Source organism: Qipengyuania sp. JC766 (assembly GCF_040717445.1).
Classification (GTDB): domain Bacteria; phylum Pseudomonadota; class Alphaproteobacteria; order Sphingomonadales; family Sphingomonadaceae; genus JC766.
Window position 1 is genome coordinate 2,630,145 of sequence record NZ_JBFEFL010000001.1, and the last position, 53,871, is coordinate 2,684,015.

58 protein-coding genes (2 of these 58 running past the window's edge) are annotated in these 53,871 nt (G+C 66.2%); 23 read left to right on the forward strand and 35 right to left on the reverse strand.

All coding sequences use genetic code 11. From position 1 onward, the window contains the following. From dgcA to AB1K63_RS12660, 3 genes are all read right to left on the reverse strand, one after another. On the reverse strand, nucleotides 1-117 hold the beginning of the coding sequence (dgcA, locus tag AB1K63_RS12650) for an N-acetyl-D-Glu racemase DgcA (protein WP_366960537.1). It extends 882 nt beyond the left edge of the window; only the first 117 of its 999 coding nucleotides appear in the window; the start codon lies at nucleotides 115-117; its stop codon lies off the left edge, out of view. Further along, entirely contained in the window at nucleotides 117-1,142 is a 1,026-nt protein-coding gene (gene dgcN, locus AB1K63_RS12655) for an N-acetyltransferase DgcN (protein ID WP_366960538.1), read from the reverse strand. The genes dgcA and dgcN overlap by 1 nt, the downstream gene beginning before the upstream one ends. 105 nt (nucleotides 1,143-1,247) lie before the next feature. Further along, on the reverse strand, nucleotides 1,248-2,132 hold the full coding sequence (locus AB1K63_RS12660) for a LysR substrate-binding domain-containing protein (protein ID WP_366960539.1): 885 nt from the start codon (nucleotides 2,130-2,132) through the stop codon (nucleotides 1,248-1,250). Between the two features lie 152 nt (nucleotides 2,133-2,284). Here AB1K63_RS12660 and AB1K63_RS12665 point away from each other — a divergent pair, with 152 nt between their 5' ends. The 3 genes from AB1K63_RS12665 (at nucleotide 2,285) to AB1K63_RS12675 (ending at nucleotide 9,818) form a co-directional block, all read left to right on the forward strand. Continuing rightward, complete coding sequence (locus AB1K63_RS12665; RefSeq protein WP_366960540.1) at nucleotides 2,285-3,937, forward strand: amidohydrolase family protein; 1,653 nt, start codon at nucleotides 2,285-2,287, stop codon at nucleotides 3,935-3,937. A gap of 261 nt (nucleotides 3,938-4,198) precedes the next feature. Next, entirely contained in the window at nucleotides 4,199-7,219 is a 3,021-nt protein-coding gene (locus tag AB1K63_RS12670) for a TonB-dependent receptor (RefSeq protein WP_366960541.1), read from the forward strand. A gap of 214 nt (nucleotides 7,220-7,433) precedes the next feature. After that, nucleotides 7,434-9,818, forward strand: coding sequence for a penicillin acylase family protein (locus tag AB1K63_RS12675; protein ID WP_366960542.1), 2,385 nt, complete (start codon nucleotides 7,434-7,436; stop codon nucleotides 9,816-9,818). Nucleotides 9,819-9,821: 3 nt separating this feature from the next. Here the strand turns inward: AB1K63_RS12675 and dacB are convergent, their stop codons facing one another. Then, nucleotides 9,822-11,291, reverse strand: a complete 1,470-nt coding sequence (dacB, locus tag AB1K63_RS12680) for a D-alanyl-D-alanine carboxypeptidase/D-alanyl-D-alanine-endopeptidase (protein ID WP_366960543.1) — start codon at nucleotides 11,289-11,291, stop codon at nucleotides 9,822-9,824. A 156-nt stretch (nucleotides 11,292-11,447) separates the two neighbouring features. On the opposite strand from dacB, the gene AB1K63_RS12685 reads away from it, so the two are divergent. Then, the gene (locus AB1K63_RS12685) at nucleotides 11,448-12,314 is read left to right on the forward strand and encodes a BadF/BadG/BcrA/BcrD ATPase family protein (protein WP_366960544.1); all 867 of its coding nucleotides are present in this window, start codon (nucleotides 11,448-11,450) and stop codon (nucleotides 12,312-12,314) included. Here the strand turns inward: AB1K63_RS12685 and nagA are convergent. Both nagA and AB1K63_RS12695 read right to left on the reverse strand, forming a co-directional pair. Continuing rightward, nucleotides 12,311-13,450 carry an N-acetylglucosamine-6-phosphate deacetylase gene (gene nagA / locus AB1K63_RS12690; RefSeq protein WP_366960545.1) on the reverse strand — a complete coding sequence of 380 codons (1,140 nt, stop codon included), beginning with the start codon at nucleotides 13,448-13,450 and terminating at the stop codon, nucleotides 12,311-12,313. The two genes, AB1K63_RS12685 and nagA, sit on opposite strands and share 4 nt — an antisense overlap. Beyond that, entirely contained in the window at nucleotides 13,447-14,475 is a 1,029-nt protein-coding gene (locus tag AB1K63_RS12695; RefSeq protein WP_366960546.1) for an SIS domain-containing protein, read from the reverse strand. Before AB1K63_RS12695 ends, nagA begins: the two co-directional genes overlap by 4 nt. A 71-nt stretch (nucleotides 14,476-14,546) precedes the next feature. Between AB1K63_RS12695 and AB1K63_RS12700 the strand changes: the two genes are divergently transcribed. After that, nucleotides 14,547-15,428, forward strand: a complete 882-nt coding sequence (locus AB1K63_RS12700) for an N-acetylmuramic acid 6-phosphate etherase (protein ID WP_366960547.1) — start codon at nucleotides 14,547-14,549, stop codon at nucleotides 15,426-15,428. A 4-nt stretch (nucleotides 15,429-15,432) separates the two neighbouring features. On the opposite strand, the gene AB1K63_RS12705 is transcribed toward AB1K63_RS12700, so the two are convergent. From AB1K63_RS12705 to AB1K63_RS12750, 10 genes are all read right to left on the reverse strand, one after another. Further along, nucleotides 15,433-17,304 carry an amidohydrolase family protein gene (locus AB1K63_RS12705; RefSeq protein ID WP_366960548.1) on the reverse strand — a complete coding sequence of 624 codons (1,872 nt, stop codon included), beginning with the start codon at nucleotides 17,302-17,304 and terminating at the stop codon, nucleotides 15,433-15,435. Beyond that, nucleotides 17,301-19,361 (reverse strand): prolyl oligopeptidase family serine peptidase, encoded by a 2,061-nt coding sequence (locus tag AB1K63_RS12710; protein WP_366960549.1) that lies wholly within the window; start codon nucleotides 19,359-19,361, stop codon nucleotides 17,301-17,303. The genes AB1K63_RS12705 and AB1K63_RS12710 overlap by 4 nt, the downstream gene beginning before the upstream one ends. A gap of 100 nt (nucleotides 19,362-19,461) precedes the next feature. Next, nucleotides 19,462-20,481 carry a serine hydrolase gene (locus AB1K63_RS12715; RefSeq protein WP_366960550.1) on the reverse strand — a complete coding sequence of 340 codons (1,020 nt, stop codon included), beginning with the start codon at nucleotides 20,479-20,481 and terminating at the stop codon, nucleotides 19,462-19,464. Continuing rightward, nucleotides 20,478-21,998 (reverse strand): permease, encoded by a 1,521-nt coding sequence (locus tag AB1K63_RS12720; RefSeq protein ID WP_366960551.1) that lies wholly within the window; start codon nucleotides 21,996-21,998, stop codon nucleotides 20,478-20,480. Before AB1K63_RS12720 ends, AB1K63_RS12715 begins: the two co-directional genes overlap by 4 nt. Before the next feature lie 124 nt (nucleotides 21,999-22,122). Further along, nucleotides 22,123-22,911, reverse strand: a complete 789-nt coding sequence (locus AB1K63_RS12725) for an NUDIX domain-containing protein (protein WP_366960552.1) — start codon at nucleotides 22,909-22,911, stop codon at nucleotides 22,123-22,125. A gap of 288 nt (nucleotides 22,912-23,199) precedes the next feature. After that, nucleotides 23,200-23,529 (reverse strand): Grx4 family monothiol glutaredoxin, encoded by a 330-nt coding sequence (grxD, locus tag AB1K63_RS12730; protein ID WP_366960553.1) that lies wholly within the window; start codon nucleotides 23,527-23,529, stop codon nucleotides 23,200-23,202. Nucleotides 23,530-23,580: 51 nt separating this feature from the next. Further along, a complete protein-coding gene (locus tag AB1K63_RS12735; RefSeq protein ID WP_366960555.1) occupies nucleotides 23,581-23,817 on the reverse strand; it encodes a BolA family transcriptional regulator in 237 nt (78 codons plus the stop codon). Between the two features lie 4 nt (nucleotides 23,818-23,821). Next, on the reverse strand, nucleotides 23,822-24,145 hold the full coding sequence (locus tag AB1K63_RS12740) for a DUF1476 domain-containing protein (protein WP_366960556.1): 324 nt from the start codon (nucleotides 24,143-24,145) through the stop codon (nucleotides 23,822-23,824). A gap of 69 nt (nucleotides 24,146-24,214) precedes the next feature. Beyond that, nucleotides 24,215-25,213, reverse strand: coding sequence for an NADPH:quinone oxidoreductase family protein (locus tag AB1K63_RS12745; protein WP_366960557.1), 999 nt, complete (start codon nucleotides 25,211-25,213; stop codon nucleotides 24,215-24,217). Nucleotides 25,214-25,268: 55 nt separating this feature from the next. Then, the gene (locus AB1K63_RS12750; protein WP_366960558.1) at nucleotides 25,269-25,427 is read right to left on the reverse strand and encodes an isopropylmalate isomerase; all 159 of its coding nucleotides are present in this window, start codon (nucleotides 25,425-25,427) and stop codon (nucleotides 25,269-25,271) included. A gap of 146 nt (nucleotides 25,428-25,573) precedes the next feature. On the opposite strand from AB1K63_RS12750, the gene AB1K63_RS12755 reads away from it, so the two are divergent. The 3 genes from AB1K63_RS12755 to AB1K63_RS12765 are packed head-to-tail and all read left to right on the forward strand — an operon-like array spanning nucleotide 25,574 to nucleotide 27,322. Then, entirely contained in the window at nucleotides 25,574-25,981 is a 408-nt protein-coding gene (locus AB1K63_RS12755; protein WP_366960559.1) for a thioesterase family protein, read from the forward strand. Between the two features lie 46 nt (nucleotides 25,982-26,027). After that, complete coding sequence (locus AB1K63_RS12760) at nucleotides 26,028-26,807, forward strand: fatty acid desaturase (protein WP_366960560.1); 780 nt, start codon at nucleotides 26,028-26,030, stop codon at nucleotides 26,805-26,807. Beyond that, nucleotides 26,804-27,322 carry a sterol desaturase family protein gene (locus AB1K63_RS12765; RefSeq protein ID WP_366960561.1) on the forward strand — a complete coding sequence of 173 codons (519 nt, stop codon included), beginning with the start codon at nucleotides 26,804-26,806 and terminating at the stop codon, nucleotides 27,320-27,322. The genes AB1K63_RS12760 and AB1K63_RS12765 overlap by 4 nt, the downstream gene beginning before the upstream one ends. A 6-nt stretch (nucleotides 27,323-27,328) precedes the next feature. On the opposite strand, the gene AB1K63_RS12770 is transcribed toward AB1K63_RS12765, so the two are convergent. From AB1K63_RS12770 to AB1K63_RS12825, 12 genes are all read right to left on the reverse strand, one after another. Next, a complete protein-coding gene (locus tag AB1K63_RS12770; RefSeq protein ID WP_366960563.1) occupies nucleotides 27,329-27,490 on the reverse strand; it encodes a YqaE/Pmp3 family membrane protein in 162 nt (53 codons plus the stop codon). Nucleotides 27,491-27,603: 113 nt separating this feature from the next. Next, a complete protein-coding gene (locus AB1K63_RS12775) occupies nucleotides 27,604-28,011 on the reverse strand; it encodes a SufE family protein (RefSeq protein ID WP_366960564.1) in 408 nt (135 codons plus the stop codon). 67 nt (nucleotides 28,012-28,078) lie between these two features. Next, nucleotides 28,079-28,330, reverse strand: a complete 252-nt coding sequence (locus tag AB1K63_RS12780) for a hypothetical protein (protein ID WP_366960725.1) — start codon at nucleotides 28,328-28,330, stop codon at nucleotides 28,079-28,081. Between the two features lie 19 nt (nucleotides 28,331-28,349). After that, the gene (locus tag AB1K63_RS12785; RefSeq protein WP_366960566.1) at nucleotides 28,350-28,631 is read right to left on the reverse strand and encodes a hypothetical protein; all 282 of its coding nucleotides are present in this window, start codon (nucleotides 28,629-28,631) and stop codon (nucleotides 28,350-28,352) included. Beyond that, the gene (locus AB1K63_RS12790) at nucleotides 28,628-28,945 is read right to left on the reverse strand and encodes a hypothetical protein (RefSeq protein ID WP_366960568.1); all 318 of its coding nucleotides are present in this window, start codon (nucleotides 28,943-28,945) and stop codon (nucleotides 28,628-28,630) included. The genes AB1K63_RS12785 and AB1K63_RS12790 overlap by 4 nt, the downstream gene beginning before the upstream one ends. After that, nucleotides 28,945-29,256 (reverse strand): hypothetical protein, encoded by a 312-nt coding sequence (locus AB1K63_RS12795; RefSeq protein WP_366960569.1) that lies wholly within the window; start codon nucleotides 29,254-29,256, stop codon nucleotides 28,945-28,947. The genes AB1K63_RS12790 and AB1K63_RS12795 overlap by 1 nt, the downstream gene beginning before the upstream one ends. Next, on the reverse strand, nucleotides 29,256-29,603 hold the full coding sequence (locus tag AB1K63_RS12800; RefSeq protein WP_366960570.1) for a hypothetical protein: 348 nt from the start codon (nucleotides 29,601-29,603) through the stop codon (nucleotides 29,256-29,258). Before AB1K63_RS12800 ends, AB1K63_RS12795 begins: the two co-directional genes overlap by 1 nt. Further along, a complete protein-coding gene (locus AB1K63_RS12805; RefSeq protein ID WP_366960571.1) occupies nucleotides 29,603-29,926 on the reverse strand; it encodes a hypothetical protein in 324 nt (107 codons plus the stop codon). Before AB1K63_RS12805 ends, AB1K63_RS12800 begins: the two co-directional genes overlap by 1 nt. Nucleotides 29,927-29,978: 52 nt before the next feature. Further along, nucleotides 29,979-30,356: an envelope stress response membrane protein PspC gene (gene pspC / locus AB1K63_RS12810; protein WP_366960572.1), complete on the reverse strand. Its 378-nt coding sequence runs from the start codon at nucleotides 30,354-30,356 to the stop codon at nucleotides 29,979-29,981. Beyond that, nucleotides 30,353-30,655, reverse strand: coding sequence for an envelope stress response membrane protein PspB (gene pspB, locus AB1K63_RS12815; protein ID WP_366960573.1), 303 nt, complete (start codon nucleotides 30,653-30,655; stop codon nucleotides 30,353-30,355). The genes pspC and pspB overlap by 4 nt, the downstream gene beginning before the upstream one ends. Nucleotides 30,656-30,658: 3 nt before the next feature. Continuing rightward, nucleotides 30,659-31,522 carry a phage shock protein PspA gene (pspA, locus tag AB1K63_RS12820; protein ID WP_366960574.1) on the reverse strand — a complete coding sequence of 288 codons (864 nt, stop codon included), beginning with the start codon at nucleotides 31,520-31,522 and terminating at the stop codon, nucleotides 30,659-30,661. Next, nucleotides 31,519-31,671: a hypothetical protein gene (locus AB1K63_RS12825; protein ID WP_366960575.1), complete on the reverse strand. Its 153-nt coding sequence runs from the start codon at nucleotides 31,669-31,671 to the stop codon at nucleotides 31,519-31,521. Before AB1K63_RS12825 ends, pspA begins: the two co-directional genes overlap by 4 nt. A gap of 159 nt (nucleotides 31,672-31,830) precedes the next feature. On the opposite strand from AB1K63_RS12825, the gene pspF reads away from it, so the two are divergent. The 7 genes from pspF (at nucleotide 31,831) to infB (ending at nucleotide 39,304) form a co-directional block, all read left to right on the forward strand. Next, nucleotides 31,831-32,853 carry a phage shock protein operon transcriptional activator gene (gene pspF / locus AB1K63_RS12830; protein ID WP_366960576.1) on the forward strand — a complete coding sequence of 341 codons (1,023 nt, stop codon included), beginning with the start codon at nucleotides 31,831-31,833 and terminating at the stop codon, nucleotides 32,851-32,853. A 60-nt stretch (nucleotides 32,854-32,913) separates the two neighbouring features. After that, the gene (locus tag AB1K63_RS12835; RefSeq protein ID WP_366960577.1) at nucleotides 32,914-33,192 is read left to right on the forward strand and encodes a hypothetical protein; all 279 of its coding nucleotides are present in this window, start codon (nucleotides 32,914-32,916) and stop codon (nucleotides 33,190-33,192) included. A gap of 53 nt (nucleotides 33,193-33,245) precedes the next feature. After that, nucleotides 33,246-33,599, forward strand: a complete 354-nt coding sequence (locus tag AB1K63_RS12840; protein WP_366960578.1) for a hypothetical protein — start codon at nucleotides 33,246-33,248, stop codon at nucleotides 33,597-33,599. 161 nt (nucleotides 33,600-33,760) lie between these two features. After that, entirely contained in the window at nucleotides 33,761-34,327 is a 567-nt protein-coding gene (gene rimP / locus AB1K63_RS12845) for a ribosome maturation protein RimP (RefSeq protein WP_366960579.1), read from the forward strand. Continuing rightward, nucleotides 34,327-36,015 carry a transcription termination factor NusA gene (gene nusA, locus AB1K63_RS12850; RefSeq protein WP_366960580.1) on the forward strand — a complete coding sequence of 563 codons (1,689 nt, stop codon included), beginning with the start codon at nucleotides 34,327-34,329 and terminating at the stop codon, nucleotides 36,013-36,015. Before rimP ends, nusA begins: the two co-directional genes overlap by 1 nt. Beyond that, entirely contained in the window at nucleotides 35,996-36,748 is a 753-nt protein-coding gene (locus AB1K63_RS12855; protein ID WP_366960581.1) for a DUF448 domain-containing protein, read from the forward strand. The genes nusA and AB1K63_RS12855 overlap by 20 nt, the downstream gene beginning before the upstream one ends. 18 nt (nucleotides 36,749-36,766) lie before the next feature. Further along, on the forward strand, nucleotides 36,767-39,304 hold the full coding sequence (infB, locus tag AB1K63_RS12860) for a translation initiation factor IF-2 (RefSeq protein ID WP_366960582.1): 2,538 nt from the start codon (nucleotides 36,767-36,769) through the stop codon (nucleotides 39,302-39,304). 61 nt (nucleotides 39,305-39,365) lie between these two features. Here infB and AB1K63_RS12865 read toward each other — a convergent pair whose 3' ends face one another. Beyond that, a complete protein-coding gene (locus tag AB1K63_RS12865; RefSeq protein ID WP_366960583.1) occupies nucleotides 39,366-39,713 on the reverse strand; it encodes an RcnB family protein in 348 nt (115 codons plus the stop codon). A 134-nt stretch (nucleotides 39,714-39,847) separates the two neighbouring features. Between AB1K63_RS12865 and rbfA the strand changes: the two genes are divergently transcribed. Further along, nucleotides 39,848-40,249: a 30S ribosome-binding factor RbfA gene (gene rbfA, locus AB1K63_RS12870; RefSeq protein ID WP_366960584.1), complete on the forward strand. Its 402-nt coding sequence runs from the start codon at nucleotides 39,848-39,850 to the stop codon at nucleotides 40,247-40,249. 33 nt (nucleotides 40,250-40,282) lie between these two features. On the opposite strand, the gene AB1K63_RS12875 is transcribed toward rbfA, so the two are convergent. Continuing rightward, on the reverse strand, nucleotides 40,283-41,929 hold the full coding sequence (locus AB1K63_RS12875; protein ID WP_366960585.1) for an AbgT family transporter: 1,647 nt from the start codon (nucleotides 41,927-41,929) through the stop codon (nucleotides 40,283-40,285). 100 nt (nucleotides 41,930-42,029) lie between these two features. Here AB1K63_RS12875 and AB1K63_RS12880 point away from each other — a divergent pair, with 100 nt between their 5' ends. Continuing rightward, entirely contained in the window at nucleotides 42,030-42,614 is a 585-nt protein-coding gene (locus AB1K63_RS12880) for a thymidine kinase (protein WP_366960586.1), read from the forward strand. 5 nt (nucleotides 42,615-42,619) lie between these two features. Continuing rightward, nucleotides 42,620-43,303, forward strand: a complete 684-nt coding sequence (locus tag AB1K63_RS12885; RefSeq protein ID WP_366960588.1) for a site-2 protease family protein — start codon at nucleotides 42,620-42,622, stop codon at nucleotides 43,301-43,303. Here AB1K63_RS12885 and glpD read toward each other — a convergent pair. Next, nucleotides 43,267-44,775: a glycerol-3-phosphate dehydrogenase gene (glpD, locus tag AB1K63_RS12890; RefSeq protein ID WP_366960589.1), complete on the reverse strand. Its 1,509-nt coding sequence runs from the start codon at nucleotides 44,773-44,775 to the stop codon at nucleotides 43,267-43,269. The two genes, AB1K63_RS12885 and glpD, sit on opposite strands and share 37 nt — an antisense overlap. Before the next feature lie 47 nt (nucleotides 44,776-44,822). On the opposite strand from glpD, the gene truB reads away from it, so the two are divergent. The 5 genes from truB (at nucleotide 44,823) to AB1K63_RS12915 (ending at nucleotide 51,582) form a co-directional block, all read left to right on the forward strand. Next, nucleotides 44,823-45,827: a tRNA pseudouridine(55) synthase TruB gene (gene truB / locus AB1K63_RS12895; protein ID WP_366960590.1), complete on the forward strand. Its 1,005-nt coding sequence runs from the start codon at nucleotides 44,823-44,825 to the stop codon at nucleotides 45,825-45,827. Nucleotides 45,828-45,833: 6 nt separating this feature from the next. Then, nucleotides 45,834-46,103, forward strand: coding sequence for a 30S ribosomal protein S15 (gene rpsO, locus AB1K63_RS12900; RefSeq protein WP_366960591.1), 270 nt, complete (start codon nucleotides 45,834-45,836; stop codon nucleotides 46,101-46,103). Nucleotides 46,104-46,274: 171 nt separating this feature from the next. Then, nucleotides 46,275-48,581 carry a polyribonucleotide nucleotidyltransferase gene (gene pnp / locus AB1K63_RS12905; protein ID WP_366960592.1) on the forward strand — a complete coding sequence of 769 codons (2,307 nt, stop codon included), beginning with the start codon at nucleotides 46,275-46,277 and terminating at the stop codon, nucleotides 48,579-48,581. 150 nt (nucleotides 48,582-48,731) lie between these two features. Further along, nucleotides 48,732-50,861 carry a hypothetical protein gene (locus AB1K63_RS12910; RefSeq protein WP_366960594.1) on the forward strand — a complete coding sequence of 710 codons (2,130 nt, stop codon included), beginning with the start codon at nucleotides 48,732-48,734 and terminating at the stop codon, nucleotides 50,859-50,861. A 19-nt stretch (nucleotides 50,862-50,880) separates the two neighbouring features. Next, nucleotides 50,881-51,582, forward strand: coding sequence for a DUF3142 domain-containing protein (locus AB1K63_RS12915; protein WP_366960595.1), 702 nt, complete (start codon nucleotides 50,881-50,883; stop codon nucleotides 51,580-51,582). Here AB1K63_RS12915 and AB1K63_RS12920 read toward each other — a convergent pair. The 4 genes in view from AB1K63_RS12920 to modA are tightly spaced (at most 52 nt apart) and all read right to left on the reverse strand, a layout consistent with a single transcriptional unit that may run on beyond the window. Continuing rightward, entirely contained in the window at nucleotides 51,555-52,076 is a 522-nt protein-coding gene (locus tag AB1K63_RS12920; protein ID WP_366960596.1) for a DUF1993 domain-containing protein, read from the reverse strand. The genes AB1K63_RS12915 and AB1K63_RS12920 overlap by 28 nt on opposite strands. Before the next feature lie 52 nt (nucleotides 52,077-52,128). Beyond that, complete coding sequence (locus tag AB1K63_RS12925; RefSeq protein ID WP_366960597.1) at nucleotides 52,129-52,761, reverse strand: ATP-binding cassette domain-containing protein; 633 nt, start codon at nucleotides 52,759-52,761, stop codon at nucleotides 52,129-52,131. Then, on the reverse strand, nucleotides 52,751-53,443 hold the full coding sequence (modB, locus tag AB1K63_RS12930; protein ID WP_366960598.1) for a molybdate ABC transporter permease subunit: 693 nt from the start codon (nucleotides 53,441-53,443) through the stop codon (nucleotides 52,751-52,753). Before modB ends, AB1K63_RS12925 begins: the two co-directional genes overlap by 11 nt. A 4-nt stretch (nucleotides 53,444-53,447) precedes the next feature. Next, nucleotides 53,448-53,871, reverse strand: partial view of a molybdate ABC transporter substrate-binding protein gene (gene modA / locus AB1K63_RS12935; RefSeq protein WP_366960599.1) — the 3' portion only. The gene runs 311 nt beyond the window's last position; only the last 424 of its 735 coding nucleotides appear in the window; its start codon lies beyond the right edge, outside the window; its stop codon occupies nucleotides 53,448-53,450.

Genomic DNA, 53,871 nt, shown 5'->3' on the forward strand with positions numbered 1-53,871 from the left:
CTCCTGCACGATTTCAACGACGATCACGTCGGCGACCGTCTTCACCCCGCGCGAGATGCGGAACGGCCTCGCAAGCGGCAAGGCCTCGTGCCGGGCGGTCAGGACGCGGGCTACCATCAGGCGCGCGTGGCGATATCCGGGACGGTGCCGAGCAGATTGTCGAGAATGGCCTCCACCCCCATGCGATGCGGGTCGGTGCAGGGCAGCCCGTGTTCGTCCTCCAGCCGCATGCAAAGCGAAACCGCCGCGGTCTGGTCGAAGCTGGACGTATTGAGCGCGATGCCTGCCATGCGCACATCGGGGCTGGTCAACCGGGCGGTCGCGAGATTTGCCGCGATGCATTCGCCAAGGTCCGGCGGCGCGCGATCCTTCATCCCGCGCATGACACGCCGCGCCGGATCGTGGCACATGACCAGTGCGCTCGGCTGCGCGCCGTGGAGCAGACCTGTCGAAACCCCCGCGAACGAGGGGTGGAACAGCGAACCCTGGCCCTCGATCAGGTCCCAGCCATCATCGGTCCGGGCCGGGGCCAGTTGCTCGATCGCGCCGGAAATGAAGTCCGCGACCACCGCATCTAGCGGGATGCCGCCGCCTGCGATGAGGATCCCGGTCTGGCCGGTCGCGCGGAAGTCGCACGCGATCCCGCGCGCCTGCATTGCGCGCTGCAGGCACAGGGTCGTGTACATCTTGCCGGACGAACAGTCCGTCCCCACGGTCAGCAGCCGCTTGCCTGCGCGGTATTCCCCGGTCCCGACCCTCAACCCTTCGGGCGGATCGCGCACATCGTGCAATTTGCGTCCGGTCCGCTGTGCCGCTCGCGCGAGGCGAGGATCGTCCTTCAGGCGCTGGTGGAGGCCCGAGGCGAGGTCCAGGCCTGCTTCCATGGCCGCGATGGCATCTTCGATGACTTCGGGATCGAGCGTACCGCCGGCATTGACGATGCCAAGAACCATGGTCCGCGCCCCCGCCGCGACAGCCTCTGCATATCCGATACGGGGCAGGTCCAGCGTCAACGTGCATTTGTCGCGGCGGAATTCGCCCACGCACAGCTCCGGCCGGAAGACGGCGAGCCCTCGCGCGGTCTTGATACCGAAGGGGTCGGTCGAATTGCCGAGGTAAAGGAGGTAGAGTGTGGCGATCATGGGTCTGTAGGCACTCGCATCGGCAAGCTCGAAAATCCGGGAGACCCTACGCCCGTGCGGGCCGCGCACACAGATAGCGCGGGCCACCGCGCCCATAGCACGCGGCTATACGGCGTCGATCACGCTCGCGAGCAGGTCGAGGAAGTCGGCCCCGACGCGTGAAGGAGGCCGGGCCTGCAGGTATACCGCGTTGATATTGAAGGTCAGTGCCGGCTGGAGCGGCCTGCTTTCCAGACCCGAAGCCACCGCCGATTCCGCCGTGAAATTGTCGACGATCGCCATGCCGAGACCAGCCCGCACGAGGGCAGCCGCAATGTAATAGGTGCGCGAGGACGCGGTCTCGGTCAGCGTTACGTCCAGGCGCTCCAACTCGCTGCGCAGCAACTGGCCGATGGGTCCGTTCTGGATCGGGCTGATGAAATCGCGTCCGACGAGATCGGCCAGGTGCAGGCGGCTCGGGGCGTCCGGCATGTCCTCGGGCCGGAACAGGACGACCAGTTCGCCTTCTCCTATCACCTGGTGCGCGACCGGGGCGGCGGGCGGCACTTCGAAGCTGATCGCGATATCCGTTTCCCGCTCGTACAGCTTGCGCACGATCTCGTCATGGTGGAGCGTCTGCAGGTCGAACCGGATCTCGCCCCGGCGCGCGGTGAACTGCGCGACCGCTTCCGGCAGCGCGCCGAGCCCGAGGGACGGCAAGGCGGAAATCCGCAGCAGGCTGCCTTCGCCCTGGCGCAGGTTCTGGCAGGCCTGGCGCAGAGCGCGGACCCGGTCCTGGATTTCGGTGACTTCGCCGAACAGTGTCCGGGCGTCCTCGGTCGGGATCAAACGGCCCTTCGTCCGCTCGAAAAGCGCCAGCCCCAGCGACTTTTCCGCATGGCGCAGCACCTTCGTGACCGAAGGCTGGGAAACATGCAGCGCGCGGGCCGCCGCGCTTACGGTTCCGTGAAGAAACACGGCATGGAAGACTTCGATCTGGCGAAGGTTCATCGTCAAGCGGACCCTGTCGACGGGCGTTCATTCGCCCGAGTTATATACGGCCGGCGTCCCCGGGGGTGGACGAACAGGCAGCGATGGTAAATGCCCATGCTCGCCGGGACCGGCAGCGCGCCGCGCCTCCGTCAGGCAAGGGAAGGAACGTCATGCTGCCTGCCTTTGATCGCTATCGCAAGCGCCCATCGGGCTTGCCGCTTCTCGGACTCGCTTGCGCGCTTCTAGCGACCGGATGCGATGTCGCGGGACCGGCTAGCGCGCCGGTGGCGGAAAAGGTCGACGTTCTCATCCGTGGCGGGACGATCTATGATGGCAGCGACGCCCCGGCCCGGACCGGCGACGTCGCGATCACGAACGACCGGATCGTTTATGTCGGCCCGTCGGGCGTGTTCGACGCAAAGCAGATCGTCGATGCCCGCGGTATGATCGTGACGCCGGGATTCATCGATCCACACACCCATGCCGACATCTTCCTGCGCTCGGACGACCCGGCCGAGAGAAGCAATACGGCGTGGCTGGCGCAGGGAGTCAGCACCGTGATGATAGGGGTGGACGGGGGCGGGACACCCGACGTCGCGGACGATGCGCAGAAGCTGGAGCGTTCCGGCATCGGGACCAACGTGGTACCTTTCGTAGGCTTCGGAGCCGTGCGGACGCGGGTTCTGGGGAACGAGGCGCGTGCGCCCGATGCGCGCGAACTTGACGCGATGCGTGCCCTCGTCGCGGATGCGATGTGCGAGGGCGCGACGGGATTTTCGACCGGGCTTTTCTACGCTCCGCAGAGCTTTGCGGAAACGGACGAGGTGATCGCACTGGCACGCGAGGCCGGGCGCCGCGGGGGAATGTACGACACCCACCAGCGCGACGAATCTTCTTATTCGATAGGCTTGATTGCCTCGACAGACGAGGCGATCCGCATCGGGGAGGAAGCCGGCGCCCCGGTCCATATCGCGCATATCAAGGCGCTGGGGGTGGACGTGCACGGCATGGCACCGCAGCTGATCAAGCGGATAGAGGCGGCACGGGCACGCGGTGTCCAGGTGACCGCAGACCAGTATCCGTGGCTTGCGTCCGGCTCCAGTCTCGACGCGGCGCTCGTGCCGCGCTGGGCGCTCGACGGGGGAGGGCGCGCCCTGCTCGAACGGCTGGACGATACCGAGATGCGCGTTCGCATTCGTGGGGAGATGCAGGAGAATTTGCGCCGGCGGGGCGGTGCGTCCTCCTTGCTGCTGACGGGCCGTGACCGGGCCTGGACGGGCCGGACGTTGGCCGAACAGGCAGAGGAAACCGGCACGGATCCGGTCGGTGCCGCTCTCGCGATCATCCAACAGGTGGTGCTCGAAGGGGGAGGGGGCACCGAAGTCGCTTCGTTCAACATGGCGCAGGCCGATGTCGATGTCCTGATGCAGCAACCGTGGGTCCTCACTGCATCGGACGGGTCCCTCGGCCACCCGCGCATGTTCGCGACCTATCCCGAAAAGTACCGCGAATATGTCAGGAAGCGCGGCGTGATCGACCTCGGAACCTTCATCCGGCAGTCGACCGGAAAGGTGGCGGACGTCTATCGCGTGGCGCAGCGGGGCTACCTGAAGGAAGGTTTCTTTGCCGACGTCCTCGTGTTCGACCCCGATCGCTACGCACCGCGCGCCACCTATCTTTCGCCGAGAGAACCGAGCGTCGGCGTGAAGGCCCTGTTCGTGAATGGCGAACTGGCGTTTGCCGACGACGCCCCGACGGAGCGCAGGATCGGGCGGGTCCTCCTCCGCCCGACGCCACCGCATTGCCCCGACCTTGGGGCCTGAGAAAGTAGTGCTGAGGGAAGGGAGATCGACAATCCCGCCGGCGAGAATTCCGATATTGTTGCGCACCGGTCACGCTGTAGAAAAAACTGCACCCGGGGCCCTGTCTCGAGGCCCTGTCACGACCCCGGAATGGACTGAAAAATTGTCGCTTTCCCGGGTCTCATGCAGTCAGGTTATAGATGCCAAGATCATCGACTTGGCCACTTGCAAGAAGTCCTTTTTGTGACAGAACGCTAATTATCCAACGTTGAGGGGGCTCACATGCGTACTTTCGTTTCATATCGTTCCGCGCTCGTGACGGGATGTGCCTTTGCGGTGCTCGCTCTGGGCGGTCCGGCCATGGCGCAGGAGGTCGGGGACGATCCGGAAGCCGTCGACGAGCTGGGCACTTCTGCCACCAGCGCCCCGGCCGAGCAGGTCGACGAGGAAGCGACGATCATCGTCACCGGGTCCCGCCTGCGCCAGGATCCGCGCAACAGTGCCCTGCCGCTCGAGATCATCACGACCGAGGATCTGACACGCGAAGGCATCAACAGCCCCGAACAGCTGATCAGCTACCTCTCGACGAACGGCAACGGTGCGGACAACCTCGCCTCGAACTCCGACGTCACCAGCGGGGCGCAGCGCGGAACCAACGGCCTTTCCGCAGCGAACCTTCGCGGACAGGGCTCCGCCGCGACTCTGGTCCTGCTCAACGGCCGCCGCGTGGCGGCCCACGGCCTGACCGGTTCGGCCGTCGACGTGAACCAGATCCCGTTCGCCGCGATCGAGCGTGTCGAGGTCCTCAAGGACGGCGCCTCGGCGATCTACGGCACCGATGCGATCGGCGGGGTCATCAACTTCATCACAAAGACCGACTTCGAAGGGATCGAGCTGTCGGGCTTCACGGACATCACCGAACGGGGCGACAGCCCGATCTATCGTATTACCGGAACGGCGGGATGGGGGGATCTCGGCGATCAGGGCTTCAACGTGATGGCCTCGATCAGCAAGAGCTGGAACGGTATCCTGCGCGGCGAAAACCGCGACTTCGTGAACGGCAACCAGCCGGAGCGCGGCCTTTCGGTCGATACGCGCGGCACGCCGATCGCGACCCTGTTCCCGAATGGCCCGAACGCCATCTTCGCACCCGACGGCAGCCTGCTCAGCGGTGTTCCGCTGCCGGTGCCCGGCCAGAACTTCAACGCGACCGGCGGGATCAACACGCTCGATCTCCCGGGCGGCGCGGGATGCGAAAGCTTCAATGGCGGGATGGCTTACGACCACGAATTGTGGGCGAACGATCCGGCATTCTACGCCTGCGCCTGGGACACGGGGCGCGCTGCCGTCCTGCAGCAGCCGCTCGAAACACTGACCTATTACGGCCGCGCCACGGTGGCGCTGGGCGATCACCAGATTTCGGCCGAAATCACCGGGTCCGATGCGGACTCGTCCAAGCAGTTCTCGGCAAACCAGTATGCCGGCAACACGAGCACGACACCGCTCTATTATCCGCGCAACGAGAACACGGCGGAGGTCTACGACCGGATCTACAACCAGCTGCTGGAAGTATTCCCGGCGATCGCTGCCAATTTCGGCAAGCCGATCGCCTATCGCTGGCGTTGTATCGCGTGCGGTCCGCGCGAATACGAAACCAACACCAAGACCTTCCGCGCCGGCCTGTTCGCCGAAGGTCCTATCGGTAGCAGTTGGGATTACCGTGTCGGCGGGTCCTACGCCGAAAGCGAGGCGACCTCGGTTCTCGGCACCGGTTATTCCTTCCGCGGCATTTTCTCGTCCTCCGCACGTGCGCTGGCATCCGGCACCGGTGCGACCTCCGCGGGACAGATCGATCCGCGCGCACCGACCGCCCCGGGTGCGACTGCGCCCGGCATCGTGGGGCTGCTGAACAGCGGCCTCATCAACATCTTCTCGACCAACAAGACGCCCGAAGAACTGGCGCTGCTCGAATCGGTCTCGGCCGACGGCACGCTGCTCTACGGGGGCAAGTACGACGTCATCCAGTTCGATGCGTCGGTTGCCGGCTCTTTGTTCGAACTGCCCGGTGGACCGGTCCAGCTGGCGATCGGTGCGGACTTCCGACGCGAAGGGTACTCGTTCAACGGGTCTCCCAGCGCGGAAATCGACACGCCGGAAATCTTCAACGTCGCCTTCGACAACCAGAACGCCCTCAACGACGCATCGCGCGAAGTGAAGGCCGCCTATGCCGAAGTCCTGATCCCGATCTTCGACGCGCTCGAAGTGACGGCAGCGGGCCGCGTCGACGAGTATTCGGGCTTCGGCAGCACTTTCAATCCGAAGTTCACCGCGAAGTTCACGCCGACCCCGTGGCTCCTGTTCCGCGGGTCCTACAACACCGGCTTCCGCGTCCCGACGTTCAACCAGATCTTCAACGGGCAGGCGCAGAGCCCGAACCCGCTGACCAATGCCCTGGTCGATCCCACCACGTGTCCGAGCGGTGTGGTCAGCACGACCGATCCGGGCTGTTTCGCGATCAATCCGGACTCGATCAGCGGCGGCAACCCCGACGTCGGCCCGGAAACGTCCGAGCAGTTCTCGGTCGGCGTCGTCCTGCGGCCCGCGCCGCGGTTCAGCGCCTCGGTCGATTTCTGGTCGATCGCGGTCGACGATACGATCGGCGCCCTGACCATCCGCCAGCTGCTCGACAACAACCAGTTCTTCCCCGATCGCATCATCCGCACCAACGGCATCATCACCCTGCTAGATGTGACGGCCGACAATATAGGCTCGCGTCGCACGAAGGGCCTTGAAGTCTCGCTGCGTGGCGGGTTCGATGCCTTCGGCGGCTCGTTCGAGGCGGGTCTCGACGGAACCTGGCTGCTGGAGAAGAAGGAACGCTTTCTCCCCACCGCCGAATACGAGGACATCATCGGCAAGTTTACCTACGCCGGCGACCTCGCGCTCGAGTGGAAGCACAATGCCTGGATCAGCTATGCGAAGGACGACTTCCAGCTCACCTTCTCGCAGATCTTCCGCAACGGCTACCAGAACAACGGCCTGCCGACCCTGACGAACAATGTCAGCGCATCGCGGCCCGACTACAACGAGCGTGTCGACGACTACATCATCTACAACCTGTCGGCGACGCAGCGCATCGACGATGCGTTCAGTATCACGGCGGGCGTGAAGAACCTGTTCGACACCGACCCGCCGTTCGCGATCACCTATGACAGCAACACCGGGGCCGGCAGTTCGTGGGAGCCGCGCGTGGCCGATCCACGGGGACGCTCGTTCACCATTCTCGCCCAGGTCCGCTTTTAAGCGAACCACAGGTGCAAAGTTCGGGGTGGCCGAACCGCTTATGAGCGGTGAGGTCACCCCGTTTTCTTTGCGGTCGCCGTCCCGAGGCGAAGCGAGGTGCATCGCCGCGTACCAGGTCGAATAGCCTGAGGTTATCGGCTTTCTCCGCCATTGAATGCTTCGTGCCTCGCGGCCGGACTATGATCGTCCGACGTCGGGGAAGAGGTACGGCTGCATGACAAGACGAGCGCTCCTGCTGGCGTCGGCCGCCGTGCTGGCGCTCGGCGCGGGCATCGGACTGGTCGCGAAAGCCTCGCCTTTCCGGACTTCTCCCGCTCCTCGTCCCCGAGCACCCATTGCCATCACGCAGGATATTTTCGGCATTCCGCATATCCGGGCGGAGTCGCTGCACGATGCGTATTTCGGGCAGGGTTACGTGGTCGCGCGGGACCGGCTCTTCCAGCTGGACCTGGACCTGAGGCGGGACATGGGCCGCATGGCGGAAGCATTCGGGCCCGGTTTCCTGGCCGCGGATCGGGCCGCGCGCCTGTTCCACTATCGTGGCGATGTGGCAGCCGAACTGGCGTCCATACCCGATGATGTGGTCGATTGCGTTCAGGGATATTGTGCCGGCATCAACGCCCGCATTGCGGAAATTGCGGTTGAACCGGCGCTCGCACCGCCCGAATATACAATCCTCGGTATCACGCCGTTGCTCTGGACGCTGGAGGATTGCATCCGCCGGCGCGGCGCGGGGAGCGATGATGCGGACGAGCAGATACGGCGCGCGATGCTGGAGGCGCGCGACCTGCTCGAATACGAGCGGTGGCGCGAGCCGCTGCGCCCGGCCTGGTCGTTTACCGTGCCCGACGGACTGGATTGCACTCAGGCGAGCCGGGACGATCTGGGCGCGCTGCGCGACCTCCATCGCGCTTCGCCATTCGAACCCGTCACCGTGGCGGGCCTGTCGGACCTGTTGCTGCGCGAAGGACGCCGCACGGACCTTGCGGCGCAGGGCAGCAATGCGTGGACCGTCGACGGCACGCGTAGTGCAACCGGCCGTCCCATCCTCGCCAACGATCCCCATCTCGCCATCGGTGAATTCAGCCCGCGGCATATCGTCCACATGACCGCACCGGGGCTAGACATCATCGGCGCCGGCTATCCCGGACTACCGGGGATCATGCAGGGGCATACCGAATTCTTCGCCTTCGGCCGGACCAATTTCCATATCGATCAGACCGACCTTTTCGTCCTCGACACCCATCCGGACGACCCGGAACGGTACTGGCATAACGGCGAGTGGACCGCCTTTGAAGTCGTGGAAGAAACCATATCGGTCAACGGCGGCGAACCCGATGTCGCGACTCTTCGATACGCCGGTGGGCGGCCGGTCATAGCCCGCGATCCGGAACGCAACCGCGCGATCGCATTGTCGACCGTCACCATGCTGCCCGGCGCCAACATGCGCTTCGCCATCGTTGCGCTGAACCTTGCATCGGACTGGGACAGCCTGCGCGATGCGTTCCGGCTGCATGTCTCGCCAACGAATTTCCATTACGCGGACATGGACGGCAATACCGCGTGGCAGGCCATCGGTTACGCCCCGCGGCGCCCCCGGCACGACGGCCTTTTTCCGGCGCCCGGAGATGGTTCTTTCGACTGGACCGGCCTGCTCGACCTTGCGGAGATGCCGGGCATTTCCAATCCGCCGGCCGGATGGATCGCGTCGGCCAACGACATGAACCTGCCGTCCGACTATCCTCATGCAGAGCGTATCCTGAGCTTCACTTGGTCGGACCCCTTCCGGCACGATCGGATCAAGCAGGTCCTGGGGGCGCAGGACCGGCATACAATTGCGGACAGTATCGCACTCCTGCACGACGTCCGCTCGCTCCCGGCTCTGGCGCTGAAGGCAATGCTTCCGGCCTTGCCTTCCCCGGAGGCCGAAAAGGCCGCGGTCATGCTTGCGGAATGGGACGGCGATCTTGATGCCGACAGCCCCGCCGCCCTGCTGTTCGAGATGGTGCTGCCCGGCCTGTCGGACCTGTTTCATCGTACGGCCATACCCGAACAGGCCCGCGACCTGATCACCTGCGTCAATCTGGATGCGATGCTGCAGGCGCTGGAAAATCTGGATCCGGTTCTGGGCGAAGCACCGCAATCGGCCCGCGACGCGATGGTGGACGCGGCGCTGGGGGCAGGTTGGGCGAAAGCGATCGAGGTCGCTGGGGACGATCCTACGCAATGGCGTTGGGGTGATTTGCATACCGTCGACATCGCCCATCCACTCTCCGCGCTTACGGAAATTGACAGGGCGTTTCCGCCGATTGCCGGCGGTCGTTCGGGCGGGGACGGCAACACCGTGATGGCGCGCGGGATGCGGGCCGGTGGAGGCTACGACGTGCGCCACGGGGCGAGCTTCCTCTTCGTGGCGGATGTGGGCGACTGGGACCGGACGCGCTTCCTGTTGCTGGCTGGCCAGTCCGCCGATCCGCGCTCACCGCATTACCGCGATTTCTACGAAAGATGGCTGGCGGGCGATATGCCGGAGCTGCCCTTCAGCCCGGAGGCGATCGAAGCGGTCGCCGCGCAAACGTTCACTTTGCCGGCAGGCTGACGCTCAGTTCCCCGCCGCGATGGCAAGAAGGGCTGCGTCCATCGCGGCAGTTGCTGCACCGTCTTCGCCCGGCGGGATATCGTTGGCAAAGGCCGAGAAGACCAGGGTCTCACCGCTGGTGGTGACGAGGTAGCCCGAAAGGGCGCGCGAGGCGTTGAGGGACCCGGTCTTGGCGAAAATTCGCCCGGCGAGAGGCGTGTCCCTGAAGCGACGTCCCAGCGTACCGTCCTCTCCGCCCACAGGCAGGCTCTCGCGCCAGGTCGCGCCCCAAGGTTGCTCTGCCGCCCAGCGCAGCAACGCGGTGGTCCCGCGCGGTGTCAACCTGTTGTAGCTCGACATCCCTGATCCGTCGGCCAATAGGTAGGATCCCTCCGGCAGTCCGGCGCGCGCCGTGACCCGCGCGAGGGCCGCCTGGCCGGACTCGATCGAGCCATCGCCTGCCACGCGACCGATCCTGCGCAGCATCAGCTCCGAATGCATGTTCTGGCTGACCTTGTTAATGGTGACGACATCGGCGGCGAGGTCTTCCGGTGCAAGCTGCGCCAGCATGTTTTCGGTCCCGCTCTCGTCGATATCGGAAGCCCTCGCCGGCGATGCCTGCCGAACCTCCAAATCGCCTGTGACCGTCACGCCGCGATCGGCCAGCATGCGGGCCAGCCGCCAGGCCGCGTAGCGTGCCGGATCGTCGATTCCTAGCGTGTAGGTCCGGGGATCCGCCTCCGTTCCGATCGTGCCGGAAAGTTCGATCAAATCGCTGCCGGGCATGCGCCAGATGTCGATCTCGTTTTCGGTTCCGGCAACGCTGCGCGCGCGGTTGTCGATCCGGTAATATCCCCCGCTCGTGACGACGGGGGCGGCGTCGTCGCCGGCGGGCGTGACGGTCATGACGAATTCGTTGTCGTCGAGCGAAAGCGCGGAGATGCCTGTCCCGTAGCCGAACGGCATGTTGTTCCAGCTCATCCCCGGGCTCCATCGCTGATCGGGATACCAGCGCGCATCGCCGACCACGTTTCGCACGCGGGGCGTACGGGCGGCGACGGCATCGGCGAGGACGGACAGGCACTGGACCGTGCAGTCCGGTGCGCTGGAGAGCGTGGCCTCGCCGCGTCCCTCCAGGACGACATCGAACGTGCCGTCGCCGGCAGGTTCCAGCCGGACTCCGGTGCCCTGGGCCGCCGCCTGGATGGCGGGCAGGTCGGCATAGGCGGCGAGCGTGGTATAGATTTTCGTGTTCGATGCCGGAATGAACCGCTGGTCCGGGGCGATGCTGAGCACTTCGCTGCCATCCGCCCGCTCGACCATGATGCCGTACCGCGTTCCGGGGGGTGCGTCCGCGAGGATGGCGACGACCTGCTGCAGGAGGGCCTGGTCCTCTGCCTGGGCCGGAAGCGAGGGCGCGGGCGGGGCGCCTTCCTGCGCGGCAAGGGGCGATGCTATAAGGCAGGCTGCTGCAAGCGCGGTAAAAGTTCGCATGGCGGGAGCTTAGCAGCGCGGCTCATCTATGCCAGCATCGGGCGATGCAGCCATAACCGCCATCAATAGGTCGCCCTTCGCGCTGCCGCGCGGATTGCGGGTGCCCGGATCACCGCGTATCCGGAAGGCCTCATATGGCGGGGCGAGAGAGGCACGATGGCGCAGTTCTACCTGGGGTTCGATGCCGGCGGTTCGCGCTGCCGGGCGCGTCTGATCGACGCGGACGGCACCGTCCTTGGCGAAGGGGAAGGCGGACCGGCCAACACCCGCGCAGGTATCGAGCATGTGCGTGCCGTGCTCGCGGAAACCGGGTCGCTTGCGCTGGCGGCAGCCGGGCTGGACGAAGCGGCGACGGGACGTACCGCGATGGGAGCGGGGATCGCCGGGCTTTCGCGGCCGGGCGCGCGCGATGCCTTGGAAGCAGCGCAATTCCCTTACCAGTCGACTGCTTTTGCCACTGACGGGATGATCGCCAATCTCGGGGCCCATGGCGGTGCGGACGGCGCGATCCTCGTCATCGGAACGGGCAGTGTGGCGCATGTGATGCACGAGGGGAAAAGCTTCGCGATCGGCGGGTACGGCTTTCCCATTTCGGACGAGGGCAGCGGTGCGGCGCTCGGGCTCAGCGCGATGCGGCACGCGCTCCGGGCGCTGGACGGACGGACGAAGCCCACCCCGCTCAGCAGCGCGGTGACCGCGCGCTTCGGGCACGAGACGGTCCGCGCAGTCGCGTGGATGGACGAGGCGAAGCCCGCCGATTACGCGAGTTTCGCACCGCTGGTGATGGATTTCGCCGAAGCGAACGACGAGATCGCGCGCTCCATCGTGGAAGATGCGGCCCAGCACATCGAACGGTTTATCGAGACGATTTTCCAGCGCGGCGCGCCGCGTTGCGCGCTGGCGGGCGGGCTCGCACCGCGCATGCAGCCCTGGTTGCGGGAGCGGACCGTGGCGCGGCTGGTCGAGGCTCAGGGCGATCCGCTGGACGGGGCGCTGTGGCTGGCCGGGTACAGGGCGGGCTAGTCGAAACGGCGGCCGGCGATCCAGACGTCGCGGACATGCAGATCGGGATCGAGGTGGACGAGATCGGCCGTGAACCCGGGTGCTATTGCCCCGCGGGTCCTCTCCATGCGCAGGAAGGCGGCCGGGTTCGAGGCCGCAAGGCGGCAGGCTTCGTCCAGCGATAAATGCAACATTTTCATGGCATTGCGCACTGCGAGGTCCATGGTCAGCGCACTTCCCGCAAGCGTGCCGTCGGCCCCGCGCAGGCTCCCTCCCTCGACCGTGATGGGCTGGCCCTGGAGGGTGAAGGAGGTCTGGTCGGTGCCGGCGGGGGGCATGGCGTCGGTGACGAGCATCGCGCCGTCGATGCCGCGTGCGGCGAGGGCGACGCGCAGGCTGGCGGGGTGGACGTGGTGGCCGTCGACGATCAGGCCGAAGCGGCTGCGGCGGTCCTCAAGCGCGGCGCCGACCATGCCCGGTTCGCGCGATCCGAAGGGCGTCATCGCATTGAAAAGATGGGTGAAACCGTCCAGCCCTTCGCGGTCGAGGGCATGGCGCGTGGCCTCGTAGCCGGCGGCGGAATGGCCCGCTGCGACGACGATACCGGCGGCGCGGAGCTTCGAAATAGTGCCCGGCGGCACGCATTCGGGGGCGAGGGTCACCAGCCGGATGCCGGGGGACGGACGGCAGAGAAGTTCGATTTCCGTGTCTGTCGGAGTGCGAATAAAGCGCTCGACATGTATGCCGCGGCGCTGCGTGTTCAGGAACGGCCCTTCCACGTGGATTCCGAGCACGCCGGGCACGCCCGCGCGGATCGCCTCGTCCACCGCGTCGATGGCGCGCGCGATGGTTTCGGCATTGTCGCTGATGAGCGTCGGCAGGAGGCCGGTGGTGCCGAAGCGGCGATGCGCCCCGGCGATGGCGGCGACGGTCTCGACAGACGGGTCGTCGTTGAACAGCACCCCGCCGCCGCCATTGACCTGCGTGTCGATGAAACCGGGGCACAGGAACCCGCCGTCGAGTTCGAGCCTGTCCGCATCGTCCGGCGCATGGTCCGCGATGGCTGAGATTAGACCGTCCTCGACCACCAGCCAGGCATCGTTCCTCAGGCCATCCGGCAAGACGATCCCTGCGCCTCCGATCGCGGTCCTGCTCATCGCGTGCGGGTGACCTTGGACAGGTGCGGCGGATCGTCCGGGTCGAGGCCGCGCCGGCGCGCCAGCGCCTCGGCCGCGCGGTAGAAACTCAGGGCCATGCCGATGGCATCGATCGCCGGGTCCGCTGTACGCGCAACGGGCAACGCGACGGCCGCGTCCGCGACCCCGGCACCGATGATGCGCGCGCCGCGCTGGGCCAGCGCATCCAGCCGGTCCGTGAAGCCGGCGGCCGCCGCGTCCTGCGGGGCGAAGGCGAAGACCGGATCGCCTTCGCGCACCAGCGCCATGGGGCCGTGCGCGACTTCCGCGCTGCTGAAGGCTTCCGCGTGGATCTGCGCCACTTCCTTGAACTTGAGCGCGGCTTCGGCAGCGATCGGCGCGGTCGATCCGCGGCCCAGCACCAGCAGGCGTTGCGTCGTCGCCAGCGCGTCCACCATCGCGCCCCAGTCCGCGGCCCAGGCATCGTCGAGGGCCGGTTCGATCGCGTCGAGCGCCGCCGCCAGTGCCGCATCGCGTCCCCAGCGCGCGGCGAGGTCCGCGACGGCAACCAGCGAGGCGACGTAGCTCTTGGTCGCGGCCACGCTGCGTTCTTCCCCGGCATGGAGCGGCACGAGAATGTCCGCCTCGCGCGCCAGCGGAGAGTACGCGTCGTTGACCATCGCGATCAGCAGCGCGCCCTTCTCGCGCGCGGCGATTGCGGTTTCGATCAGGTCCGGGCTGCGTCCCGACTGCGAGATCGCGAGCGCCAGCGTGCCGCGCAGTTTCTCGGAGGTCGCGCGGTAGAGCGTCGCCACCGAGGGCGACTGGCTGAGTGTCGGCAGGCCCAGCCGCGTCTCGAACAGGTGCTTGGCAAAGGCGGCGGCATGGTCCGACGATCCGCGTGCAATCGTGATGGCGAAGGGCGGGTCGAGGGTTTCCAGCCGCGCCACCGCGTCCGCCATCAGCTCCCTGTTGCTGGCAAGCTGCGCCGCGACGCGGGCAGGGGCCTGCGCCGCCTCCGTGAACATTTGCGAGGGCGCAGTCATAGCCGTGCCTCATGGACCGGCGCCGCCGATCCGGCTTGGCAAGGCGCCGCGCGGGGCGGTAGGCAGCGGGCATGAGCACCGAAGCCATCGATCCGCGTTACGAGAACATCGATCGATGGCCGACGGAACGCGCGGTCTCCGCCATGCTGGACGGGCAGGAGAACGCCGTGCGCGCCGTGTCTGCGGATTCCGATGCCATCGCCGCCGCGGCGGACGAGGCGGCGGAGAGGCTGGGGCGCACCGGCCGCATCGCCTATGCCGGCGCGGGGACGTCCGGCCGGATCGGCGTGCAGGACGGGGTCGAGCTGACGCCCACTTTCGGCTGGCCGGAGGACCGGCTGGCATTCTTCCTGGCCGGCGGACCCGACGCGATGATGCGCGCGGTCGAAGGGGCGGAGGACGACGAGGCGGCGGGGCGTGCGGCCGTGCGGGATGCCGCACTGGGCCCGGCGGACGTGCTGATCGGGGTTGCCGCCAGCGGGCGCACGCCGTTCACCATCGCGGCAATCGAGGAAGCGCGAGAGCGGGGTGCGCTGACCATCGCCGTCGCCAACAATCCGGGGTGCGCGCTGCTGGCGGCGGGCGAGCACGCGATCCTGCTCGACACCGGCGCCGAAGCGGTCGCCGGATCGACCCGGATGGGCGCGGGCACCGCGCAGAAGGCGGCGCTCAACGCGCTCTCGACCGCGATCATGCTGCGCCAAGGCCTCGTCTATCGCGGCCTGATGGTGAACATGCGCATTTCCAACGCCAAGCTGCGCCAGCGGGCCGAGGCGATGATCACGCTGGTCGCGGGCGTCGATCCGGATATCGCGGCCGCCATGCTGGACCGCGCCGGGGGGGATATCCGCATCGCGGTGCTGCTGGCACTGGGCCTGGGCGATAGCGCGGCACACGCGGCGCTGGAGGGGGACGAGCCCTTCGCCGCGCTGGTGGAGCGCCTGCGGCCCTGAGCGATCAGTAGAAGCGGACATCGTCCAGCTCGAGCCAGCCGGTCCCGCCCGGCTCCCCGGTCAGTTCGAAGCGGAGCGCGCGCAGCCGCGCCAGGTCCAGCGTGGCAGTCTTGGACGCGCTGGCAAAGGCGGAGAAGGGCAGGCGGAATTCGCGCGCCGCGTCGCCGGCCGCGAATTCGCTGCCGAACCACTGCGAGCCATTGAGGCCGTAGCTTTCCAGCCTGAGCCGGTAGGTCCCTTCGCCGCGCGCAACGAACGCGATGCCGGAAAAGCCGCTCGCATCGGCGGGCAGCACCGCGCCTTTTGTTAAAGGCAGGACGAGTTGCGCGAAGGGACGCGGATTGGCGCCGAAACTGGCGAGGCTGAAGATCGGCGCGTCCCCGTCCGGCCCGTGGCGATGGGCAAAGGCGATGTTGCTGTGATCGCTGCCCGCATCGGTCGCATCCACCGGCAGCGTGTCGAGGTCCGTGCGCCCGTCGGTGCGTGTCCCAGTGTGGATCGGGCCGGTCATGCGCACGCTTGGCAACGGGGTCACGCCGGGGGCATCGCGCCGTTCGCGAAGCTGCGCAAGCGGGACTTCGCGGCCCGCCTTCCAGACGCGCGCGACTTGCCACAGCTCGGTAATGTCCTCGTCCGGGCGGCCATCGATCAGGACCATGTCTGCCCGCTTGCCGACTTCCAGCGTACCGTGGGCGTCAGCCTGCCCCATGATCGCGGCGCTGGTGCGGGTCGCGGCAATCAGCGCTTCGGACGGTGTGAGGCCAAGCTCGACCAGCCAGAATATCTCCCGGACCAGCGAACTGCCGTGATAGACGCCGGAAATGCCCGCATCGGTGCCGGTCCCGATGGGGATGCCCGCCGCGTGCATGCCGCGCAGATTGTCCTTCAGCACCGCCCAGCGGTCGGTGACCAGCGGAGCCACGGGGCGGTTGCCGCGCGCGGCTCGGGCCGCCTCGCGCGCCAGTTCGGGGGAGGACAGGACGGTTTCCTCCCGCGCGGTGATCCGGCGCACGTCGTCCGGCTCGTACACCACCATCGTCGCCACATAGGCGGTGCCGCTTTCGCGCATGAGGGCGATCAGTTCCGCATCGGCCGGCTCGTCCCCGATGCCGTGCACCACCGCGTCCACCCCGGCGGATGCGGCGACCATCGCGCCTTCGCGCGTCACCGTGTGCGTCACCACCGGCGTGCCTTGCGCGTGGGCCGCTTCCACGATCGAGGTGAGAGTGGGCGTGTCCATCGAATTGAGGTCGGGCCCGCGATTGTAACGCCAGCCATCGGCGAAGACCTTTACCACGTCGGGGCGATAGGGCAGCGCGGTGTCCATGATCAGGCGCGCGGCCCGCGGGCTGGCGGCCTTCATCGTGAAGAAGTCGCCCCAGCCATATTCGGTGCCGTGTCCGCCCGGGACCCCGGCGCGGACCGCGAGGTTGAGATGCGGCGCCCATAGCGCGTCCGGGCCGGTGGTCAGGCCGCGGATCGGCTCCAGCATTTCGGCCGAGACGGAGTAGTCGTTGACCGTGGTGACGCCGTTCAGGAGATAGCCGGTCCAGGCCTTGGCCATGTCTTCCGGCCCGCCATAGGCCGACGAGCGCAGATGGGTGTGCAGGTCGTGCAGGCCGGGGATCAGCGTTCCGCCTTCCGCATCGACGATCTGCGCGCCGGAAGGGCGGGGAATGCGCGGCGCGATGCGCGCGATCCGCTCGCCTTCGACCAGCACGTCGGCCCGGCGGACCTGCCCGTCCACCGCATCGAACACGCGCGCATCGCGGATGAGGATTACGGGGTCCTCCGCGTCCTGCGCGATGGCGGGTGCGCTGCCGGCCGCCATGGCCAGCGTCGCGGCGACCAGCCAGCCGAGCGCGGGGCGGATCATTCGCCCGGCTTCAGGTGGCGGTCGAGGAAGGCGCCGCTCGCGCGCATCGCGATCAGCCAGTTTTCGAAGCGGAAGAAATCGTGCCGTTCGTTGGGAAAGGCGATCTCCTCGAACGGGACGCCGCGCGCTTCCAGTTCGCGCGCCAGCAGCAGCGACTGGCGGTAATCGACGTTGCGGTCGTCGTCGCCGTGGATGATCAGGACGGGCGAGCGCCAGTCCTCGATCGAACCCATGGGGGAGGAATCCCACTGCAACTGCTGGATCTCGCGGATTTCCTCGGGCGAGTAGGTGTCGGCGACCGGGCGGACCATGGCGTGCACGCCGTGGAGGTCCACGCCCGCCTTGAAGATGGCGCTGTCGCGCGCCAGAGCCAGCGCGGCGAGGTATCCGCCCCAGCTGCCGCCCCAGATGCCGATCCGCTCGTCATCGACGCCCGGCTGTTCGCCCAGCCAGCGCGCGCCGGCCAGGATGTCGCGATATTCGGACGCCCCGGCCCGGGCCTTTTCCGGTGCCTCGCGAAAGGCGCGGCCATAATTGGTGCCGCTGCGGTAGTTCACCGACAGCACATCGTACCCGGCGGCGGCGAACTCCTGGTTCCGGATATAGGTGTTGTGGTAGTAATAGAGCGGCATGAAACCCGGCAGCATCTGGCGGCGCGGGCCGCCATGGGCGAAGATCAGCGCCGGGTGCGGTCCGGCACCGGCGCCGCGGAAATACTGGCCGTACACCGTCTCCCCGTCCGAAGCGGTGAAGGTCACCGATCGCGGCGCGGGATAGGCGACGCGGGCCACCGGGCCCAGCGGCTGCATGCCGTCTACCAGAACCGGATGGGCCGGCGCGCTCGCCGTGGTGACGGAAGCGGCCAGCCGCTCGCCGCCGAAGGTCGGGAAGAAGGCGAACACGTCCTCGCCCGTCAGCCGTTCGGTCGCGCCGCTGGCGATGTCCGCGCGCCATAGCGTGCGACTGTCCAGATTGCCGGGATTGGCGGAATAGACCACGCCGCGCCCGTCGGGCGTGGGGATGAAGTTCTCGACCTCGTTCGCGTTGGGCGTCAGGTCGCGCGCGGGGCCGCCTGCGGCGGGTACGGCGAGGATGTGGAGCCAGCCCGTGCCTTCGTAGGGGAACAGGAGGTGGCCCGATCCGGTCCAGAACAGGTTGCGCGCGCGGGTGCCGTAATACTGCCCGCCTTCGCCCTCGGGCGCGGTCCATACGGTGCGCACGGCGCCGCTGGCGATATCGCCGACCTGGACGGACCAGAAGGAGCGTGTGCTGTCCTCGAACTTCGGGGGCGGTTCACGGAACTGGATCCAGGCAACTTCGCGCCCGTCGGGCGACAGGGCCGGGCCGCTCGAATAGCCGAGCGCCGCGCCGATATAGCGCAGCGATCCCTCGGCGAGGTCGAGCACGCCCACGATGCTGTGGCCCGAGCGAAGCTCGCGAAAGGCGATACGATTTCCATCCGGCGACCAGCCCAGGTCGCCGATCGATCCGTCGACATCGGCCACTTCGCGCGCGCCCTCCGCAGCGCTCCAGACAAAGATCGCGCTGCCGCGCACGAACACGATGCGCGATCCGTCGGGCGAGAAGAGCGGGCTGTGCCCCCGGCCGATCGCCTGCGCAGCGCCGTCGCCGGCGATGTCGGCGAGGAACAGCGTCTGCTCGGGCGCTTCGGGGAGGGGGGTGGTGTTGGGCAGCGGGCCGTCCGAAAACCCGGAATCGCCGCCGCGCACCCAGGCGATGCGGGTTCCCGCGGGATCGACGGCGAGGTCGTACAGCTCGATCCCGTCATCCGCCGTGAACTGCGTGCGCATCCGCGCCGCCGCGTCCGGGCGGCCGATCCAGACATTGCGCACGCCGGCCGCGTTCTCGACCCAGGCGAAGACCGGCGCGTCCTTCGCCCCGACGAGGCCCGACGCGAAGGGCACGGCCATGTTCTCTGCCAGTTGCTCCTGGCTCTGCTCAAGCGAAAGCGGCGCGGCAGTGTCGTCCCGCGCGAGAGCCGGCGTGCCGGAGAGCGCGAGCGTCAGCGCGGCGAGGAACGGGACGAGAAATCGCATGACCGCCTGACTAGGGTGGGGCGCGGCGCGATGGCAAGCGCGGGATCGGCCCGTCATGCCGGCAGGTTATGGCCGCGCGCGGATCGCGCATGAAGAGGCGTCAGTGCGCCGCGTCCCACGCCGCGATCACCGCATCGCTCACCTGCGGGCGCAATTCGTAGATCGCGCGGCCCCCGTGGCGGGTCGGATGGACCCGGTTGGTCAGCAGCGTCCACGCCATCTCCCGCTCGAAATCGATCCAGAGGCCGGTGCCGGTAAAGCCGGTATGGCCGATCGTCCGGCGCGAGCAGGCCTCTCCGCCGGACCATCCGCCATAGGCCATTTCCCAGCCGCAAGTGCGGTGGTGGAACTGCGAGCGGCGGATGAGATCCATCGAGGCGGGCGACAGGATTTCTCCCGCCATCAACGCCCGGGCGAAGCCCAGAACCCCGTCGACCGTGCCGAACAGGCCCGCATGGCCCGGCATGCCGCCCAGCGCCGCGGCGTTCTCGTCATGCACCTCGCCCTTCAGGACCCGGCCCCGCCAGGTGCAGAACTCGGTCGCGACAGCGGGGCCGGGGGGCGGCCCCCAGGACAGCCCTTCGCCGAGCGGCCAGTCGCCAAGCGGCGCGCCGGTGATCCGCTCGATCGCGATGCCGAGCAGGATGAAATTGATGTCCGAATAGGCGGGCGATCCGTGCGCCCATTCGCGCTGCAGCACGAAGGCGCGCGCGCGCAGCGGATCGTCCGCATAGGTGTAGATCGGGAATACGGCAGGCAGGAAAGTGTTGTGCGCCAGGCACTGCCGGATGGTCAGCCGCCGCTCGCCCGCGTGTTCGACATCGTATTGCCGCAGGTCCGGGATGATGCTGGCCAGCGGGGCATCGAGATCGAGGCGCCCGTCCTCCACCAGCTTCAGAACGATGGTGGTCGTGGCGATCACCTTGGTCAGCGAGGCGAGATCGAACCAGTGGTCGCGGGTCAGCGCCTCGCGTTCGGGCACTATCGCCGCCATGCCGTCCAGCGCGACCGCGGTTCCCCCGTCCGGGCCGAGCACGCCGAGCGCCACGCCCGGCATCCGTCCGTTCTCGATCATGCGGGCAGCCGGCGCGAAGCCATCGCGGCAGATTTCGTCGATCATGCAGCCTCCTCGGGGCCGGCGCTGTCCCCGTGCGACCGTGTCCGCGCGAGGAAGGGAAGGAAGACCACCGCGGCAAGGCTGGCCGCGCCGGTCAGGATGAAGAACCCGTCATAGCCGATCTGAAGCTGCATTTCGCCCGATGCGCCTGCCAGCAGCCGCGCGAGCAGGAAGGCAAATCCCGACAGGAAGGCGTATTGCGCCGCAGGGAAGCGCGGGTTCACCAGCATCGACAGGTAGACCACGAACACCGCGCCCGCGAGCCCGTTGCCGAACTGGTCCGCCGCGACGCTGGCGTAAAGGATCCAGCCTTCGGGCTCGACCCACCACAGCCAGACATAGACCCAGTTGCCGATCGCGGCGACCAGTGCGCCCGCCGCCAGCGCCCAGGACAGGCGCCACTTCGCCGCCATCCAGCTGCCTAGCGCCACGCCCAGCATGCTGGCGGGCAGGGCCACCGCGCCGTCCGCGATGCCGATCTGGTCGAGCGAGTAGCCACGCGCGTCCCACATCGGATGGGATAGCGTGAGCGCGAGCACGTCGCCCACGCGGTAGAGCGACACGAACCCCAGCACGAGCAGCGTCGCGAAGCCGTATCGCCAGAAGATGTCGACGAAGGGCCCGAAGGTGGTCGAGCGCAGCAGGGGCGCATCGGGCGCCAGTTTCCGGATGCGCGGCAGGGCGAGCGCGAGGATCGCGAAGGGCAGCAGCGCCAGCACGATGACCACCGGAGTCAGGTTCGCGTCCGATCCAATGCCGGCGGCCGCAGCGCCCGACAGCAGCAGCCAGCCGAGGACCGCCACGATGGCGCAGGACATGGCGAGGATGACCGAACCCGCCGCCATGCCGATGCCGAGCGAACGCCAGCGTCTGCCGGTGGCGCCCGGTTCGGCACGGGTCAGCGCGAGCGCGGGGAAGGGAGCGAAGGCGGCCACGGCAATCGCCAGATAGGCCACTGTCCAGTCCGCCCGCGCCGCGATCAGCACCGCGCCGCTGCCCGCCGCGACCATCGCGCTGCGGTATCCCCACAGGTTCGCGGCCACGATCGGCGCCTGCTGTTCCTGCGTGGGGGCGAGTTCGATGCGCCAGCCGTCCGCCGCAACTTCCAGCGTGGTAGTCCAGAAGGCGAGCAGAATCGCGAACAGCGCGACCATGGGCAGGTTCGTATCGTCACTAGTGAAGGCCATCCCCACCATGGAGGCGAAGATGCCGAGCTGCGACAGCATGATCCAGCCGCGCCGCTTGCCCCAGAAACGCGCGAAACCCGGGACCGAATACTTGTCCACCAGCGGCGACCAGACGAACTTGAAGGTCGGCAGAAGCGCGACCCAGGCGAAGTAGCCGATGGTGACGATGTCGATATCGTGCCGCGCCATGCGCAACAGCAACACGGCGTTGAACATGAAGAAGGGCAGGCCGGCGGCAAAACCGAGCAGCAGGTAGAGCGGCAGGATGCGCCGTGCGGGTATTGCGGGCGTGCCGCTGCCGGGCGGTGTGTCCTGACGTCCGCCCGTCGCCATGCCTGTCCTCTCGTCCATCCGCCGCAAGGTTGGCCCCAACCTGAGGTCGGTTGTCAATCGGCGCGGCGGAAAGGGGCGGGAGAAGATAACCCGCGGCTATGGGCGAAGCGGGGGCTTGCGCGGATCAGCCGCGCATGGCCGCATCGATCGGTTCGCCGGTCACGGGATAGCCGAGATCGTCGTCGATGCAGAGCCAGGTGACACCGTCCCGTTCCTGCAGGAAGGGGGTCACCGTACGCACGGGATGACGCGCGCAATCCTCGGCGGCTTCGTCGAAGTCCCGGAACCGGGCCAGCCGTTCCAGATTGCGCCGGGTCGGGTAGATCACGGACAGCTCGCCGCGGTCAGCCGCGGCGAGCGTATCGCTGGCGCTGCTCCAGAACAGGCGGCTGTTCTCCGTCTCGTCCACGGCCACCTGGACCGCACCGGTGCCGATATCGACCAGGTAGAACCGCGTGTCGAAGACGCGGGACAGCTTCTCGTTCTTGGGGTGCCAGCGGGCGAAGGGCAGCAACCGGTCGAGTTCGAGCCGCCAGCCGGTATCGTCGAGCACGGTCGCCAGTCGCCCGGTTTCCAGCAGCAGGTCGCGCGCCCGTGCCGCGCTTGCCGCGTCGATCGTATCGGCAAAGCCGACCGCCAGGCCGGTTTCCTCCAGCGTCTCGCGAATGGCGGCGATGCGATGGGCGGCCTCTTCGGCATCGAGCGGGGTTTCGAGCGTGGCGGCAAGCGCCAGATCGGCCGGATCGACCCTGCCGCCGGGAAAGACCACCATGCCGCCGGCAAACGCGAGCGAGCGCGACCGTGTTACCATCAGGAATTCGGGCGCACCGCCATCGGCAGCGCGCCGAAACACGACCAGCGTTGCCGCCGGGATCGCTTCATCGCTGGCAGGGGCCGGGGAGGGGGAATCCATGATGCAGGATGTGGCGCAGGTGCGGGGCGAAGCCAAGCGACGGATGCCATGTATGTCGGGAGATTTTACATCGCGGGCGAGGCGTTAATGCGCGTTCACCATCGCAACGGGCGCAAACCGGTCAATCGCCGAAACTGGCACGGGCCCTGCATCTGTCAGGGCATATCGATTGGTCCTCGGTAGAAAACGTCGGCACCGACCAAAGTCTCCCACGGTGCCGAGCCCCCGACAGGCCCGCTTCCAAGCCCCCGGAAGCGGGCCTTTTTTCTTGTCGGACGAGTGAAAGCCTCAGCCGGCCTTCGCGACCTGCTTCTCGTCCATCAGCGTCTGCAGCTCGCCCGCCTCGAACATTTCGAGCATGATGTCGCTGCCGCCGACGAATTCGCCCTTCACGTAAAGCTGGGGGATGGTTGGCCAGTCGGAATAGCTCTTGATGCCCTGCCGGATTTCCATGTCCTGCAGCACGTCGACGCTTTCGTAGGCGACGCCGCAATGGTCGAGGATGGAAACCGCGCGGTTGGAAAAGCCGCATTGCGGGAACAGCGGCGTGCCCTTCATGAAGAGGACGACGTCGTTGGCGCCGACGAGATCGGCGATGCGGGAATTGGTGTCGGTCATGGCTGTGCGCCCCCGAAAATTACTGGGTGAAGATTACTGCAAGTCTGCTGGTCAGGACGTGGGAGCTTGCGTGGTCAGTTGCAAGGCATGCAGCACGCCGCCCATCTTACCGTCCAGCGCCCCGTAGACCATCTTGTGCTGCGCGACCCGGCTCTTGCCGGCAAAGGCCGGGGAAACGACCCGCGCGGCATAATGGTCGCCGTCGCCCTTGAGGTCGGTGATCTCCACCTCGGCATCGGGCAGGGCGGCCTTGATCATGCCTTCGATTTCGGCAGCGCTCATCGGCATGGGATCAGCTCTGCTCCATCAGCTGGCGACGCGCTTCCACGGTCTTTTCTTCCAGCTTGGCGCGGATGTCGTCCTCGCTCACGTCGCAGTCCGCGGCGGTCAGGTCGCCCAGCAGCTTGCGGATCACGTCCTCGTCGCCCGCTTCCTCGAAATCGGCCTGCACGACCGCCTTCTTGTAAGCGTCGGTTTCCTCTTCGGTCAGGTTCATGAGGCCCGCCGCCCACTCGCCCAGCAGGCGGTTGCGCCGCGCCGCCACCTTGAAGGCGGTTTCCTCGTCCATCGCGAACTTGCGTTCCTCGCCCTTCCGGCGGTCGTTGAAATCGGTCATGGTCCTGCTCTCCGTAAGGCGGTGTCGGATATCGAAATAGGCGCCTGCCGGTGGCGGGACAAGCGGCGATCAGTCGATCGTGACGACGAGCTTGCCCACGGCGGTGCGGCTGTCGAGCTTCGCGATCGCATCGCCGCCGCGTTCCAGCGGATAGGTTTCGGACACCAGCGGATCGATCTTGCCGGCCTGCATCAGGTCGAACAGTTCGGCGACCTGCGCGCGGAACTTTGCCGGTTCGCGCGCGGTGAACGCACCCCAGAAGACGCCGCAGATGTCGCAGCTTTTCAGCAGCGTCAGGTTGAGCGGCATCTTCGCGATGCCCGCCGGGAAACCGACCACGAGGAAGCGGCCTTCCCAGGCGATGGAACGCAGCGCAGGCTCCGAATACTGCCCGCCGACGATGTCGTAGACGATGTTGGCGCCGTTCGGGCCGCAGGCCTCCTTGAACTTGGCCGCCAAATCCTTGGACGCGGCCTTGTCCATCTCGTCCCTGGTGTAGATCACGACCTCGTCCGCGCCGGCCTTGCGTGCGACTTCGCCCTTTTCCTCGCTGGACACCGCCGCGACGACGCGTGCGCCGTAAGCCTTGGCCAGTTCGACCGCGGACAGGCCCACGCCGCCCGCTGCGCCCAGGACTAGCACGGTATCGCCTTCCTTGATGTGACCGCGGTCCTTCAGGCCGTGGATCGTGGTGCCGTAGGTCATCAGGAGCGATGCGGCCTTTTCGAACGGGACCCCCTCGGGCACCTTGAAGGCGCGGCCGGCCTGGACTGTGACCTGTTCGACCAGCCCGCCATGTCCGATGCCGGCCAGCACGCGGTCACCGGGTGCGAAATCCGTGACGCCTTCGCCCACTTCCTCGACCACGCCGGAAATCTCGCCGCCGGGCGCGAAGGGGCGCTCCGGCTTGAACTGGTAGAGATCGCGGATGATCAGTGTGTCGGGAAAGTTGATCGCGCAGGCCTTGACCCGCACCAGCAACTCGCCGGCGCCCGGCTTGGGCGCGTCGACCTCGTCCAGCGTGAGTGTCTCGGGTCCGCCGACGGCGTGCGTGCGAAGTGCCTTCATGTGCGATTGTCTCCCATTGATGTTGCTGCGCGCCAAGGGCACGTCGAGGGGCTGGTCAGTCGGTTTCGGCCGGCTCCCCGCTGGGTGCCTCGGGCGCCTTGCCCCGGTCATCGCGCTTGCGCTTCGTGACGTAGAGCAGCGCCGCGGCAATGGCCGCCGAACCGATCGTCGCGGCCCCGATGGCCGCCTTGCCCGCGAGTTTCTTGCTGGTCATGCCGCTCCAATGAACATGACGCGCAGGCCGCGCAAGCCCCTGCGACACCTTGCGACGGACCTCCTTTCCGGATCGGTCTGAGATTCTTTTGCGAAAGGGCCGCCATCGTCATGGCTTTGAAAGGATATGGCTGCTAATTGACACTCATGTCAGCAAAACCCTTTGCCTTCCCGATCACGATCAAGCCCGCGGACATCGATTTCATGGGTCATGTGAACAATGCCCGTTACCTGGGCTGGGTGCAGGATGCGGTGCTGGCGCACTGGCGCAAGTTCGCGCCGGCGGACGCGGTGGCGCAGCGGGCCTGGGTCGCGCTCAAGCACGAGATCACCTATCGCAAGCCCGCTTTCCTCGAGGATGACGTCATCGCCAGCACCGTGCTGGAACAGGTGAAGGGCGCACGCGCCTTCTACCACACCGTCATCGAACGCGGCGGAGAAGTGCTGGCCGAAGTGAAGTCCAGCTGGTGCTGCATCGACGCCGAAAGCCTGCGGCCTGCCCGCATCGGCGAGGAAATCGCGTCCTATTTCTTTCCCCGCGCCGAAGCGCGCTGACGCAAGCTTCTGTTTCCATTCATCCTCGCCCGGGATAAGGCGGGGCATGGTCCGCGAACCCAGACGCATTTCCAGGAACCGGCAACAGGCCCTGATCGGGCTATCGCTCGCCTCGGCGATATTCGCCGCCTGGCTCGGTGTGCTGGGGTACGCGCTGTTCGCCTTCGACTTCAGCTGGGGCAACGCGCCCTTCGCCATCGGGATCGCGGCGCTCCTGTGCTGGCTGTTCGTCGGCCTGTTTATCGTCAGCCACGACGCGATGCATGGCTCGCTCGCGCCCGGCATGCCGCGGGTCAATGCCGCGGTCGGCGCGACATTGCTGTTCCTCTACGCAGGTTTCGACTGGGACAAGCTGAAGACGGCGCATTTCGCGCATCACAAGGCGCCGGGCACCGCGTCCGATCCGGATTTCGCGGCGGATCATCCGGAAGCCTTCTGGCCATGGTACGGCGTGTTCCTGCGCCGCTATTTCGGCTGGACCTCGATCGTCTTCGTGGTCGCGGTGTTCTGGATCTGCCATCTCGCCTTCGACGTGTCGGTCGGCAAGATGCTGTTCTTCTACGCGCTGCCGTCCATCGCCTCGTCCATCCAGCTATTCTATTTCGGCACCTATCGCCCGCATCGGCAGGGCGGGGAGCCGTTCGCGGACCGTCACCGCGCGCGCAGCGACGGGTTCGGCTCGCTTGCAAGCCTCGCCAGCTGCTACCATTTCGGCTATCACCACGAACACCACTGCCATCCGCACACGCCGTGGTGGGCGCTGCCCGCGAAGAGGCGCGCCGTCGCGGCGGAGCGGTCCCTGGCACTCGACGGAGCCCGGCCATGAGCCTTCCTGCCATCCTCGCCATCGTCATCGCCACGGTCGTGGCCATGGAAATCTACGCCTGGGCGATGCACAAATACGTCATGCACGGCTTCGGCTGGGCGTGGCATCGCGACCATCACGAGCCGCACGACAACATGCTCGAGCGCAACGACCTATACGCGCTGGTCGGCGCGGCGATGAGCATCGGCCTATTCGCCTGGGGTAGCGAGATCGTGCTTGGCGATGCGGCGTGGGAGCCGGCGACGTGGATCGGCGTGGGCGTGCTGATCTATGGCGTGATCTACACCTTCATTCACGACGGGCTGGTCCACCAGCGTTATTTCCGTTTCGTGCCCAAGCGCGGTTACGCCAAGCGCCTGGTCCAGGCGCACAAGCTGCACCACGCGACCATCGGGCGCGAGGGCGGCGTCAGTTTCGGCTTCGTCTGGGCGCGCGACCCGGCCAAGCTGAAGGCGGAACTCAGGCGCCAGCGCGAAGCCGGCATCGCAGTCGTGCGCGAGAGCGCCGGCGCCTGACGGATCCTACCGCATGTAGTTGACGTAGATCCCGTGGATCAGGCCTGGCAGGAACAGGATGATCGTCAGGATCAGGTTGATGATGAAGTCCCGGCCCAGTCCGTGCTTCAGCGCGACGCCGAGCGGCGGCAGCAGGATCGTGGCGATGAGAGTAATGATGGCCATCATGGCGCGGTTTCCCCGTTTCTCACGGCGACGAAGTGTCGCCTTTGCATGCGAAGCGGTCGACGGGCGGTTGCGTTCCACGCCCTAACATTTTCGACGATGCGCGCCGGAAACCTTTAGGACGCGGCAATCCGCGCCGCGTGTTCCTTTACCAGCGCGATCATGTTGGGCACGCCCTGGGTCCGGTTGCTCGACAGCTGGTTCTTCAGGTCGAAGGGTTCGAGCGCACCAGTGACGTCCATCTGCGCCACTTCGCCCGCGGGCCGGTCCTGTACCGCGGCGATGACAAGCGCCACGATGCCTTTTGTGATCGCGGCATTGCTGTCCGCCAGGAAATGCAGTTTCTCGCCCTCGCCGGTGGGATAGACCCAGACCGCGGCCGAACATCCCCGCACCAGCGTGGCATCGGTCTTGAGCGCATCCGGCATTTCTTCCAGGTCGCGCCCGAGTTCGATCAGCAAACGATAGCGTTCGTCGCCTTCGAGGAACTCGTATTCTTCACGGATGTCGTCGAGTGATCGCATGGTGCGGCATGTAGGCGCGTCTTCGCTGCGGTCAAAGTCCTGTCGCGCGTGATCCGAGAGGCGCTTGTTACAGGTCGACCCCGCTGGCGATTGCTTCCAGCTTGCGGATACGTTCCTTCAGGTCCGCGATCTCGATCCGGGCGACGCCGATGGCGGACCCGTTCTGCAGTTCGGGCGGGACCCTGGGGCCGCGCTCCAGTTCGCGCTCTTTCAGCGCGAGCCAGCCCTGCCAGCATCGCATGGCTGTCATCGATACGATCGCCAAAGCCGCAAGCACGGTGCTGGCCAGAAGGATTGCCTGTGTCACATGGTCCTCCATTCCCATCGCGTCCGGTTTCCTATTTCTTCTCGTCTCTCAGAGCTTCGATCTCGTCCGCGATCGCCTTGGCCTCGCGCCCGTCGACAGTGATCCGTTCGAGCACCTTGACCCGGTCGCGCAACTCGTCGAGCTCGCGCTGGACCTCGGGATCCTGGCGCGCATCCAGCGCCTTTGCCGTGTCGGTCTCGCGTTCCCGGTCGCGAAGCTGCTCGCCTTCGCGCAGCTGCTTCACGGTACGGTGGCGCTCGTAGATGATCATCACGATCGCCACGATCAGGACGACGGTCCAGACGCTGTTCATTGCGCACTCTCCTGTCGGATGCGGGTCCGATCCTCGATTGCATCCAGGTCGCGCAGCTGCTCGATCTGGCCTGCGAGGTCGCTGCGGTTCTCGGTCACGATCCGCTCAAGCACCCGGACCCGCTCTTCCATTCGTGAATAGTCGCCGTTGGAGAAGCGCGCTTCCTGCACCTTGGCTTCCGCGGCGCGGGCCTGCAGTTCGAGCTTGCGCTCCTTGTGCGCGGCTTCCTGCTTCTGGAACAGGTAGGCAGCCGGCATCACGATCAGGAGCATCAGCAGGATCGAGCCGAATATAACGAGGAGATTGCCGTCCATCAGTTGGCCTCCCGCTTCATGCCTTCGAGAGCGGCGAATTCGTGGGTCAGCTGGAAACCGCTGTCGGTCACGATCCGCTCCACGTTGGCGAGGCGGTCCTTCATCGACCCCAATTCGGCGCGCAGTTCCGCATTTTCCTGGGTCAGCAGCTTCACGCGCTCGACCGCTTCGTCGTTGCGCGGATAGACCGCCTTGCCCCAGCTGTTTTCCAGCGGGTAGCCGTGCCGGACGCGCATCCAGGTCGTGATGACCCAGCCGATCGTGATGGCGGTCACGCCGATCCCGACGGTGGCAGGAGTAATGAATTCCATCAGATGCGCTCCTTCTTTTCCATGTTCAGCGGCACGCCGCTGTCTTCCCGGCGCGCGGAGGGCCGGTCGCGCAGCGCCTCGATCTCGTCGGACAGCGAATAGCCCTTGTCGGTGACGATCCGTTCCAGGTTGACCATCCGGTCCTGCATGGAATCGAGCTGCCCTTTCAGCGCTTCATTCTCCGCCTTCAGGCGCTTCGTTTCGGCGCTGTCGCCGCGCTGCGTCTTGCCGCCCCATTCATCCTCGAGGTCGTAGCCGTGCTTGGCACGGATCCAGTTGTTGATCAGCCAGCCACCCGTGCTCAGCGCGATGATGGCGATGACGAAAGCAGGTCCACCCCAGTCCATCACACCGTCTCCTTGCGCGGCATGTCGAGCGGCGTGCCGCTGCCGGACTGTTCCACCGCCTGGCGATCGCGCAGCGCCTCGATCTGCGTGGCAACGTCGTAGCCGCGATCGGTGACGATCCGTTCCAGGACCTGCACCCGCTGTTCCAGCTGGGCGACGTGGCTGGCATATTGCGCGGCCTTTTCGCTGCTCATTTCCGCGGTGGCGGTAATGCGCTTTTCTTCCAGCTTCTTGCGGCCGTTCAGCCAGATGATGCCGAGGACCATCAGGAACGGCGCGGTTACCGCCGCCAGTCCCGTCAGTGCTCCGATGAATTCACCCATTTTTCTTCCCCTTGTCCCTTGGTATTCCTGACCTGGCGATTGTCCGTCGCGGTCAGCGCAGCTGTTCGATTTCGGCGCTCAGGCGCGGATTGCTGTTGACGTAGAAGCTTTCCACTTCGGCCAGCCGGCGGTCCACGTCCCGCATCCGTGCCCGGATTTCCCGGCTGGTGCGCTGCGGGCTCTGCCGTACGCGCTGCCAGTACCTCTGTTCTTCCGGCTCGCCGTAGAGGTGCTGCGGCTTCTTGTTCAGCAGCACGCCCATGATGAGGTAGGGCGGAATGGTCATGCCTCCGGTCAGGAAGGTCAGCGCGATGGCGCCCAGCCGGACCCAGATGGCGTTGACGCCGGTGTAGTCGGCGATGCCGGAACAGACGCCCAGCAGCTTGGCGTTCGCCTTGTCGCGATAGAGTGTGGTGCGCGGGCTGTTCACTGGGCGGTTCCTTTCTTCTGGGTGATCAGGCGATCGAGTTCGTGGAGCGGCTGGTTATCGGTTTCGCGGTTCGGCAGCAGCCGGGTGCGTTCGAATTCCGGATGGTCCGCGGCGACGAGCCGCTCGACCGTGTCCATCCGCTCGTCGAGGCGCTTGGCGAGCTGGTAGAGATCTTCCAGCAGCGCCTCGTCGTCGCTGGTGATGGTCGCGGCGGTCTTCCACTTGGTCACGTAGTGGAGGATCAGCCAGGGCAATCCGACCACGACGATCGGAACGATGATGATGGCTTCCCAGTCCATGGATCAGCCCTCCTTTCCGTCGCCATCGGTCTTGCCGAGGGCTTTCTTCATGGCGGCGAGTTCGTCGTCGATCTTGTCCGACCCTTCCAGGGCGGCGATCTCGTCGGCCAGCGTCGGCTTGCCGTCTTCGGCGATGCGCAGCGATTCCGCGCGACCTTCCGCGTAATCGACGCGGCGTTCCAGCTGGTCGAAGCGGCTCAGCGCCTCGTCCGTGCGTTCCGTGCTCATCAGCGTACGCAGCTTGACGCGGTTCTCCGCGCTTTCGAGGCGGGCGGCGATCTGGCTCTGCCGGCTGCGGGCTTCGCGCAGGCGATGCTGCAGCTTCTGGATGTCCTGTTCGTAGGCGCGCAGCGCGTCGTCGAGGACGGAGATTTCCTCCTTCAGCTGCTCGGACGTGTCGGCGGCCTTCTTCTTCTCGACCAGCGCGGCCCGGGCCAGGTCTTCGCGGTCCTTGCTCAGCGCCAGTTGCGCCTTGTCGGCCCAGTCGGCCTGGAGCTTGTCCAGCTTGACCGTCGCGCGGTGCATTTCCTTCTGGTCCGCGATGGTGCGCGCAGCGCTCGCCCGCACCTCGACCAGCGTTTCCTCCATTTCGAGGATGATCATGCGGATCATCTTCTGGGGATCGTCCGCCTTGTCGAGCATGTCGTTGAAGTTGGCCGCGATGATGTCGCGGGTGCGGCTGAAAATTCCCATGAAGGCGGCTCCGGAGTTGAAAAGGTCGATGGCGTCGTCGCGACGCGGGGATTGCTGCGGACGCTGGGTCGGCGTGGGACTGCGGCGCAGGCGCTCCACCTCGGCCTCGATCCGGGACAGCTGCTTGCCGTCCCTGATCGGGCTCAGGGGATCGCCGCCGCGCGGGCTGTTCATGCCAGCTCCATCGTCTGCAGCGGCAGGGTAACGGCTTGCGCAGGCGAGGTGAACATCTGCGTGCTGACCGCGACGAACAGCGTCATGGCCACGGTGCTGATGAGTGCGGCCTTGCCCACTTTCGTCTTCAGGAATTCGCGGTCGAACATGTCTTGTGTTTCCTCTGGCAGGTCTCGTGTCTGCTCCAAACGATGCAGCGACCGTGCCAATTTCAAAAATACACTAAAAATCAGTACCATAGGGCCAAATCGACGAACGGCATATGGTGTGTATTGCCATGTATCGGGAAATCTCACTATATTTCGGGCATGGAGCGGGAAAACCAGTTTATCGGGCAGTCCGGCGCGTTTCTCGATGCGGTCGAGCGGACCAGTCGCGCGGCGCCAATGCGGCGCCCCGTGCTCGTCATCGGCGAGCGGGGAACCGGCAAGGAGCTGATCGCGGAGCGCCTCCATCGCCTGTCGGAGCGGTGGGACGAGCCGCTGGTCACCATGAACTGCGCGGCGCTGCCCGAAACGCTGATCGAGGCGGAATTGTTCGGACACGAAGCCGGCGCTTTCACCGGCGCGACCAAGGCACGGGTCGGCCGGTTCGAGGAGGCCGACAAGGGCACGCTGTTCCTCGACGAGCTCGGCACGCTCAGCATGGCGGCGCAGGAACGGCTGCTGCGCGCGGTCGAATATGGCGAGGTCACGCGTATCGGTGCGAGCCGCCCGGTGCGGGTCGACGTAAGGATCGTCGGTGCGACGAACGAGGACCTGCAGGCGCGGGCGGAAGACGGGACGTTCCGCGCGGACCTGCTCGACCGGCTCAGCTTCGAAGTGATCACGCTGCCCCCGCTGCGGGTCCGGGAAGGCGATATCGGCGTGCTGGCGGATTTTTTCGGCCGGCGGATGGCGGCGGAAATCGGCTGGGAAGCATGGCCCGGCTTTGCCGAGCACGTCCAGTCGCAGCTGGAAGAGCATCCCTGGCCGGGCAATGTGCGCGAATTGCGCAACGTGGTCGAACGCGCGGTCTATCGCTGGGACGACTGGTCCGAACCGATCGGCCATGTCGTGTTCGACCCCTTCGACAGTCCGTGGAAGCCGACCCCGACACCTTCGGCGCGAAAGTCCGAACAGGCGTCCGGGAAGGCGCCGCCGGCTTCGACCGGGCCGGACCTTGATGCGATCGACGACCTGCGCGGCGCGGTGGACGAGCACGAGAAGCGCATCGTCGAGCACGCGCTCGGCCGCCATCGCTGGAACCAGCGCCAGACGGCCAAGGCACTTGGCCTCAGCTACGACCAGTTGCGCCATGCCATCAAGAAGCACGGCCTTTCCAGCGATTGACGCGACTTCAACCTTTGCTTGCTAACCGCCGAACTCCGAACGGAATTGAGGGGCGAGGGCATGCGCAGGCTTCTGGATGACATCTCGCGCAATCATCCGGACGTCTTCGGCAATGAAAAGCGCTATTATTACGAACGGCGCAAGCGGCGGGGCATGGGCCGAATGGTCGGGATCGCGGGCACCGTGTTGCTTTTCATGGGCATGGTCGGATGCCAGATGGCGGTGCATTCCAGTTTCGACCGCGGAATCGAGCAGATGAAGGCTGCAGAAGCCGAAGCCGCCGAAGCGAAGCGCTGCACCAACCCCTGGGCCGCGAATTGCGATGAAGGCGACCGCTAGGCCTTCGCCCGGCAACCCAATTTTTACCGGCTTTGCGCTAGGCAACGCGCATCATGCATCGCACGCTCGAACTGCTTTTCGATATCATCATGATCCCGTTCCGCGCGATCAGTGGGTGCATCGTCATGATGATCGTGCTGGGCGTCGTGATCTCGGGCGCGACCAGCTACGTCGCCTATCGCGCCACCGCGGCGGCAGATATGTCCGATACCGACGACGCGGCGGATGCCGAGCGGCGCCTGCGGGAAAGCAACGCCGCGGCGCTGTCCACGGAAGGATGGGGCGCAGGCGACTTCTCCGAATCGCGGCCGCCGCGCAACCGGTCCTTCGGCGATCCGATGACCGATCCCGACCGCGAGCGGCAGGACGCATCGCCCTCCGACGACTGGGGAGCGGAAAGCTACTGAGCGCGATAGCGCTTGCAATCCGCACGCCGCACGCCTAGCTGACACCCATCCCGACATCGTCGTGACATTTCGGGCTGGCGCCTCCGGGGGCCGGCCACAAACCTTTGGGCCACTGGTCTGGACACCGAACTGTCATCGCGATGCGGCAAGCTGGAGAGCCGATGGCCGATATCGAACGCCTGACCGAAGTGATTGAACCCGAAGCGCAAGCGCTCGGCTTCGACCTCGTGCGCGTGAAGATGATGCCGTCCGAGGCCGGCGATGGCGGCCAGGCGCTGCAGATCATGGCGGAAGACCCGGCGACCGGGCAGCTGGTGATCGAGCAGTGCGCCGCCCTGTCGCGCCGCGTGTCCGAACGGATCGACGCCCTGGAAGAGCAGGGCGAGGTGCTGGTCGAAGGCGCCTATCATCTGGAAGTCAGCAGTCCGGGTATCGACCGTCCGCTGACGCGGCCGAAGGATTTCGACCAGTGGACGGGGCACGAGGCGAAGATCAGCCTGACCGAGAAGGTCGACGGTCATCGCAACCTGCGCGGCAAGCTGGACGGGGTCGAAGGCCCGATGGTCGCCATACTGGATAACCGCTCCGGCCGCATCGAAGTGCCGCTATCCGCCATTCATGCCGCGAAGCTGGTCCTGACGGACGAGCTCATCGCGGCGACCAGACCGCTCGACACCACTGGTGCCGAAGACATTATCGAAGACGAAGAAGAAAAGGCAGACGACTGATGGCCAGTGCCATTTCCGCCAACAAGGCCGAATTGCTAGCGATCGCGAACTCGGTCGCCTCCGAAAAGATGATCGACAAGGCGATCGTCATCGAGGCGATGGAAGAAGCGATCCAGAAGAGTGCGCGCAACCGCTACGGTGCCGAGAACGACATCCGCGCGAAGCTCGATCCGCAGACCGGCGACCTGTCGCTGTGGCGCGTGGTCGAGGTGGTTGAGGAGGTCGAGGACTACTTCAAGCAGGTGGACCTCAAGGCCGCGCAGAAGCTCAAGGAAGACGCGGTCGTAGGCGACTTCATCGTCGATCCGCTGCCGCCCGTCGACCTCGGCCGCATCGACGCGCAGAGCGCCAAGCAGGTGATCTTCCAGAAGGTCCGCGATGCCGAGCGCGAGCGCCAGTACGAGGAATTCAAGGACCGCGCGGGCGAGATCATCACCGGCGTCATCAAGTCGGTCGAATTCGGCCACGTGATCGTCAATCTCGGCCGGGCCGAAGGCGTCATCCGCCGCGACCAGCAGATCCCGCGCGAAGCCGCGCGTGTCGGCGAGCGCGTGCGCGCGCTCATCACCAAGGTGGAACGCAACAATCGCGGCCACCAGATCTTCCTCAGCCGCGCTGCGCCCGATTTCATGCGCAAGCTGTTCGCCCAGGAAGTGCCGGAAATCTACGACGGCATCATCGAGATCAAGGCCGCCGCCCGCGACCCGGGAAGTCGCGCCAAGATCGGCGTGATCAGCCACGATTCCAGCATCGACCCGGTCGGCGCCTGCGTCGGCATGAAGGGCAGCCGCGTTCAGGCAGTGGTGCAGGAACTGCAGGGCGAGAAGATCGACATCATCCCCTGGAGCGAGGAACAGGCGACCTTCATCGTCAACGCGCTCCAGCCCGCCACCGTCAGCCGCGTCGTCCTCGACGAGGACGAGGGGCGGATCGAGGTAGTCGTTCCCGACGACCAGCTGAGCCTCGCCATCGGCCGTCGTGGCCAGAACGTGCGTCTCGCCAGCCAGCTGACCGGTCACCAGATCGACATCATGACCGAGGAAGAGGCGAGCGAGAAGCAGAGCAAGGAATTCGCCGAACGCTCCAAGATGTTCGAGGAAGAGCTCGACGTGGACGAGACGCTGTCCCAGCTGCTGGTGGCCGAAGGCTTCCAGGAACTGGAAGAGGTCGCCTATGTCGAACTGGACGAGCTCGCCTCGATCGAGGGCTTCGACGAGGAACTGGCCGAGGAACTCCAGAACCGCGCCCAGGAAGCGATCGAGCGCCAGGAAGAAGCCGCCCGCGCGGAACGCCGCGAACTGGGCGTGGAAGACGCACTGGCGGACATCCCGCACCTGACCGAGACCATGCTGGTCACGCTGGGCAAGGGCGGAATCAAGACGCTGGACGATCTCGCCGATCTCGCCACCGACGAGCTGATCGCGAAGAAGCGCGCCGCGCCGCGCCGCCGTCCGAGCGCGGACGGCCCGACCATGAAGGCGGACGTGTCGCGCCGGCCGGAAGATCGGGGCGGTGTGCTGGGCGAATACGGCCTCTCCGAAGAGCAGGGCAACGAGATCATCATGGCTGCCCGCGCGCACTGGTTCGAGGACGAGGAACCGCAGGCGACTGCCGGAACGGCCGATGCCGAGCCGGTGGCCGACGGCGCCGAAACGCAGGAGGCCGCCGATGCGGACTCCGAACAATGAGAGCCTGACCGCAGACATCGCTGACACGGCGCGGGCCCGGACGAACTCCGGGTCCGCCCGGTCCTGTCCGGAACGCCGCTGCATCCTGACCGGCGAGACCGCGCCGCGCGCCGCATTGGTGCGCCTGGCGATCTCGCCCGATGGTCAGGTTCTGCCCGATCCGCACGCCAAGGCACCGGGACGCGGAGCATGGCTCGGCGTCTCGCGAAGCGAGCTCGAGGCTACAATGGAGAAGGGTCGCCTGCGCGGCGCCCTGGCACGCGCCTTCAAGGGCGCGCCGCTGAGCGTGCCGGAGGACCTCCCCGATCGCATCGCGGAATCGCTGGTCCGCGCACTGCAGGACCGGCTGGGGCTCGAAATGCGCACCGGTGCTCTTATCTTGGGGTCCGAAAGGATTGCCGAAAAGGCACGCATGGGCACGGTCGCGCTGCTCCTGCATGCGTCCGACAGCAGCGAGGGCGGGCGCAGCAGGCTGGACCAGGCCTGGCGCGTGGGACGCGACATGGAAGGGTCCGGCGACCGCGGTATCGTCCTGCCACTGGACCGGACCGCACTCTCTGTGGCATTGGGCCGCGAGAATGTCGTCCACCTAGCGCTGGCCGATGATGCTTCGGCCGCACGGATCATGGCGATCCTGGCGCGCCTTACGCATTTTATCGGGCACGATACCGTGCCTTCGACCGAGACCGATACCGGGGCCGCGCCGCTTCCGGGCGACGAACCGACTGAGTGAGAAAGAACGAACACGCGAATGGCTGACGAAAACGACAAGAAACTCACCCGCAAGCCGCTGTCCCTCAAGGGGAGCCAGCCGGGCGAGGTGAAGCAGACCTTCAGCCACGGGCGCACCAACAAGGTTGCGGTCGAGGTGAAGCGTCGTCGCAAGCTGGTGAAGCCGGGCGAGGAAAAGGCCGCGCCTGCGCCGACTCCCGAGCCTACGCCTGCTCCGGCGCCCGAACCGGCACCGACGCCTGCTCCGGCGGCCCCCAAGCCCGCGCCGAAGAAGGCTGCGCCGGACGGCGAGACCCCGCAGGAGCGGGTCGCACGCCTGCAGCGCGAGGCCGAGGAAGAGCGCCTGCGCCTGGCCGAGGAAGCGCGCAAGCGCGAAGACCAGAAGGCGCGCGAAGCAGCCGAGAACGAGAAGCGCCGCGCCGAGGAAAACGCCAAGGCGAAGGAAGAGGCCGCCAAGCGCGCCGAGGAGGAGGCGAAGGCCGAACCGGCGCCCGAACCCGCCGCGCAGAGCGACGAGGCGAAGCCTGCAGAAAGCGCGCCCGAAGCGAAGGGCACGGCCCAGCCGGCCGCGCGCAAGTTCACGCCTGTCCAGCGGCCCGAGCCCAAGAAGCCCGCGCCGAAGAAGGAAGAAAAGCCCAAGCGGACCGCGGAACGCCCCGACAAGCGCCGCAGCGGCAAGCTGACCGTCACCAAGGCGCTGAACGAGGACGAGGGCCGCCGCGCCCGCAGTCTCGCCGCGCTCAAGCGTGCGCGCGAAAAGGAACGTCGCCTCCAGGGTGGCGGCTCTTCCAAGCCGCGCGAGAAGCAGGTGCGCGACGTGGTCGTGCCCGAAGCCATCACCGTTGGCGAACTGGCCAAGCGGATGGGTGAGAAGGGCGCCGACCTGGTGAAGGAGCTGTTCAATCTCGACATGATGGTCACGGTCAACCAGACCATTGACCAGGATACGGCGGAATTGCTGGTCGAACAGTTCGGCCACAACATCCAGAAGGTGTCAGAGGCCGATGTCGATATCGACACGACCGAGGACGAGGATCCTGAAGAGACCAAGACGCCGCGTCCGCCGGTGGTCACCATCATGGGCCATGTCGATCACGGCAAGACCAGTCTGCTCGACGCGCTCCGCGGGGCCAATGTCGTCAAGGGCGAAGCCGGCGGCATCACCCAGCACATCGGCAGCTACCAGATCAAGACGAAGTCGGGCGGGAAGATCACCTTCCTCGACACGCCGGGCCACGCCGCGTTCAGCGAAATGCGCGCGCGCGGTGCCAATGTGACCGATATCGTCGTGCTGGTCGTGGCGGCGGATGACGGGATCATGCCGCAGACCATCGAGGCGATCGCCCATACCAAGGCGGCCGGCGTGCCGATGATCGTGGCGATCAACAAGATGGACAAGCCGGAAGCCAATCCGGACAACATCCGCAATCGCCTGCTCGAGCATGAAGTGATCGTCGAGAAGATGTCCGGCGACGTGCAGGACGTGGAAATCTCCGCCAAGGAGAAGACCGGTCTCGACCAGCTGATCGAGCAGATCGAACTCCAGGCCGAGCTGCTCGAACTGAAGGCGCGTGCGGATCGCCCGGCGGAAGCCACCGTGATCGAGGCGCAGCTGGACAAGGGCCGCGGCCCTGTCGCCACCGTCATCGTGACGCGCGGTACGCTCCGCCGCGGGGACACCTTCGTGGTCGGCACGCAGAGCGGCAAGGTCCGTGCAGTGATCGACGATCAGGGCAAGCAGGTAAAGGAAGCCGGACCCTCCATGCCGGTCGAGGTCCTGGGTCTCGGCGGCGTGCCGGGCGCGGGCGACCAGCTCGCCGTGGTCGAGAACGAACAGCGTGCCCGCGAAGTGGCCGAATATCGCCAGGAAAAGGCGACGGAAAAGCGCACTGCGCTCGCCCCGACCAGCTTCGACACGATGTTCAACAACCTCGCCGCAAACGTCATCGAATATCCGGTGGTCGTGAAGGCGGACGTGCAGGGCAGCGTGGAAGCGATCGTGACCGCGCTGCACAATCTTTCGAACGACGAGATCAAGGTCCGCGTTCTGCATGCAGGCGTGGGTGCGATCACGGAAAGTGACGTCACGCTGGCGGCGGCTTCGAAGGCGCCGATCATCGGCTTCAACGTGCGTCCCAACGCCAAGGCGCGCGATCTGGTGAAGCGGGACGGCGTGGAGATGAAGTACTACGACGTCATCTACCACCTGACCGACGAGATCGCGAAGGAAATGGCGGGTGAGCTGGGTCCGGAGCGGATCGAGACCGTCGTCGGCCGCGCAGCGGTCAAGGAAGTCTTCCGCTCGGGCAAGAAGGACAAGGCCGCCGGCCTGCTGGTCGAGGAAGGTGTCATTCGCAAGGGGCTGCACGCACGTCTCACGCGCGACGACGTCATCGTTTCGGCCACCACGATCGCCAGCCTGCGTCGCTTCAAGGACGATGTCGACGAGGTGCGCGCGGGTCTGGAATGCGGCGTGGTCCTTGCCGACACCAACGACATCCAGCCGGGCGACCAGCTGGAAGTGTTCGAGGTCGAGGAACGCGAACGCACGCTCTAAGCATACGAAAAGGGGCGGTCCGACGACCGCCCCCTTCCTTGTTTTCGATTTCTGTGGCCGGTCAGCGCAGCAAGTTGCTGAACACTGCCGAGACGATGCCGCTGGTGATGCCGATCAGCAGCACGTCATCGCCCGACCGGACATAACGGTAACCACGCGGCGGCGGGCGCAGGCGACGGCTTTCGCGATAGCTCACCTCGCGGTAGTTGCGGGCGTAGCGACGGTCGAACCGCTCACCCTGGCGATACCGCTTCCAGGTATGGCGCTGCGGTGCCTTCTTCACCACCACCACGCGATGATCACGGTCGCGGTAATGGTGCCGGTCGCGATCACGATCGCTCGCATGGGCGGTTGCGGGAAGAGTGGCGATGGCCGCAGTCGCCATCATGATGCCGATAATGCGCTTCATTGTTCATCTCCTTCGCTGTGAACATGAACACTCTACGCGACTTGCCGGGAAATTTCCGTCGCGAATTGTCGCAATTTGTGACGCGCGCCCCATGAAGCTAGGACACTTCCGATAACACCTACCGAAAGACGAACATGGCACGCCGCGAACAATATTCAGCAGAACAGCATTCGGTCCGCGTCCTCAAGGTGGGGGAGCGGGTGCGTCATATCCTGTCCGAGCTGCTGGCACGGCAGGAGGTGCACGACGATGTCGTATCGGCCGCCAATATCTCGGTCACCGAGGTGCGCATGAGCCCGGACCTGCGCAATGCGACGGCCTATGTGAAGCCGCTGCTGGGGCGGGACGAGGACGAGATCGTATCGGCCCTGCGGCAGAACACGGCCTATCTCCAGCGGGAGGTGGCCCGGCGGCTGGGTCTCAAGTTCGCGCCGAAGCTGAAGTTCCGCGCGGACGAGACGTTCGAGGAAGCCAGCCGGATCGAGGATCTCCTCAATGATCCGAAAGTGGCGCGGGACCTCGACCCGGAAGACTGAGAGGGCGATGCGCGGCATCGCCCTCGTCGGGTGTTACGGCGCGGCAGCGGCGCCCGGCAGCACGTAGCCGACCGGCGCATCCGGCCCAAGCGGGATGCCGAGATAGAACCACGCGACGATCAGTATGACGCCCGAAATCAACAGCCAGATCGAATAGGGGATCATCATCGCGGTCAGGCTACCGAGCCCGAAATCCTTCTGCCAGCGCTGTGCGAACACGAGGATAAGCGGGAAATACACCATCAACGGGGTGATGATGTTGGTCGCGCTGTCGCCCACGCGATAGGCGGCGGTCGCGCCTTCCGGACTGATGCCGAGAAGCATGAGCATCGGAACAAGGATCGGAGCGAGCAATGCCCACTTGGCGCTCGCCGAGCCGACGAAGAGGTTCAGCAGGCCCGTGAACAGGACCATCAGGCCGAGGACCAGCGGAAGCGGGAGGCCCGTGGACTGGATGCCCGCGGCTCCGTGAACTGCCGAGATCAGCCCGAGATTGGACCAGTTGAACATCTCCACGAAATGCGCCGCGGCGAAGGCAAGGACGAGATAATAGCCCATGTCCTTCATCGATTCCGCCATCATGGCGACCAGGTCGCGGTGGTTCTTGATCGTCCCGGCCGCGCGGCCATAGGCCCAGCCGGTCAAGAGGAAGAGCACGAAGAACGCCGCAACCAGCGAACGGTAGAGCGGATCGAGCTGCGTGTGGATGGAGCAGTCCCCTGCCGGCACGGCGTCGCAGGCCGCTTCGTTGATGAGCGGCGTGCCGGGTCCGAAGACCATCAGCAGCCAGAGCCCGACCACGAACAGCGCGGCGAGGCCTGCATGGCGAAGTCCCTTCGCGGCTCGTGCGCCTGTATGGTCTTCCGGGTCGGGGCTCGTGTCCGCGTCCTGCGCACTCGCCGATGCGCCGCCCTTCCACGGACCGAGCCGCGGCTCGATGATCCTGTCAGTCACCCACCAGATGATCGGCAAGTAGAGGAACGTCATCGCGGCGATGAAATACCAGTTTCCTGCGATATTCGCCGTCCATGTCGGGTCGAGCGCGCTCGCTTCGACCGCCTCCTGCGTGATCCCGAACAGCAGCGCGTCCAGCTGGCCGGGCGAGATATTGGCGGAGAACCCGCCCGACACGCCGGCGAAGGCCGCCGCGATGCCCGCCAGCGGATGGCGTCCGGCCGCGGCGAACAGGACGCCTGCAAGCGGGATCAGCACGACGTAGCCGGCGTCGGCCGCGTGGTTGCCGATCATGGCGACGAGAGCGACGACCGGCGTCAGCAAGGCCTTGGGCGCGTTCTTGACCGCGCTCGACATGCCGGCGGCGAAGAAGCCCGATCGTTCCGCGACCCCTGCGCCCAGCATCACCACGAGGACGTAGCCCAGCGGGTGGAAGTGGGTGAAGGTGACCGGCATTTCGACCCACAGCCGCTGGATGTTCTCCGGCGAAAGCAGGCTGAGCGCGCGGATGACTTCCGGCTGGCCGGTGGTCGCATCGAGTGCGGTCGGATGGACGGCGGAAACGCCGGCAAACGCGCAGATGACCGAGATGACCACCAGCGCGATGATCAGGTAGAAGAATATGAAGACCGGATCGGGCAGCCGATTGCCGGTCTTTTCCACCCAGCCGAGAAAACCCTTCTGCTCCGGTGCGGGAGCGGCGATCGCTTCTGCCACGTCTTCCATCCTCTCTGAAAACCCTTCGGCGCGGCTAGCATTGCGGGTGCGCCCTGTCGCCCTCCTTAACATTTGCGTCCGCGCTTCGACGGCGTAGGGAGGACAGCAGATGGCGAAGCTCTATTTCTATTATGCGAGCATGAATGCGGGCAAGAGCAGCACCCTGTTGCAGACTGCGTTCAATTACGGGGAGCAGGGGATGCGCGTGTCACTCTGGACCGCGGCGATCGACAACCGCCCGGGTTTTGGCGCGATCAGCAGCCGGATCGGACTTGCCAGCGATGCGCATCGGTTCGGGCCGGACACGGACATCGAAGGGCGCGTCGTGGAGGACCATGGGCAGGATGCCGTCTCATGCGTGCTGGTGGACGAGGCGCAGTTCCTGACGCGCGATCAGGCCTGGCAGATGGCGCGGCTTGCGGACGCCCATAACATCCCGGTCCTGTGTTACGGGCTGCGGACGGACTTCCAGGGACAGCTCTTCGAAGGCGCGGCCGCGCTACTCGGCATTGCCGATGCGCTCGTGGAATTGAAGGCGATCTGCCATTGCGGGCGCAAGGCGACGATGAACGTCCGGATCGATGCGGCGGGGCAGCCGGTCCGGGAAGGCGCGCAGACGGAGATCGGCGGAAACGAGCGTTACGTCGCGATGTGCCGCCGCCACTTCAGCGAAGCGATGCGCGGCCCCATATAGCGGCCATGACCGAAACGCTTTCCCTGATCCTGATTCTGGTGCCGTGCCTCGTGATCGCCATCGTCTTTCACGAAGTGGCGCATGGTTGGACCGCGCTGGCGCTGGGCGACACGACCGCGCGCGACCGCGGACGGCTGACGCTCAATCCCGTTCGCCATGTCGATCCGGTCGGCACTTTGGTCGTCCCGGGGGCGCTGGCCTTGCTGGGAGGGCCGATCTTCGGCTGGGCCAAGCCGGTGCCTGTCCTGCGCAACCGGTTGAACAATCCGCGTTTCGGAATGATGCTCGTGGCGGCGGCCGGACCGCTCACGAACCTCGTGCTGGCGGTATTCGGCGCAGCCGCGCTCGGTATCGCCTACGGCCAGATAAGCGGCCCGCCGGAAGGCCTGCTGGCAGGAGTGATCCAGGGCCTGCAGATATTCCTGCTGCTCAACATCTTCCTGGCGCTATTCAACCTCCTCCCGATCCCGCCCTTCGACGGCTCGCACATCGCGGAAGGCCTGATGCCGCGCTCCATGGCGGTGCAGTTCCAGAAGCTGCAGCAGGTGGGAATGCTGTTCCTGATCGGCCTGATCGCAGTGACCTGGGCGTTCCCGCAGACGGGCATCATCGAACGGTTCGTCTTGCCGCCGGTGGACTGGCTGTTCGGGTACTACAACGCGCTCGCGCTCTGGATTGCGGGGTTCTGATCGGCGAACCACCGCGCGACTGCGGTCCGCTCGCCTTCCACCAGGTGCAGCCCCAGCTTGCTGCGGCGCCAAAGAACGTCGTCGGCAGAGCGGGCGAACTCCTGCGCGACGAGATAGCGTAGCTCCGCCTCGAACAGGCCGAGGGCGATCTCGGCGCCGGGGGGAAGGGGCTGCGCTGGCGTGCCGACGATGCGGTCGATGCGGGTTCCGTAAGCGGTCGCCATGCGATCGATCGCAGACTCGCCAAAGGTGTCGGCAGCCCATGCGAAACGTCGCGCGACCTCCGCGCTACCCGCCCGCACGTCCTCGATGTCGCCGCCGGGCAGGGGCACCCCCGCCGTCCATGCCGCGCCCGGCAGGTCCAGCCTCTCCAGCGCATGCTCGGCCAGCTTGCGATAGGTGGTGATCTTCCCGCCGAAAATGGACAGGATCGGCGCGCCGCCTTCGCGGTCCAGTTCGAATGTGTAGTCGCGCGTGACGGTCGAATTGTTCGCCGACCGGTCTTCGTAGAGCGGTCGCACCCCGGCATAGCTGGACACGGCATCGCCGGGCCACACGTCCTGCGAAAGGTATTCGTTCACGGCTGCGCAAATATAGCGCGCTTCCTCGTCCGAAATGGCGATCGTGTCCGGATCGCCGGTGAAGAGGACGTCGGTCGTGCCGACCAGCGTGTAGTTCCGTTCATAGGGGATCGCGAACACGATCCGCCCGTCGCCGTTCTGGAAGATATAGGCGTGCTGCCCCTCGAACAGGCGGGGGAAGATCAAATGGCTTCCCTTCACCAGCCGCAAGTTGCGGTGTTCCTCTCCCGGCACCGCGCGGCCCAGCACGGCATCGACCCATGGACCGGCCGCGTTGACGATCGCGCGGGCTTCCACCTTCGTGTCCGCGCCGTCGTGGCGCAGGGTCGCGGTCCAGCGGTCTGCACCCCTTTCCAGTGCCACGCACTCGGTCCGCGTCCGCACGTCGGCACCGCGTTCCTTGGCATCGACCGCGTTCAAGACCACCAGGCGCGCATCCTCCACCCAGCAGTCCGAATATTCGAACCCGCTGGTCAGCCGGTCTTCCAGCACGCCGCGATGGGGCGGCTGGCGCAGGTCCACGGTCCGCGTGGGCGCCAACAGCTTGCGGCCCCCGATATGATCATAGAGGAACAGGCCGAGCCGCAGCAGCCATCTGGGTCTCAGGCCCTTGTCGTGCGGCAGTACGAAACGCAGCGGCCAGATGATGTGCGGCGCGTTCTTCAGCAGAACCTCGCGCTCCAGCAGGCTCTCGCGCACCAGGCGGAACTCGTAATGCTCCAAGTAGCGAAGGCCGCCATGGACCAGCTTTGTGCTGGCGCTGGAGGTATGCTGCGCCAGATCGTCCTTTTCGACCAGCAGCACACGCAGCCCGCGCCCCGCGGCGTCGCGCGCGATCCCGGCACCGTTGATGCCGCCGCCGATGACAAGCAGGTCGAATGGCTCCTTCATTGCCGGAAGGATTGGCGTGTGCGCGCCGCTTTGGCTAGGCCGCGGCGGTGACCGAGGAAAAGAAACCCGCGCCCAATGGCTGGATCCTGCTCGACAAGCCGCGCGGGCTCGGCTCGACGCAGGCGGTCGGCGCGGTGAAGCGCAACTTGCGGGAGGGCGGCTATGCGAAGACCAAGGTCGGGCATGGCGGTACCCTGGACCCGCTGGCCGAAGGCGTCCTGCCGATCGCGCTGGGCGAGGCGACCAAGCTGGCCGGCCGGATGCTGGATGCGAGCAAGGTGTACGAATTCACCGTCCAGTTCGGCGAGGAAACCGACACGCTCGATACGGAAGGGGAGGTGGTCGAACGATCCGACCGCCGCCCGCCCATGGCGGCCATCGCCGCGATATGCGATCATTTCACCGGTGAGATCGACCAGGTGCCGCCGGCCTATTCGGCCCTGAAGGTGGACGGGCAGCGGGCCTATGACCGGGCCCGGCGCGGCGAGGATGTCGAGCTGGCAACGCGGCGCGTGACCATCCACTCGCTTGCTCTTGCGAGCGTGCGCGACGACGGGGACGAGGCGCCGTCGGCGTTCGACACGGTTGCGGGCCGGCCGGACCCGTACGATCCGCAGGCGCCGCTGGAACTGGCGGATGCGGTGACGCTCGTCGCGCATGTTTCCAAGGGGACGTATATCCGCAGCCTTGCACGGGATATCGCACGCGCCCTTGGCACCGTGGGGCACGTTACATATCTCAGGCGTACGCGAGCCGGCCCGTTCCGCGAGGAACAGGCGATTTCACTGGACAATCTGAACGAAATCGGTAAGGGCGCGCCACTTCAAGACCTCCTCCTGCCACTCGAGGCGGGGCTGGACGACATCCCGGCTCTGCAACTCGATCCTGATAGCGCGCAGGCGGTCCGACAGGGCCGGGTCATTTCAGGGCTGCCCCAGATCGACGGGCTCCATCTCGCGAAATCGGGCGACGTTCCGGTAGCGCTGGTCGAGGTCGAAGGTGGCACGGCACGGGTCGTGCGGGGCTTCAACTTTCCCGATGTCGCGGAGTAAATGCCAATGTCGGTGACTGCCGAGAAGAAGACCGAAATCATCCAGGACAACGCCCAGAGCAAGGGCGATACCGGATCCCCCGAAGTGCAGGTCGCGATCCTGACGGAACGCATCCGCAACCTGACCGATCACTTCAAGGATCACCACAAGGACAACCATTCGCGTCGCGGCCTCCTCCAGATGGTCAACAAGCGTCGCTCTCTCCTGGCCTATCTCAAGAAGAAGGACGTGGAGCGTTACAACGCGCTGATCCAGAAGCTGGGCCTGCGCAAATAAGAGTTTCTCGAAGGGGCGGCTCCAAGGGCCGCCCCTTCGTCTATCCGGCATCCGCGCAATCCGGCGCGGGGCCAGCGGGGCACAGCGAAAGCCCCGAACCGGACCGGGACGGTATACCCGGCACAAGAGGCCCCGCGCGGCAATGTGGCCGGCGGGACAAAAGGAAAATACATGTTCGACAAGAAAACCGTATCGCTGGAGTGGGGCGGAAAGACCCTCACCCTCGAAACCGGCCAGATCGCCCGTCAGGCAGACGGTGCCGTGCTGGCCACTTATGGCGAGACCGTGGTGCTGTGCGCCGTGACCGCCGCACGCAACGTTCGCGAAGGGCAGGACTTCTTCCCGCTGACCGTGAACTACCAGGAAAAGTTCTCCGCCGCCGGCCGCATTCCCGGTGGCTTCTTCAAGCGCGAAGCGCGCCCGACCGAGAAGGAAACGCTGGTTTCGCGTCTGATCGACCGGCCCGTGCGTCCGCTCTTCCCCGAAGGTTTCTACAACGAGATCAACGTGATCGCGCAGGTCCTGTCCTATGACGGCGAGACCGAGCCCGATATCGTCGCCATGGTCGCGGCCAGTGCCGCCCTTACCATCAGCGGCCTGCCCTTCATGGGCCCGATCGGCGCCGCGCGCGTCGGCTTCCGCAATGGCGAGTACGAGCTCAATCCGAGCCTTGCGACCTGCCTCGACGAGGAAGGTCGTCTCGACCTCGTCGTCGCCGCGACCAACGACGCGGTGATGATGGTCGAATCCGAAGCGAAGGAACTGACCGAAGACGAAATGCTCGGCGCCGTCATGTTCGCGCACGAGGAATCGAAGAAGGTCATCGGCGCGATCATCGACCTGGCCGAACAGGCCGCCAAGGACCCGTGGGAACTCGCCCCGGTCGAGGACAAGACCGCCGCGCTCGAAGACCTGCGCTCGGTCATCGGCGACGATCTCGCCGCAGCCTACAAGATCACCGACAAGGGCGCCCGGCAGGACGCGGTGAACGATGCCCGTGCCAAGGCGCGTGCGCATTACGCCGACTTGGAGGAAAGCGATCCGGCCGAATACATGGGCCGCCTGAAGCTCGTGAAGAAGCTGGAAAGCGACATCGTGCGCAAGGCGATCCTGAAGGACGGCCAGCGTATCGACGGTCGCAAGACCGACGAGGTCCGCCCGATCGAGGCGCAGGTCGGCCTGCTGCCCCGCACGCACGGTTCGGCCCTGTTCACGCGCGGCGAAACGCAGGCGATCTGCACCACCACGCTGGGCACCAAGGATGCCGAGCAGATGATCGACGGGCTCGAAGGCCTTTCGTACAGCCACTTCATGCTGCACTACAACTTCCCGCCCTATTCGGTCGGCGAAGTGGGTCGCTTCGGCTTCACCAGCCGTCGCGAGACCGGACACGGCAAGCTCGCATGGCGCGCGCTGCACCCGGTGCTGCCGGCCCATGAAGATTTCCCGTACACCATCCGCATCCTGTCCGACATCACCGAGTCCAACGGCTCGAGCTCGATGGCGACGGTGTGTGGCGGCTGTCTGGCCATGATGGATGCAGGCGTTCCGATCGAGCGTCCGGTTTCCGGCATCGCGATGGGCCTCATCCTGGAAGGCGAGGACTTCACCGTCCTGTCCGACATCCTGGGTGACGAGGACCACCTCGGCGACATGGACTTCAAGGTGGCCGGTTCCGAAAAGGGCATCACCAGCCTGCAGATGGACATCAAGGTTGCCGGGATCACCAAGGAGATCATGGAAACCGCGCTCGAGCAGGCCAAGGCCGGCCGTGCGCACATCCTGGGCGAAATGGAAAAGGCGCTCGGCTCCTCGCGCGGCGAAGTGTCCAAGCACGCCCCGCGCATCGAGACGATGCAGATCGACAAGTCGAAGATCCGCGACGTCATCGGCACGGGCGGCAAGGTCATCCGCGAGATCGTGGCGGAAACCGGCGCCAAGGTCGACATCGACGACGAGGGCACGATCAAGATCAGCTCTTCCAACGCCGACGAGATCGAAGCCGCACGCAAGTGGATCGAAGGCATCGTCGAAGAAGCGGAAGTCGGCAAGATCTACAACGGCAAGGTCGTCAACATCGTCGACTTCGGCGCGTTCGTGAACTTCATGGGCGGCAAGGACGGTCTCGTCCACGTGTCCGAAATGAAGAACGAGCGGGTCGAGAAGCCGACCGACGTCGTGTCCGAAGGCCAGGAAGTTAAGGTCAAGGTCCTCGAGATCGACAACCGCGGCAAGGTCCGCCTGTCGATGCGCGTCGTAGACCAGGAAACCGGCGAGGAACTGGAAGACACCCGTCCGCCGCGTGAACCGCGTGGCGATCGCGAAGGTGGGGGCCGTGGTGGCCGCGGCGGCGACCGTCGTGGTGGCCGTGGTCGCGGACCGCGCAACGATCGCGGCGGAGACCGTGGTCGCGGTGGTGACAATGACGGCGGTTCGAACGAGGGCGGGAGCCACATTCCCGACTTCCTGAAGGACTGACCCCAGCGATACGAATCCACTTGCGGGTGGATGCCTGAAAAATCGGGCCGCGCGAGATCGTTCGCGCGGCCCTTTTTTATCGCGTTCGTTCTTGTGTCCTTCAGGCAAGCCGTGCGATATGCGCGACGGGTCGAATGAGGAGATCGGGATATGCGGCGCTCTGCCTTCGCTCTGGGACTGGCTTTCGCAGCCTTCGGCGGTTCGCCGGCAATGGCCGGCGGGGGGTATTGCACCGAAGACTATCGACCGGAAAAACCCGAGCTCGGCTGTGCCAGCCAGATCGCCATCGCACCCGGAAACGACAGCCGCATCAACCTCTTCCTGCTGGTCCAGGACCGCGCCGGGTCCAGCGGGACCGGCAAATCCTACCCGGACATGGACTGGCGCACATTTTTCGGGCGCAACTACTTCCAGTGGGGCGATCTCGTATCCGCCTGGTACCCGGGCTTCCGCGACGAGGAGCCCGACGGTTACTGGTCGTCCGATTCGTATTACGGCACGCGCTGCCAGACGCTCGATTCAGGCGCGAAGGCCTATCTCGGACGCCTTGCCGCAGTGTCGGGGATCGATGCCGACACCCGTGACCACCTGACGGCCGCGCGCGCCGGACTGGCTGTATATTGCGAGGACGACGAAGCGGAAGCCGCTGCATCGGGCGCATCCGTTCCGCCGGCCGATTTCTCGATCGCCGAAGGCTACGCTCTCTACAACGAGGCATCCGCCGCGTTCTATGCCGGCGACTGGAACCGCGCGAACCGTTTCTACGGGATCCTTTCCAATTTCGGCCGGGACGAGTGGCTGCGGGAAACCGGGACCTACATGGTTGCTCGCAATGCGCTGAACGAGGCGATCTCGACCGGCTTCGACCAATGGGGGTATTTCGACTACGCGGAGGCACAGGCGGCTTCCGCGGCCCGGTCAGAAGAGGCATTGCGCGCTTACCTGGCCGCCTTCCCGAGCGGCACCTACGCCGGATCGGCCAGCGGGCTCATCCGCAAGGCGCTCTGGCTGCAACGCAAGGACGCGGAACTCGCCGAAATCTACCGCGCGATGCTGGACGCCAGCGATCCGGCGTCTGCCGAGACTGTCCGGGTGATCGAGGAAATCGACGACAAGCTGCTGGTGCGCGATACCGGGAACGCCAATCTGGGCGCGGAACTCGCTGCCGCTAATCTCCTGCTGCGTATGCGCGAATGGTCGCCCTGGGGCGAAGAACGGGACGAAGCCCTGACTGCGCAGGCGCTCGAGGCGCAGGCGGATCGCTTCGCGGACCGGCCAGAGCTCTGGAGCTTCCTGAAGGCGAGCCATGCGTTCTACGTCCAGGACGATCCGCGCGCGGTCCTGTCCCTTATTCCCGACGATGCGCAGCGGACCAGCCATTCGCCGCTCAACTTCAGCCGTCAGTACCTTCGCGGCCTTGCGCTGCACGCAACCGGTGACCGGCTGGAAGCGAGCTTCTGGCTGGAGCTGCTCGAAGGCGCGGATGGCCTCTACCAGCGGCCGGCCGTCGAACTGGCCTTGGCGCGCGAATGGGAGCAGTCGGACCAGCTGGACACGGTCTTTGCCGAGAATTCGCCGATAACCGATGCGCGTATCCGCCGCATCCTCATCGGCAGTTCCGCCGGCCCGGATTTGCTGAAGGGACTGCTGACGCGCACCGACCTCGACCAGGGGGAACGCGATTTCGCGCGTTTCACGGTGCTCTACAAGCAGCTGGTCCGCGGCCGCTACGCCGGTTTCCTCGAAGACCTGCCGCAGAGCGCTCCGCCGATCGGGGAAGACGGGGGGCTGTGGGGGCTTTACGAGCAGGACGGTGCGCCGGTCGCCCTGTTCACGGCGGGCGAAACGTCGGACGGTTATCCGTGTCCCGCTCTGCGCACGACGGTCGAACGGTTGCAGCGCGATGCGCGCGACGTGAAGGGCCGGTTGTGTCTTGGCGACTGGTACCGGCTGAACGGGTTCGACGATTTCAGCCTTGCCGTCGATCCATGGAGGCAGGACTCCGAGAGCGGACCGGCGGCGTTGGGAGACAGGAACTACTTCCCCGGTACTGTCATCCCGCGGCATGATTTCTACACTTCGATCATGGCGGATCGATCCGCCGCGCCGGACGATCGCGCCTATGCCCTGTACCGGGCGATCCGGTGCTACGCGCCCGCGAACAGCAACACCTGCGGCGGCGAAGGCGTGGAGGAAAGCACGCGCGCTGCGTGGTATCGCAGGCTGAAGTCCGAATACGGAACGTCGCGCTGGGCGCGGGAGCTCACCTATTACTGGTAGGAAGCTGTCCGGCATCGCGATGGCCCTGCTCTTGGCAGGGTGCAGCCCGTCCGCGTCGGGACCGGTCGTCGCGGACGATTTCGATGCGTTCTACCTCTGGACGGGAGTGCGTCCCCCTGCTGCGATGGACGATGCGCAGGCAGTCTATCTTCTGTGGGGGGAATTGCGGAAGGACGATCCGTCGGGCATCGTACCGCTGCGGCGAGAGGTGCCCTCGGCGGACAACGAGGAAGTCTGGCTGGTGGTTCGCTCCGAGCGGCTGGATTGGGAAGAAGACGCCTACGTCGCGCTGATGCGCGAGGCCGGCCGATGGCAGAAACGCGCCAACCTGACGGGAATTCAGGTGGATTTCGACAGTTCGACCGGGCGGCTCGGCGATTACGGCGCTTTCCTTGCGGAAATGCGGCGGCAGGTCCCGCCGATGCTGAAGCTGTCGGCGACCGGGCTGATGGACTGGCCCGCCAATGCGTCCGACGCGGACCTCGCGTCGCTGCGCGCCTCGCTCGACGAGATCGTGATCCAGACCTACCAGGATCGCACCACATTGCCGGATTATGCGCGTTATCTTTCGTCGTTGGACCGGCTGGACATGCCGCACCGGGTCGCACTGGTCGAAGGTGGCGAATGGGACCCGCCGGCCGGATTGGAGAGCCGCGAAGGCTTCAAGGGTTATGTCGTCTTCCTGCTGGGGGATCAGCGGATCGGCAGCGCACCCAGATAGTCCCGCTTGCCGATATCGAGCCCCTTCATCCGCAGGACGTCGTAAGCGGTGGCAGCGTGGAAATAGAAGTTGGGGGTGGAAAAGCGCAGCAGGAAGTCCTGTACCCCGAACGTCCAGGCGATCTTCTCGCCGATCCGGAAAGTCATTTCGTTCCCGGCGATGCTTTCCAGCAGGTCGGGATCGAGTTCTTCCAGATAGCGGCTCGCATCGTCGAGCTTCTCCCGCAAGCCTTCGAAATCCTCGGGTGGGGGATCCATGTACGGGGTGAATTCGCCTTCCTGTGCGCACTGGACAGCGTAGGCCGAATGGGTCCAGCAGCTGGCAACCTGGTAGGCGAAGGGCAGCATGGATCCGCTCAGACGCGCGCCGATCAGCTCGCTCGGCGAATGGCCTTCTTCCTCGCACCACGCCTCGGCCTTTCCGACAAGACCGCCTACCGACCCCAGAACCTGAAGCCAGCCTGGCACGAGCGCTTCGTGCAATGTCAGCGCCATGGATCCCCTCCCTGCATTTCCGGAGACAGCCCTAATCGCTGCGGCGGGATGTTCAAGCGGGTCCGTCGATGCGGAACACAGGCGCCCCCAGCCGCGCGATCTGCGCCTCGTCATGGCTCACGAGCAGGGTCGGCAGGGACAGTCGCTCACGGATGGTCTCGAGCGCCGAGAGGATGATTTCGGCCCTCTCGGCATCGAGCGAGACAAGGGGCTCGTCCAAGAGGAGGAGCGACGGCGCACTCAGCAGCGCGCGCCCTATGGAAACGCGGCGCTTTTCCCCGCCGGACAAAGTCCCCGGCCTGCGATCACGCAGCGCTTCGATGCCCAGCATCGCAATGATCTCCGCGCGCGGGAGCGGCGAGGGCCTGCCTTTGGCCAGCCTTGCCCCGTAGTCCAGATTGCGGGCGACGCTCATGTGCGGGAACAGCCGATCGTCCTGGAAGACATATCCGATCCGCCGCCTGTCCGGGGTCAGGGCGATCCGGGCGCCTGCATCGAACAGGGTGCTGCCTTCCACGCGGATATGCCCGGCGTCGGGCGCAAGAAGTCCGGCAACGCAATCCAGCATCGTCGTCTTGCCGGCTCCGGATGGACCGACAAGGGCGATCAGCGGCGCGTCGCTGACGATCGCAGGCGCGATCGAGCAGTCCCCGCGCGTTTTGGAAAAGGCGATGTCAAACGACATGCGCGCGTGTCCCGGCCTGCCTGCGCACGAGCCATTCGCTCGCCAGCAGCGCGCCCAGCGAAAGTATCACGGACAGGATTGCCAGCCGCGCGACGGCGCTTTCCGTTCCGGGGACCTGCAGCTCGGTGTAGATCGCCAGCGGGAGTGTCCGGGTTTCCCCCGGGATGTTCGCGGCAAAGGTGATGGTCGCGCCGAACTCGCCGATGCTCCGGGCGAAGCCGAGCATGGTTGCCGCCGCCAGTCCCGGAAGCGTGAGGGGCAGAGTGATTGTGCGAAAGGCGTACCAGCGGCTCGCGCCCAGCGTGCGCGCCGCAGCCACCAGTTTTCGGTCGACGGCCTCTATCGACAGGCGCAGCGCCCGCACCATCAGTGGCAGCGCCATGACGCCCGCGGCGATCACCGCCCCGGTCCAGCGGAACGCGAAGGTCAGGCCGAACGTCTCGAACAGCCAGCCACCCACTACGCCGCCGCGGCCCAGCACCAGCAGGAGCACGTAACCGGTCACGACCGGGGGCAAGACCAGCGGGAGATGGACCACCGCGTCCAGCACCGTGCGGCCTGGAAACCGCTTGCGCGCCAGCACCCACGCCAGGGCGTAGGCCATGGGCAGGGTCGCGATCACCGCCACCAGCGCCACCCGCAGGGACAGGACGACGATCTGCCATTCAGCATCCGTCAGCATCGCGTCAGGGCACCTTCAGGTGATGCTTCGCGAAGATCGCCTGCGCTGACGGGGAGGCGAGAAAGTCGAAAAACGCCTGCGCCTGTGGATGGCCGCTTACCGGTACGATGACGGCTGTGTATTCGATGGGCGAATGCATGGCGGACGGGATTGGATAGGCAACCTCGACCGCATCGCTCGACGCGACATCGCTCGCATAAAGGATGCCGCGCTCCGCCTCGCCTCGTTCGAGCAGGACCAATGCCGCGCGCGCGTTCTCCGCCGGAATCGCGATCACGCCGCGCGGATCCGCGATGCCGAGGTTCGCAAGCGCTTCCGCGGCATAGGCCCCCAGCGGAACGGTCGCGGGATCGCCGGTCACGAGGCCGCCTCGCGCGATCTCGCCCGCCAGGTCCGGCGCGGTATCCTGCGCCCCGGCGGGGACGGCC

Bases quoted from the DNA above. Each gene is read 5' to 3' on its own strand.
- dgcN (WP_366960538.1), bottom strand. From the start codon at position 1,142: ATGATCGCCACACTCTACCTCCTTTACCTCGGCAATTCGACCGACCCC.
- AB1K63_RS12660 (WP_366960539.1), bottom strand. From the start codon at position 2,132: ATGAACCTTCGCCAGATCGAAGTCTTCCATGCCGTGTTTCTTCACGGA.
- AB1K63_RS12665 (WP_366960540.1), top strand. From the start codon at position 2,285: ATGCTGCCTGCCTTTGATCGCTATCGCAAGCGCCCATCGGGCTTGCCG.
- AB1K63_RS12670 (WP_366960541.1), top strand. From the start codon at position 4,199: ATGCGTACTTTCGTTTCATATCGTTCCGCGCTCGTGACGGGATGTGCC.
- AB1K63_RS12675 (WP_366960542.1), top strand. From the start codon at position 7,434: ATGACAAGACGAGCGCTCCTGCTGGCGTCGGCCGCCGTGCTGGCGCTC.
- dacB (WP_366960543.1), bottom strand. From the start codon at position 11,291: ATGCGAACTTTTACCGCGCTTGCAGCAGCCTGCCTTATAGCATCGCCC.
- AB1K63_RS12685 (WP_366960544.1), top strand. From the start codon at position 11,448: ATGGCGCAGTTCTACCTGGGGTTCGATGCCGGCGGTTCGCGCTGCCGG.
- nagA (WP_366960545.1), bottom strand. From the start codon at position 13,450: ATGAGCAGGACCGCGATCGGAGGCGCAGGGATCGTCTTGCCGGATGGC.
- AB1K63_RS12695 (WP_366960546.1), bottom strand. From the start codon at position 14,475: ATGACTGCGCCCTCGCAAATGTTCACGGAGGCGGCGCAGGCCCCTGCC.
- AB1K63_RS12700 (WP_366960547.1), top strand. From the start codon at position 14,547: ATGAGCACCGAAGCCATCGATCCGCGTTACGAGAACATCGATCGATGG.
- AB1K63_RS12705 (WP_366960548.1), bottom strand. From the start codon at position 17,304: ATGATCCGCCCCGCGCTCGGCTGGCTGGTCGCCGCGACGCTGGCCATG.
- AB1K63_RS12710 (WP_366960549.1), bottom strand. From the start codon at position 19,361: ATGCGATTTCTCGTCCCGTTCCTCGCCGCGCTGACGCTCGCGCTCTCC.
- AB1K63_RS12715 (WP_366960550.1), bottom strand. From the start codon at position 20,481: ATGATCGACGAAATCTGCCGCGATGGCTTCGCGCCGGCTGCCCGCATG.
- AB1K63_RS12720 (WP_366960551.1), bottom strand. From the start codon at position 21,998: ATGGCGACGGGCGGACGTCAGGACACACCGCCCGGCAGCGGCACGCCC.
- AB1K63_RS12725 (WP_366960552.1), bottom strand. From the start codon at position 22,911: ATGGATTCCCCCTCCCCGGCCCCTGCCAGCGATGAAGCGATCCCGGCG.
- grxD (WP_366960553.1), bottom strand. From the start codon at position 23,529: ATGACCGACACCAATTCCCGCATCGCCGATCTCGTCGGCGCCAACGAC.
- AB1K63_RS12735 (WP_366960555.1), bottom strand. From the start codon at position 23,817: ATGCCGATGAGCGCTGCCGAAATCGAAGGCATGATCAAGGCCGCCCTG.
- AB1K63_RS12740 (WP_366960556.1), bottom strand. From the start codon at position 24,145: ATGACCGATTTCAACGACCGCCGGAAGGGCGAGGAACGCAAGTTCGCG.
- AB1K63_RS12745 (WP_366960557.1), bottom strand. From the start codon at position 25,213: ATGAAGGCACTTCGCACGCACGCCGTCGGCGGACCCGAGACACTCACG.
- AB1K63_RS12750 (WP_366960558.1), bottom strand. From the start codon at position 25,427: ATGACCAGCAAGAAACTCGCGGGCAAGGCGGCCATCGGGGCCGCGACG.
- AB1K63_RS12755 (WP_366960559.1), top strand. From the start codon at position 25,574: ATGTCAGCAAAACCCTTTGCCTTCCCGATCACGATCAAGCCCGCGGAC.
- AB1K63_RS12760 (WP_366960560.1), top strand. From the start codon at position 26,028: ATGGTCCGCGAACCCAGACGCATTTCCAGGAACCGGCAACAGGCCCTG.
- AB1K63_RS12765 (WP_366960561.1), top strand. From the start codon at position 26,804: ATGAGCCTTCCTGCCATCCTCGCCATCGTCATCGCCACGGTCGTGGCC.
- AB1K63_RS12770 (WP_366960563.1), bottom strand. From the start codon at position 27,490: ATGATGGCCATCATTACTCTCATCGCCACGATCCTGCTGCCGCCGCTC.
- AB1K63_RS12775 (WP_366960564.1), bottom strand. From the start codon at position 28,011: ATGCGATCACTCGACGACATCCGTGAAGAATACGAGTTCCTCGAAGGC.
- AB1K63_RS12780 (WP_366960725.1), bottom strand. From the start codon at position 28,330: ATGGAGGACCATGTGACACAGGCAATCCTTCTGGCCAGCACCGTGCTT.
- AB1K63_RS12785 (WP_366960566.1), bottom strand. From the start codon at position 28,631: ATGAACAGCGTCTGGACCGTCGTCCTGATCGTGGCGATCGTGATGATC.
- AB1K63_RS12790 (WP_366960568.1), bottom strand. From the start codon at position 28,945: ATGGACGGCAATCTCCTCGTTATATTCGGCTCGATCCTGCTGATGCTC.
- AB1K63_RS12795 (WP_366960569.1), bottom strand. From the start codon at position 29,256: ATGGAATTCATTACTCCTGCCACCGTCGGGATCGGCGTGACCGCCATC.
- AB1K63_RS12800 (WP_366960570.1), bottom strand. From the start codon at position 29,603: ATGGACTGGGGTGGACCTGCTTTCGTCATCGCCATCATCGCGCTGAGC.
- AB1K63_RS12805 (WP_366960571.1), bottom strand. From the start codon at position 29,926: ATGGGTGAATTCATCGGAGCACTGACGGGACTGGCGGCGGTAACCGCG.
- pspB (WP_366960573.1), bottom strand. From the start codon at position 30,655: ATGGACTGGGAAGCCATCATCATCGTTCCGATCGTCGTGGTCGGATTG.
- pspA (WP_366960574.1), bottom strand. From the start codon at position 31,522: ATGAACAGCCCGCGCGGCGGCGATCCCCTGAGCCCGATCAGGGACGGC.
- AB1K63_RS12825 (WP_366960575.1), bottom strand. From the start codon at position 31,671: ATGTTCGACCGCGAATTCCTGAAGACGAAAGTGGGCAAGGCCGCACTC.
- pspF (WP_366960576.1), top strand. From the start codon at position 31,831: ATGGAGCGGGAAAACCAGTTTATCGGGCAGTCCGGCGCGTTTCTCGAT.
- AB1K63_RS12835 (WP_366960577.1), top strand. From the start codon at position 32,914: ATGCGCAGGCTTCTGGATGACATCTCGCGCAATCATCCGGACGTCTTC.
- AB1K63_RS12840 (WP_366960578.1), top strand. From the start codon at position 33,246: ATGCATCGCACGCTCGAACTGCTTTTCGATATCATCATGATCCCGTTC.
- rimP (WP_366960579.1), top strand. From the start codon at position 33,761: ATGGCCGATATCGAACGCCTGACCGAAGTGATTGAACCCGAAGCGCAA.
- nusA (WP_366960580.1), top strand. From the start codon at position 34,327: ATGGCCAGTGCCATTTCCGCCAACAAGGCCGAATTGCTAGCGATCGCG.
- AB1K63_RS12855 (WP_366960581.1), top strand. From the start codon at position 35,996: ATGCGGACTCCGAACAATGAGAGCCTGACCGCAGACATCGCTGACACG.
- infB (WP_366960582.1), top strand. From the start codon at position 36,767: ATGGCTGACGAAAACGACAAGAAACTCACCCGCAAGCCGCTGTCCCTC.
- AB1K63_RS12865 (WP_366960583.1), bottom strand. From the start codon at position 39,713: ATGAAGCGCATTATCGGCATCATGATGGCGACTGCGGCCATCGCCACT.
- rbfA (WP_366960584.1), top strand. From the start codon at position 39,848: ATGGCACGCCGCGAACAATATTCAGCAGAACAGCATTCGGTCCGCGTC.
- AB1K63_RS12875 (WP_366960585.1), bottom strand. From the start codon at position 41,929: ATGGAAGACGTGGCAGAAGCGATCGCCGCTCCCGCACCGGAGCAGAAG.
- AB1K63_RS12880 (WP_366960586.1), top strand. From the start codon at position 42,030: ATGGCGAAGCTCTATTTCTATTATGCGAGCATGAATGCGGGCAAGAGC.
- AB1K63_RS12885 (WP_366960588.1), top strand. From the start codon at position 42,620: ATGACCGAAACGCTTTCCCTGATCCTGATTCTGGTGCCGTGCCTCGTG.
- glpD (WP_366960589.1), bottom strand. From the start codon at position 44,775: ATGAAGGAGCCATTCGACCTGCTTGTCATCGGCGGCGGCATCAACGGT.
- rpsO (WP_366960591.1), top strand. From the start codon at position 45,834: ATGTCGGTGACTGCCGAGAAGAAGACCGAAATCATCCAGGACAACGCC.
- pnp (WP_366960592.1), top strand. From the start codon at position 46,275: ATGTTCGACAAGAAAACCGTATCGCTGGAGTGGGGCGGAAAGACCCTC.
- AB1K63_RS12910 (WP_366960594.1), top strand. From the start codon at position 48,732: ATGCGGCGCTCTGCCTTCGCTCTGGGACTGGCTTTCGCAGCCTTCGGC.
- AB1K63_RS12915 (WP_366960595.1), top strand. From the start codon at position 50,881: ATGGCCCTGCTCTTGGCAGGGTGCAGCCCGTCCGCGTCGGGACCGGTC.
- AB1K63_RS12920 (WP_366960596.1), bottom strand. From the start codon at position 52,076: ATGGCGCTGACATTGCACGAAGCGCTCGTGCCAGGCTGGCTTCAGGTT.
- AB1K63_RS12925 (WP_366960597.1), bottom strand. From the start codon at position 52,761: ATGTCGTTTGACATCGCCTTTTCCAAAACGCGCGGGGACTGCTCGATC.
- modB (WP_366960598.1), bottom strand. From the start codon at position 53,443: ATGCTGACGGATGCTGAATGGCAGATCGTCGTCCTGTCCCTGCGGGTG.